Raw genomic sequence first — 57,671 nt, 5'->3', positions numbered from 1 at the left:
CATGGGCTAAACGGGGATTGATCCCTGCAGCATGCATGACCCGTATACGCGAAAAGGCCTCCTTCAATGTTGACAGAATAGATGAAATAGAAAAGACCACTCGCCACGATGTCATAGCCTTTACGACATCAGTAGCGGAATTTGTCGGCGAGGATTCCAGGTTTATCCACAGGGGGTTGACTTCCTATGATGTTGTGGACACCGCTCTGTCTTTGCTGATGAAACAGGCCGGAATACTGATAAGAAATGACATAGTTGATCTCATGGAGGCGCTCAAGAAGCGAGCTTTTGAAACCAAGAAGACGCTGATAGTGGGAAGGTCACATGGAATCCATGCTGAACCGAGTACTTTCGGACTGAAGTTAGCGATATTTTATTCGGAAATGGACCGAAACCTCAAACGTTGGGACGCCGCTCTGCAAACAATCTCAGTAGGCAAGATTTCAGGGGCGGTAGGAACCTACGCGCATCTTTCTCCGGAAATGGAAGAAGAAATTCTAGCCGGCCTCGGATTAGCGGCAGCTCCCGTGTCTAACCAGATTATTCAACGGGATCGACACGCGGAATATTTCGTAGCGCTCGCGTTGATTGCATCAAGTATAGAAAAACTTGCGATGGAAATCCGCCACCTACAGAGATCTGAAGTGAGTGAGGTAGAGGAATTTTTCCACCCAGGACAAAAAGGATCATCAGCCATGCCTCATAAGAGGAACCCGGTGCTCACTGAAAACCTGTGTGGATTGGCTAGACTGGTTCGTGGTTATGCATTGTCGGCCATGGAGAATATCCCATTATGGCATGAACGCGATATATCACATTCGTCGGTTGAGAGAATAATCTGTCCCGACGCTACCATACTTGTGGATTTCATGCTGAACCGAATGACCTCGGTTATCAAGAACATGAGAGTCTTTGAAGATCGTATGATCCGTAACCTCGATTCAAGCAGGGGACTTATATTCTCAGAATCAATACTCATCAAACTTGTAGATAAGGGGTTGACCCGGGAACGCGCGTACCTTTTGACGCAGAGAAACGCTATGCGAGCGTGGGAGAAAGGCTTGAACTTCAAGGATGTTCTGCTTGAGGATGCAGAACTCCTGAAAATTCTAACTAAGGACGAAATCGTATCAGCTTTCGACATTAATCATTCGCTAAGATGGGTGGACGAGACATTTAATCGCGTATTTAATTCATAAATTTGCAAAAGAATCTTGACACTTTCGCTAAAATGTATAATGGAAAATATAGGTTTAGGAGAATCAATTACAATTCATTTCCTAAAACTAGCAATATAGGGATTTAATATTTATAGACGGTCCAAGACTTTTTACACTTTTGGTGACTAAGAGGGAAAATGACGAGATTATCCGTAAGTTGGCTTAATCCTTTCAAGGATACATTCACCGCGATGAAGATTACAAATTTATGGTCCGGGGTCGTCGAAAGAATCAAGGGTTCCAAATCCCGTCGTAAGCTTACAGACCCTCTCAAGGATATGCCTTTGATTCCCTCACATAAACCTAAAGCAACCCCTGGGTTTTCGGTAGTCTTAATTAATGAACGTCGAGGACCTACTCAGTATGACCTTACTGGAAAGAAATTCCGTTTGGGGGTTGTCGGAACGGTGATCATCGTTTTCCTGGCCGTCTTTGGTGTTTATTCAGCGCTGAAAGGCCTATTCGGATTCGGTTATATAATGGCGGACGGATATACCAAAGGAATCGTAGATTTGGCCGTCATGCCATCTCAAAGTCAAGATTCAACGGGAGCTGCGGACCGTCAGTCGCAGGCCTATTCATCCTCCGCCGGTTCAGGGGCTGCTACTCAACAAAGCGGATCCTTGGGTGACAGCGATTCTTCAGCCGATTCGGACACTTCCCATCAGGATTCCCAGTCTGACAACGCCGGCGCCCTCGTTCAGTCATCCGAAAAACTGGAAGGCGCCCTTTCTGCGAGTCTCGGCAAATCTCAGCAGACACACACAACTCAAAGCTCGAGCGCTTCAGCGTCGTTAAATACCGGCGCCGCTGGGGTGTCAACGGGGCGTCAATCCGCTATGCCGACTCAGGATTTGTCGAATGGCCGCATCATCAATTTTAACGCCCAGGATGTTACGGTCAAACCGACGAACGTTAACAGTGGCACACTAAGTTTCCGTCTGATTAAGGATCATTCGGACATACTTTTTTCGGGTTATCTTTTCGTTTTTGTGGAGATGCGGGACAAAAGGGGAGAGACAAAGATCTATGTATATCCCGACAAAACCCATCTTGGAGAAGGAGATCTGCCTTCCAATTTCAGGGAGGGGGAAAACATATCTTTCAAGTATAATTCTCGGGTAGAGCTTCCATACGGCGACATTAGAGCTGGGGCCGGCCTGGCAAGAGTATCCATTCTTCTTTATGGTGACGACGGAAAAATAGTTTTTCAGCGGGGCTTTGAGAAAAAGGAACTTCTGGTGGCAGGCCCCACGGGACAGCAACACACGGATGGGGCCAAACCAAAGCCGACTGAAAAAAGAAGAGCGTTATAGACTCAGGTTTAGGATCTGAGATAAACGAGATAGAGGCCATCCCAAAATCAGTGCATTCTATTGATCCTGTTGTCTTTATCCACAAATACATTCCTGGCTTTGTGATTGCCACATTCAGTATCGTCCAGACTCACATATGAGCAGATTATTACTAAATCCCGCACCGAGACCTTGCGCGCAGCGGCCCCATTTAGGCAGATAACTCCAGAATCCGGTTCTCCTCTGATAACATATGTAGCGAAGCGCTCTCCATTCGATACGTTGTAAATATGGACCTGTTCATATTCAATGATGTCCGACGCCTCGAGGAGTCTGGAATCTATGGTTACACTACCTTCATAATCAACACATGCGCCAGTGACAGTAGCTCTGTGTATCTTCGATTTGAGCATGGTTCTTTGCATCTGAACTCTCCAAGATTCATTCGTGGAGTAACATGTTGTCTATCAATCTGGTCTTACCGATTCTCACCGCCAGCACTGCCAGGGCCGTATCTACTACTCGGGTCAAATCCCCAAGCGTTTTAGGATCAGTCAGGCTTATGTAATCCGGATCAGCGTCCGGTTCGGCTAAAATTCTTTCCTTCATCGCTTCGATGTATGCTCTGGGATCAGGTTCACGGGCGCTGAACAATCTATTGGCGATCATCAAAGCCGCAAAAAGGCAAACTGCCTGTCTTCTCTGAGACAAGGACAAATAAGAGTTTCTGGAACTCATCGCAAGTCCGTCCGCTTCCCGAAAAGTTGGGCAGCCTACTATGCTTGTGTTGACATTCAGATCGCGAACCATCTTCTTGATGACTTGAAGTTGCTGGTAATCTTTACTGCCAAAATAAGCCCTAGTAGGAAGCGCTATATTGAGTAGTTTAAGGACAACAGTCGCTACGCCCCTGAAATGGCCAGGACGAGACTTGCCGCACAATGGAAGAGACGTTTTTTCCAATTCGACGTAAGTTTCATAACTCTCTCCATAGAGGTCTGAAACCTCGGGCATGAACAATACGTCGACGCCTCCATTTTCAAGTTTTGAGGTGTCTCCTGCCGCATCGCGAGGATAAGCGCTGAAGTCCTCGTTTTTGCCAAACTGCGTCGGATTCACAAAGATACTTACAGCGACCAGGTCATTTTCTGAACGCGCCTTAGTGACTAGACTCAAATGTCCGTCGTGCAAATACCCCATGGTTGGAACAAAGCCGATGTTCTTACGATCAAGAGTCTGTTCTCTTGCCCATTCATTCATTTGACGAACAGAAGTAATTGTTTTCATGTTACATCAATAAAAAAAGCCTTCCCGAGGGAAGGCCTACAGCGCTACTACATATATCCTTCCGTCCCGGTCTTGTGGATCCAAGCGGATTTAATTGTTTACGACTATGTTCATTTGTTCCGGGTTCCAAACAGGAACTCCAGATCACTCAAACTTAGTATAACGAGATTGCTCCGGAGGTCAAGCTGAAATCGATCTTCAATAGGCATATTAGTCCCAGTTTTTAGCAATTTCCTGATCTCACAATTCCGTGAACTCTTTGTGAAGAAACCGGTTGTTCGAATACGGATGCAAAGGTAACAACCGAGAATATGAAATTGGAGCTGGATCTGTTAACTTTGAACAGGTTCTGAAAAAAACAGGTCATGTATGAGACCTTAATGTGACCTCCTTCTCAGACAAATGAACAGAGAGGCTTTAGACGCGGACTATGAAATCGTTGGTGAGTGTCAGAAAGGCGCCTGATTACGAACTCGAGGGGCTGAAAAGAATTATTAATGCGAGTGTCGATGATGTGGGAGGCTTTGAATCAATTGTTTCCCGGTCCGACAAGGTTCTGCTCAAGCCCAATCTTCTCATGTCAGCCGATCCCGAGAAAGCCGTAGTTACGCATCCGGTTTTTGCGCAAGCAGTGGCGTCACTCGCTATAGATTACGGAGCAAAGGTTTTCATAGGGGACAGTCCACCACTAGGAAATCTTGGGCGCGTTTTGGGAAAATCCGGTTACACGGATTTCATGGCTACTCTCAACGTTGAACCTTGCCCTTTCGTGCGGAAACGCAGTATCGAGTGTTCAGATGGGCGGCTGTTTCGACGCCTTGATCTAGCTGCGGAAGTTTTCGAATTTGACCGTATCATAAATCTGCCGAAGCTCAAGACCCACACACAGATGGGGTTGACTCTGGCTGTGAAGAATCTTTTCGGGACTGTCCTGGGAACCGACAAGGCTTCGTGGCACCTGAGAGCTGGAAAGAACACCGATGATTTTGCCACCGTCCTCGTGCAGATCCTTGAACAGATACGGCCGGCCGTTTCCATAGTCGATGGGATCCTGGGCATGGAAGGAAACGGCCCCAATAGTGGGAAACCCAGATTTGTTGGCATAGTGGCGGCCGGCAAGGACGCTGTGGCCCTGGACGCGGTCATCGCTTTTCTCGTCGGTTTCCCCATCAACGCGTTACGAACATGCATAGTCGGTCAGGAAATGGGACTGGGCGTGGCTGACCTGGCAAAGGTCGAAATTATAGGCGCCGATCTCAGTTCATTTCCCTTGAATGATTTTAAACGTCCAAAGGCAATGTCAATGGCCTGGAATCTGTCATATTGGAATCCAGTCAGAAGATTTCTCGAGAACCATATTATTACTAAACCTTCGATAAATCCGTTGATATGCAAGAATTGCGGTGTTTGCGTAAGTCATTGTCCCCCGAGCGCAATCTCTGTCAGAAACGGAACCGCCAAAATAGACCGACGAATATGTATCTCCTGTTTTTGCTGTCACGAACTTTGTGGGAACAACGCAGTAGACATTCTGGAACCCTATCTGGGAAGACTTCTCTCCCGAATCAGCCGTTAGGAATTTTTCTTGATACCGTGATACAGCTCCGACCCGGCTCCTGGATAAATTCTTCTATCATCGTCACTGGACTGGGTAGGATCCGGCCATTTGCCAGTCTGCGCCTCCGCTCCTTCCAAAGTAATCGCAGATGGTTTTTTGTCGACCATTGTGGGGTGTTGTCGTATTTCATTTCCCCTGATGGAAAAACTGAACTCAACCGGTATATTGTTAGGGTCAAAAGAATAGATTGAGTAAATAAAGCCGTGATCAACCATTTCGGAAACCCAAAAGTCCGCTGCCGATAATTTGTCGCGCAGCTCCCACAAATCCTCTATGTTTTCAACTCCGAAAGAGACATGATCAAACATGATAGGTCCCTTTACAGGGGCGCCATGATCTTTTTCTATGCCTGGTTCGGCCCCGTCCCACTCGAAAAACGCGATAAGGTCGGTAGGCGATATTTCAAAAAAATAGTGCCTGTAACCGGGCGCGCCCAGGCCGGCGACCAGCCGGAATCCAAGAAGATCTCTCCAGTAACGGATTGTTTTATCCATGTCTGATGTGACCATGGCTAGGTGATTTATTCCATTGAACTTTATCATGGGCAATTCTCCTTTGAAGCGCATTTGAGTCCGGAATAGGATACCAATTTTTTGGGAACACCTTTTAGCTCTCTTTTTAAATTACTGCCTTGCAATAAATCTTCAAAAAGAGATAGGTTGCATAATTCTCTAGACACGAGAAGTCAAGGTCTGTTGCAAAAAGACACGGCAAAAAACTTGACTTTTTAGCCTAGAAAGTGTACGCGTAGAACCTTAAAATTCTTACCTTGAACGTGGCTGACCCAAACCAGGGCTGTAAGCCAAGTGTTTAAAAGAACACTAAAATTCGCGGCCGCCGACATCCGAAGTCAGGAATGACTCGAAATTGTTCAGCTTAACGGTAGGCTAAGAAGGTACAAACCGTCCCGGCTGAAAGAATAGAAAGCGCCTTCGTGCAGGATCTTTCAGTTACCCTTATAAAATTTGATCAGGCAGATCTAATCAACAGTCCGCCTGATTGAGTTCGCCGGAGGTTCTCAGGGTAGTGTTCAATGCCTGTATCAGGGAGAGCGCAAGGACTGATGTTAAGAGACATTCTTTCAGAAAACAAAAAAGACATAGTTAAACGATGGGCTGATCTTACAATTGATACGTACCCGCCTGAAGCCGGTTCGTTCATGAAAAATCAAAAGAACCAGTTCGCTAACCCCGTGGGGGCGGCTATAGCTGACGGCTCAGAAACCCTTTTTGACTGGGTAATTGGGTCAAATTCAGATTATCCCCCGGAGTTGGTCCGACGTTTGGACGACATCGTTAGGATTCGCGCTGTTCAGCAGTTCTCGGCGTCCGATGCGGTAGGTTTTCTATTTCTTCTCAGAAAAATCATCAAAGAAAAGATTCCGCAAAAGATGATAAGAGACACAAACCTTTTTGATGAACTTGTAATTATATATTCGAGGATAGATTCTCTGGCCTTGACAGCTTTTGACATTTACATGAAATGCCGTGAGAAACTTTTTGAAATACGGGCCATGGAAATCAGGAATCGGTCATCCCGAATCCTGGAAAGAGCGTGTATGAAATACGGGGCGCCTCACGATTGGTAGTGTCCCTTAGTGGTTCATAAAACAGTGTTAAGTTAATCGAGGTGGTCGAATGAACGCATTGTTTTCTTTGGTTTCGGCCCTGATAGCGGTAGCGGCGCTGGTGGTGATCTCTTGGTTCGGAGTAGGGGCCATAGGCCTTGACTCATTGTTTGGAGTTATCATCCCTTACATAGCGTTGGCCATATTTGTTATCGGGGTTGTTTACCGAATTGTGGATTGGGCTCGAATCCCAGTCCCATTTCGTATTCCAACAACATGTGGACAAGGCAAGTCCTTGCCCTGGATAAAAGCCGATAATCTGGATTGTCCCTACAACACGTGGGGCGTTATCGGCAGGATGTTTCTTGAAGTCTTTTTGTTCAGGTCTCTTTTCAGGAACACTAAGGCAGAGTTGAGACAAGGGCCGAAGGTCACTTACGCTTCCGCCAAGTGGTTGTGGCTGTTCGGAATCCTCTTTCACTATTCGTTCCTCATAATTTTGCTCCGTCATTTCAGATTCTTCATGGAGCCGATTCCCTCATTTGTTGAGGCTATAACGTCAGTAGACGGCTTTTTTCAGATCATGGTCCCTACAGTGTTTATCAGTGATCTCCTTTTCTTGGGGGCTGTCACAATGCTGTTCTTAAGAAGGGTCACGCTGCCTCAAGTTCGTTACATCTCATTGCCGGCAGATTATTTTGCGTTGTTTCTGATACTTGGTATTGGAGTCTCCGGGGTATTGATGAGGAATGTCTATAAAGTCGACCTGCTGGGCGTCAAGACACTGGCATTGGGCCTTTTCACACTGCACCCGGTTGCGCAACCGGGGATTCACCCAATTTTTTATGTTCATCTATTTCTCGTAAGCGTTCTAATCGCTTATTTTCCATTCTCGAAATTGATGCACGCTGGGGGAGTTTTCCTGAGCCCCACGCGAAACCTCGCGAATGTTAACCGAAGTGAACGCTACGTGAATCCGTGGAATTATCCAGTTAAGGTCCATACTTATGAAGAATACGAGGATGATTTCAGGGAAAAGATGAAAGAAGTCGGCATCCCGGTGGATAAGGAGTAACCATGGAGCTACACGATTTACCCAAACCTCAGGACTTGATGAATATAGACCTGAACAAACCACCCGAAAAAGGTTGGATGGATACCCCCACTGTGTTCAGGGACGGCACATACAGTTACCCCGCTGCAGGGAAAAATCTTAAAATACTGGGAATGGCCAACCCGCGTCAGTGGTCTCCCGCTGATGAAGATTGGAAGTTGCCGGAAAACTGGCATGAGATAATAATGAAGGGATTCAAGGAACGGTTAGAGAAATACCGATCGTTCAGACTCTTCATGGACATCTGTGTTCGGTGCGGAGCATGCGCTGACAAGTGCCATTTTTTTATCGGATCGGGTGACCCAAAGAACATGCCGGTCCTTCGAGCCGAACTTATCCGGAGCGTGTATCGTAATGATTTCACATTACTCGGAAAGATGCTTGGTCGTCTTGGAGGCGCCAGGAAGCTCACTGTCGATGTTTTAAAAGAGTGGTTCTATTACTTTTTCCAGTGCACCGAATGCAGGCGATGCTCAGTTTTTTGCCCTTATGGCATCGATACGGCGGAAGTTACAATGATCGGCAGGGAATTGCTCAATCTTGTCGGTTTGAACATTAACTGGGTAATAGAGCCTGTAGCGAACTGCTATCGCACGGGGAATCACTTGGGCATACCACCCCACGGGCTAGTGGACATGTGGCAGTTCATGACGGATGACATCGAGGACATTACAGGAGTTAAAATAGACCTGCCCATTAATAAAAAGGGAGCCGAGATACTTTTCGTAACCCCTTCAGGCGACTACTTCGCAGATCCTGGGACTTACACGTGTATGGGATACATGATGCTGTTCCATGAGCTTGGACTTGATTACACGTGGAGCACTTATGCGTCCGAAGGTGGAAATTTTGGCCTGTTTACTTCACACGAGATGATCAAACGCCTTAACGCAAAGATCTACGCAGAAGCCAAGAGACTTGGGGTCAAATGGATTATCGGTGGTGAATGCGGGCACATGTGGCGAGTTATGCACCAGTACATGGAGACCATGAACGGGCCCGCTGATTTCCTCGAAGAACCCGTTTCACCCATCACAGGAACCAAATTCGAAAACGCCAAGCAGACCAAAATGGTCCACATAACAGAGTTTAGTTCGGACCTGATTAAGAATGGCAAGCTAAAGCTCGACCCAAGTCGTAACGATAAATTCATAGCGACATATCATGATTCATGCAACCCGGCTCGTGCGGCCGGACTCCTTGAAGAGCCTAGATACGTCATTCGGAATGTAATGAACAATTTCCATGAAATGCCCGAAAACACCATCAGGGAGCAGACCTTCTGCTGTGGTGGCGGCGCAGGCCTGGGAAACGACGAGAACATTGACATGCGTATGCGAGGGGCCTTCCCTCGGGCCAGCGCCTTACGGCACGTTAGAGACAAGTATGATGTAAACCACCTTTTGTGCATGTGCGCAATTGATCGCGCTACTCTGACCGCCATGACTCATTACTGGGCGCCGGATGTGTCGGTTGGTGGAATTCATGAACTTCTGGCCAACGCATTGGTTATGAAGGGTGAGAACGAGCGAACTCTCGATTTGCGAGGCGAACCCTTTGGGGACGAAGAGGAGGACGAGTAGAATGTATAACGCTGGAAAAATCTTAATCGGAATCGTTATATTTCTCGCCCTGATTACATCGCCTTTCTGGTACAATTTCGGCAAGGCCTCTACCCCACCAAAACTGGAGGTTGGCACGAAGGAGAAGCAATGTGTGGAATCAAAGGCTTTCATGCAGGCCAACCACATGGAGCTTTTGAACCAGTGGAGAGATGAGGTGGTGAGAAATGATAAGCGAATATATGTGAATTCCTCTGGTAAGGAATTCAACATGAGTCTCCAGAACACCTGCTCCAAGTGTCATTCAAGCAAGACCAAGTTTTGTGACCGTTGCCACAACTACTTGAATGTGGCTCCGAATTGTTGGGATTGTCACATAGCGCCGAAAGAACAGGAGCAGCAGGCCGGAAGGAGCGTTAACTAATGGACGAGACAAGAAGAACATTCTTGAAGGTCGCCGGTCTGTCAGTGCTGGGTTTTGGCGCCAAGCCGGTGGCTGAGGCTGTAGCGGGAAACGCAGAGCCAAAATTTGAAAGAGACCCAAAGGCCCTTAATGGGAAGAGATGGGCCATGGTTGTGGACCAAAAGAAATGCCTTAACGCCAAGGAGGGCTGCAAGGATTGTGTGCAGGCGTGTAACGATGCTCATAACATTCCGGATTTTGGTAACCCTAAAGATGAGGTTAAGTGGATCTGGCAAACTTCCTATGAACATGCCTTTCCGGGACAGGAAAATCCTTACATCGAGGGTTTTGTGAAGGACAGTCTTAAAGGTTTGCCGTTTATGGTCCTTTGCAACCATTGCGATAATCCACCATGCGTTAGGGTTTGTCCGGTCCAAGCCACTTTCCGCCGTCCAGACGGAATCGTGCAGATGGATTATCATCGTTGCATCGGTTGTCGTTTTTGTATGGCGGCTTGTCCATACGGCGCAAGAAACCTTAACTGGCGGGATCCAAGGCCTTTCATAAAAAAGGAAAATCCGGAATTTCCGACACGAAGCAGAGGCGTCGTGGAGAAATGTAATTTCTGCTCGGAGCGTTTGGCTGTCGGTAAAATCCCGGCTTGCGTTGAAGCCTGTAAGGAAAAAGCGCTTGTTTTTGGCGATTTGGAGGATTCTAAGTCGGAAGTTCGAGAACTGTTGCGAGCTCATCCGTCAATTCAACGTAAACCCCATTTAGGCACACGTCCGCAGGTTTATTATATTTTGTGAGGTAACCATGCTTGAAAAGGCTTTAAGAGGTAATAAGAGCTATTTTGCGTGGATAGGTTTTCTTCTGATCCTGTTCGGAATGGGCTTCAGGTTTTACCTGATGCAGCTCAGCTATGGTTTGGGAATCACCGGGATGAGCCGTGATGTTTCCTGGGGACTGTACATAGGACAATTCACGTTCCTTGTCGGCGTGGCCGCTTCGGCTGTTATGCTGGTGCTCCCATACTACCTTCACAATTACAAGGTATTCGGGAAAATCACTATCCTGGGTGAATTCCTGGCCGTGGCCGCCGTTACGATGTGTCTGTCATTTATTGTGGTAGACCTCGGGCGCCCTGACAGAGCATTCAACGTCCTGTTGTACCCCACGCCTAATTCAGTGCTCTTCTGGGACATGGTGGTGTTAAACGGATATCTGTTCTTAAACATCTTTGTCGGCTGGACAGTGTTGGAATCGGAAGCCAAATCCTGTCCACCTCCGAAGTGGATCAAACCGTTTATCTATCTGTCAATACCATGGGCCGTTAGTATTCACACGGTTACGGCGTTCCTTTACGCTGGCCTTCCTGGGCGTGGCTTTTGGTTGAGCGCCATCATGGCCCCGCGATTTCTGGCGTCTGCGTTCGCTGCAGGTCCAGCCCTCTTGATACTTATATGTTTGTTTCTCAGGAAATACGCGAGGTTTGACGCAGGTTGGGAGGCCATTCAGGCTTTATCCAAAATAGTGACGTACGCCATGATCATCAGCGTGTTCTTTGTGCTGTGTGAGCTTTTCACGGTTTACTACAGTCAAATTCCAGAACATATGTATCATTTTAACTACTTGTTTGTGGGTCTGCACGGCCACGATGGCTTGGTTCCGTGGATGTGGGCCTCGACCATATTAGCGGCAATTTCGCTGATTCTTTTAATTAATCCGAAGACCAGGAATAGCCCGGGAACCTTGGCGGTCGGATGCGCTGCGGTTTTCTTCTCATTATGGATCGAAAAGGGTATCACATTGGTTCTTACAGGTTATATCCCTTCTCCTTTGGAAACGGTGACTGAATATCATCCCACACTTCCTGAGATCGGTATCGTAATTGGAGTTTGGGCCCTTGGATTCCTGATTCTGTCAGTGCTCTACAAGGTTGCCCTGAGTGTTAAACTTGAATCGGCGTAAAGCTTAAATACCGAAGAAAATTCTTTGATCGGGAAAGGCGATTCTCTATAGGATCGCCTTTTTTATTGCTTTCTGAAAAAGAAATGTTAATAATAATAGATTAACTTGCACATCCCCCTAGATCGGGTCGCGTTGATTCGTGTACTGGGGATGGAAGAATTAACCCGAAAAGGAGTTCTTTAATTGTCTCTAGTCACAATGAAACAACTGTTGGAAGCCGGCGTTCATTTCGGACATCAAACCAGACGATGGAATCCGAAAATGAAACAGTACATCTTTGGCGCTCGAAACGGCATCTATATTATTGACCTACAGAAAACGGTGCGCCTTTTCAAGAAAGCTTACCAGTTCGTCCAGGACGCAGCCGCCTCAGGAGTGGGAGTATTATTTGTCGGGACAAAAAAGCAGGCTCAGGACGCTGTCCTCGAAGAGGCCTCCAGATGTGGCCAATTCTATGTGAACCAAAGATGGTTAGGTGGCATGCTCACCAACTTTTCCACCATCAAACAGAGCATCGAACGCCTCAATCAGTTGGGCGTCATTCTCGACAAGCCTGAAGAGACTAATTTTACAAAAAAGGAATTGGTCAACATCTCCAAACAGTACGAGAAACTCAACAAGAACCTGTCCGGTATCCGCGACATGAAACGTCTCCCGGGAGTTGTTTTCGTGGTGGACCCCAAGAAAGAAAATATTGCGGTCAAAGAGGCCCGCAAGCTTGGAATCCCCATTGTTGCCATAGTTGATTCGAACTGTGATCCTGATGAAATAGATTATGTGATCCCCGGCAATGACGACGCCATAAGAGCCATCCGGCTGTTTGCGGCAAAAATCGCAGACGCCTCCATCGAAGGGCGAGCGATCTACGAGGCGTCGCTGAAAGAAGACGGTGGTCTTGGCGATATTCCTGTTGTGATGAAAGATGAAGAATCTGATGAAATATCCAGTGATATTGATAAGAAAGACGTGGTATTAGAAGAGAGCGTTGACGATTCCCCGGAGGATGAGGAATCCGAAAAAGAAACGATTTAGTTCAGTTAGCGCAAAATTCGATCTGGCCCCATTTTCGCATGTCATCGACTGGCCATATACCTCGCTGTTCTGCGGTTGCCGACCGCCCGAAAGAATTGAGGCGAGAACTTTCGATTATCGATGATGGCGTGGATGCCACGGTCCTAGGTGAGCGTAGCCATTTATAACGGAGTTAAAGACTGATTCACCTGAGGCTTGGGGCCACTTGATTAGACCATTCGACAAAGAGGAGGCGATCCGATGGACATATCAGCAAGTCAAGTAAAGGAACTGAGAGAAAAGACCGGATTGGGACTAATGGATTGCAAGAAGGCCTTGATTGAGACATCCGGCAATATGGAAGAGGCCATTGATTATCTTCGTAAGAAAGGGGCTCTTAAGGCTGCTAAAAGGGAAGGAAGAGCTACTTCGGAAGGTAAAATTGGTTCATATATACATATGAACGGTAAAATCGGCGTTTTGTTGGAGTTGAATTGCGAGAGTGACTTCGTCGCAAAAACTGAGCAGTTCGCAGAATTACTTAAGGATCTGAGCATGCAGATCGCTGCTAGCGCTCCCAGATGGATTTCATCCACGGATGTGCCGGAAGACATTTTGGCCAAGGAAAAAGAGATCTATATGGTTCAGGCACGAGACGCCGGCAAACCCGAAAAGATGCTAGAGAAAATCGCGGAAGGCAAACTAAAGAAATTCTTCTCCGACACGTGTCTGCTTGATCAGCCGTTTGTAAAGGATGATAAGAAAACCGTTCAGGATATGATCAAGGAGAAAATGGCTCAGCTAGGAGAAAATATTACCGTGGGAAGATTTTCAAGGTTTCAGTTGGGTCAGTCTGACTAAAGGAGATAACTGTGGTACCCAGTTATGGCCGAGCTCTGCTGAAAATATCCGGTGAGGCGTTGGCCGGAGAAAAGGGCTTTGGTTTTGATGGATCCAAAATATCCTGGATTGCTCAGGAGATAGTTTCATGCGCCGCTGACGACCGCCAAATTGGAATAGTCGTCGGCGGTGGAAATATCATTCGTGGCATTGACGCTGATTCGGTAGGCGCTGAACCCCTAGTAGGGGATGAGATGGGAATGATCGCTACTGTGATCAATGCCCTGGCTCTAAGATCCGCAATTAGATCCTTGGGTCGAGACACTTCGGTCATGTCCTCTTTCAATGTCGGTCAATTCGTTGAAGCTTATTCCAGAGAAGCCCTGAAGAAGTGTTTCGAAAACCGGGAAATTGTGATTTTCTCTGGGGGCACTGGCAATCCCTGTTTTACAACCGATTCAGCGGCGGCTCTTAGAGCGGTTCAGATGGATGCCGACGTCATGATTAAGGCGACTCAGGTTGATGGCGTTTACGATAAAGATCCCCGAAAATACCCTGACGCTTGTCGATTTGAATCCATATCGTCGGAAGAGGTCTTGCAGAAAAAGCTGAAAGTAATTGACGCCGCGAGTGTTGAAATATTGGGAAGACGTTCTATCCCTACAATCGTTTTGAACCTGCATGTTCGGGGAAATATCAAGAGAGCTCTGAGAGGGGAGAAAATCGGGACTGTCATAACACCCTGATTTCCTTAACGTTAACTTAATCAGAGAGGAGAGGCTGACCCAAATATGTTAGAAGATTTGCTCAATGAAACGAAGCTTGCGATGGACAAATCAATTGACGCTCTAAAGAAAGATCTAAAACGTATAAGAACTGGAAGAGCGTCGCTCGCGTTGATGGAAGGAATCACACCAAATTATTACGGGACACCTACTCCCCTGAACCAGCTAGCCACACTGTCAATTCCGGAACCTCGTCAGATAGCCATACAGCCGTGGGATTCCCAGGCTGTCTCAGATATCGAAAAGGCTATCTTGAAGTCGGATCTAGGGCTGAATCCTATGAATGACGGGAAAGTGATCAGAGTTGTTTTGCCACCTTTAACGTCTCAAAGAAGGAAAGAGCTGGTGAAATTGGTCAAGAAGCTGGCTGAGGAATTTAAGGTTCAGATCCGAAATCACAGACGTGACGCCAATGAATTGCTCAAGGATCTGAAAAAGGATAAGGAAATTTCGGAAGATGATCTGCACAAGGCGCAAGAACGAGTCCAAAAGGCTACGGATGAATTCATAGATAAGGTGGATTCTGTCGCTGCTGAAAAGGAATCGGAAATTATGGAGATATAAGTTTCAATTAAGATGATTGGATTTTTTCAGTTTGTGGTCCATGATTTAGCGCCAATTTGTTTACTACCAAAACCACTCGGCTGATCTAAGAGCGCCCAATTGAACTCTAATTCCGACCCGTCTTCAAAAGGTGTTCCCACTCATGTGGCCATCATAATGGATGGCAACGGTCGTTGGGCAAAACGGCGATTCATGCCGCGTTTAGAGGGGCACAGGCAGGGCGCCAAATCGGTGCGACGCGCTGTGGAGTTTTGTAGACGCAATGGTGTGAAATTCCTGACTCTATACGCTTTTTCTACTGAAAACTGGCAAAGACCGGAAACGGAAGTGTCAGGTTTGATGCGGCTGTTGTCACAGTTCATTGACTCTGAACTAAATGAAATTCACAAAAATGACATAAGATTCAATATAATAGGTCAGATGGATAGATTGCCAACGGTAGTCAGGGAGAAGATAAACTCGGCCATTGAAAGAACCGCGAATAACAAAACAATGGTCCTTACCGTGGCTTTGTCTTATGGGGGGCGGCAGGAGATAGTGGCTGCCGCAATCAAGATGAGTGAGTCCGTCCGTTCAGGAGCGCTGAAAGATAAGGACATAGATGATAAAGTTTTTGAGTCTTTTCTGGATACTGCCGACGTGCCGGATCCTGACCTTCTGATACGTACTGGCGGAGAAATTCGTATCAGCAATTTTCTGCTTTGGCAGGCCGCGTATTCAGAACTTTATTTTACGGATCTATTGTGGCCGGATTTCGATGAAGCAGCTTTCTGGGAAGCTATAGAAGCGTTTCGCTCGAGGCAACGACGTTTTGGGAAAATCTCCGAACAGATTCGATAAGTTTAACAAGGAACGCAAATGCTCGGTGTAAGGATACTTGCGGCCGCCGTGCTGGCGGCGATAATACTGCCGACCCTTATATGGGGCGGATCAACTGGGATTTCAATCCTTGTCGCTGCTTTCGCTTTAGTTGCTGTTTGGGAACTTGCTTCAAAACTTTCGGGCCTAAGAGGAATCTTTGCCAAATCGCTACTCATGGTTCTCACGATCATAATTCTGCTGCTTTTTTGTGTTGTTCCCATAACGGCTATTGCTAGTGTAGTGGTTTTTTGTCCTCTCTTAATCCTCGCGATTCATCTTTTTTCGTACAATGTCATTGAAAACACCATTGAATCGGTTTCACAGATGATATTCGCCAGCGCTTACGTAACCATCCCTCTAGCCCATGCCATTCTTATCGGACGAGCCGACGCCGGTTATTTGTGGATCATATTTGCGCTTGTCGTAGTGTGTCTCGGAGACGCCGGCGCTTATTTCGGGGGAAAACACTTCGGTAGGCGCCGTTTGTCCGCTCATGTAAGCCCTTCCAAAACTGTTGAGGGGTTAATAGGTGGTTTCGTTGGAAGTTTGGCCGGTATGATATTGATGAAAATCATTGTCCCATCATTCCCACCCCTAGGAGCTTTACTAGAGTTGACTATACTGCTTGCGGTGGTAGCTCCAGTGGGTGATCTTTGCGCTTCAGCATTGAAGAGAAGGCTTGAAATCAAAGATTTTGGTTCAATAATACCGGGACATGGTGGGGTTTTGGATCGGGCGGACAGTCTCATCCCGTCGATTCCTATAGTCTTCTACTTCATGATTTTCTCGGGTTATGGGATCTTCTGATGAAACGAATTTCGATTCTTGGATCAACCGGGTCAATTGGGGTTCAAGCTCTCGATGTAGTTCGATGCAATCCTGATTCTCTAGAAATTGTAGCCCTGGCTACCGGTTCAAACGTAGACCTAATAGAGTCTCAGGTTCGGGAATTCCGCCCCTGCCTGATATCTGTTCCCAACGAAAAGGTTCTAAACAAACTTCGTGATCGTGTAAAAGACCTGTCCGAATCGACTGAAATGCTTTTTGGTCATGAGGGACTCAGCGCCGCGGCTACCTTTGACGCCGCTGATCTGGTTGTAGGGGCCCTTCCTGGTAGTGTGGGCTTGCGTCCCGCATTCAAGACCGTTTCTGCCGGCAAGGATTTAGCCTTGGCTACAAAAGAAGTTTTGGTTATGGCCGGCGGAATTTTCATGGAACAGGTTCGGGATTCCAATATTTCACTAACGCCGGTGGATTCCGAGGAGTCAGCTATTTTTCAGTGCCTCCAGGGGTATACGGATCACAAAGTCCAAAGAATATTGCTCACTGCGTCTGGAGGGCCGTTTCTGCGAAAAACGCCGGAAGACATGCTCAATGTCACGAAAGAAGAAACCTTGAACCATCCCCGGTGGAAAATGGGCCCCAAGGTCACAGTGGATAGCGCCACACTTATGAACAAGGGCCTGGAGGTTATAGAAACCCGTTGGCTTTTCGATGTTCGACCCGAAAAGATTGAGGTTGTGATTCATCCACAAAGTCTGGTGCATTCAATGGTGGAATTCACGGATGGTTCGATATTAGCTCAAATCGGGGCAACCGACATGAAGGTCCCTATTAGTTATGCTCTGGGTTTTCCGCGTCGAATTTGCTCTGGAACCATGCCTCTCGATTTTACAAAGATCGAGGCTTTTACATTCGAGAAACCCGACATGGAGAAGTTTCCTCTACTCAAGGCGGCATATGACTCCCTGTTATACAATGAGACCGTAAGTCCTGTGATATTGAACGCTGCTGATGAAGTGGCTGTCGAATTGTTTCTGAGAGGCCGTATACCCTTTTCATCAATAGCCAGGATTTGTCTCGACGCCTTGGATTCGATTCCCTGTTCGAGTCTGGTTTCGCTCGACGACATAGAGCAATTTCATGATGAAGTAAAAAAGACAGTCCATACAAAGTGGGACAGACCGATTTGATGGCGATCTGTTTTTTAAAACAGCCTATTGATTTCTATCCTCAAGACATATAAAAAAACCACTCAGCGCAACAATTTCTTAAAAGGTGGGAACGGTAAACAGAGATGGTTAATCGAAGTCGCTTTCTTCCGGTTGTCGTGATGGTGTCCCTTTTCCTGTTTCCAATGAGCGTCCAATCTGAGGTTGCTGTTTTGGAACTCTCATGTGTCAATTGCGGTTACAGGGGACGCCTTATTCAGGGCGCTGATGGAGTTGACCAGGCTCACAACATTCAAAGTATTATAGTTGTCTGTGAAAGGAATCGTCAGATCCGGAACATTAAAATCCCGATAGATCCGGGAGCGCCTTCCTCAGGAGAACCTCTTTTGGCAAAGAGATATGGAAATGGAAGATCTGAATTACTCGGGATGGAACTTCCCAGGTTTCTAGTTCCAGGAAACACTTGTCCGTTATTTCCAATCACAGCCTACCTCGACGCAAATGTTTGTCCTATAGATGGAAGCCCAGGTTTTACTTACACGGAGATAGGGCGGTATTAACAGGGACGCATTAATTCAGCCGGATTACGACGAATGAGAGGAAGGGTATGAAAATTTTGTTTTGTGGGACTACCTTTGCTGAATCAGTTCAGCTTTTGTCAAAATTACTGCCTGAGCATAAAGTCATGAGTTGTCCAGATGAAGACTTACCGAAAGAAAGCAGGGACGCTAACGTGCTGATACCCCTTATGACAAGAGTAGAACGGTCAGTAATGGACAGCGGGACTGTGAAGCTGGTGCAGCAGTGGGGTGTTGGACTTGAGGGCGTTGATGTTGGAGCGGCTTCAGAAATGGGCATACTTGTCTGCAATGTTCCGGGTGACGTTACTCCGAATGCTGAATCGACGGCGGAACACGCCGTTTTTCTCATGATGGGAGTTTCTCGAAAGATTAATCAGTGTTTTGACTCTCTGAAAAAAGGAGTCTGCGGTTCCCCTATGGGGGAAGCGCTGTTCGGGAAAACAGCGCTAATAGTTGGTTTAGGCAAGGTAGGTCGAGCGCTGGCACGTCGTTTAATTCCATTGGGAATGGTTGTAGATGTGTCAAGAAAAACACCTGACACAGAACTGGAAAAAGAAATCGGAATCAGAAGGGCTGGTAAGCCAACGGACATTTTAGAGATGGCGGCGGAATCCGATTTTGTCGTGTCGACCGTAATTCTCACCGATGCGACGCGTAATCTTTTTGACAGAAAACTCTTCGAAACAATGAAGAACTCCGCTTTTGTAATCAACGTATCTCGTGGACCGGTAATAAACGAGGAGGATTTGATCTCCGCCCTTAGAGACGGCTCAATAGCAGGGGCGGGATTGGATGTTTTTGCCACGGAACCGGTCGATCCACATCATCCTCTTCTTGGCATGAGCAATGTACTAGCGACTCCCCATGTCGCTGGTGTGACGAGACAGAATTACGTGGCGATTGGGGAGCAGGTCAGGGAGAATATAATTAGGTTGTCTCGAAATGAAACTCCGAATTATTGTGTAAATCTCGACGCGGTTTCCACAAACAATTGATTTTCTGGCGAATTTCCATATAAGGTCAATCTTAGTCGCTTCGGACCAAGGGCTTTGGATTTGCATTTTCCCTTTTTAGCAATTTGAGGAATTTCATGATTAATTTGGATGGCAATTGGCTTTTTTGTTGATCGCTCAAGTTAACCAACGGAATTTGGCCTCCAGCCATTTCCCTGTGACCCCCGGCGGATCCGGTTTTCCCCACAAGTTTTCCTAACACTGCTCCGGCTTGCTGTGTTCTGGCTTTTGACCTCAACGATATAAGCATCATTTCTTCAAACTCACCCATGCACAAAGACCATGTCACTCCTTCGATTCTTAACAACAAATCCGCAAGTTCCGGAATGATGGAGTCCGTTTTGACCCTTCCTATTAAAGAACAGGCGACGTCTCGGAAAACTAGCGTATTCGAAAGTCCTTTCTGAAAATCACGGAAGTAATTTATGGGGAGAGGGGGCTTCTCTATCGCACCTAGGACTCTAGGATTCGAGAGTGTGGAAAGATAATTAAAAGCGAAATGGTCAGCCTTGCAACAGCTTCTTATCAGCGAATTTGTGTCAGTTTTTATGCCGTACAATAATGCGGTTGCTACTGCTCGGGATGGTGTCAACTCTGCCGCCATGAGGTATTCGGCAATTATTGACGATGTAGAACCATAATCAGGGCGGACATCGTGGAATTTGGATTTCAGTGACTGCTTTCGTAACGGGTGATGATCTACAACTATTAAAGGAAGATGTGATCTCGTCACCATCAGATTGTTACCTGTCAAAGGCTGCCCGTCGATCAGCGCTATTGTTCGGTATGGGGACAAATCTTGCAAACGCAGTCTGGTCGTTGGAATCCTCAACCTAGTGACCATAGCCTTGTTTTCCGACCTGGTCAAAACACCGCCATAGCCCATGACGCATTTGATGTTGAATTTTTTCTGAAGAAGGTAAGAAAACCCAAAAGCGCCGGCTAGCGTATCTGGATCAGGGTTGTTGTGAGAGAGAATAAGGAACCTCCTCTGATTCAGTCCTTCAAGGAGGGAAGCCAGTTCAGCAAGCTTGGCCTGGGATTGAGTGATATCCCACCGTTGCGCAGTCATTGTCTCTTTCCACTTTAAGCTGCCTGAAAGAATCCAGGTCTAAACGCTTGATCAGTTCAATCGCAGTTGAAGCATGCGAGAAATACCGGACTAGAATGTCAACTGATCAGTCAGTATCTGATCCCCCTGAGTCAAAAGAAGCAAGCATTTTTTTGACAAGCCTTTCATTTAAAACCATACCTTTTATCGTTCCATAAGTGCGGGCAAACCTGTTTTCAATAAAGGCCTCCAGAACCAAGTCCCGTTTGTCACGCATGCTAATTCGTCCTACTATGGTTAGAGTCTCTCCAGGAGGGGCCATCGTATTCAGGTCGGGAAATGCTGTCCCCGTGAGGATTGGGAACACCCGTGGCGTTTTCAGCAGTCGTAAGACCATGAAAGCGGCAAATTGCGCGACCGCCTCCATCTGAAGATGTCCACCAAAAACCGGCATGTTTACAAAATGCTCTTTCATTAAGGGGTTTTGCTCGGGAGTAGGCACAGTGTAGCGAGCAAAACCGAGCATGCCCTCACGAAGTTCCCCGTCTTCCATTATTACCCTGTCCAGAAACAAGAAATTAGGGCCGTACATATTGAGAGTCTTGGCGATTTCCGACTTCTCAAACTTCAGCCATTTCGTGTCACAGGATGTTTTGGGAATTTTGGGCGGTCTTGTGGACGCCAATCCTATGTCAGTTTTTCCACTCAAATCCCTATACTTTACCTGCCTCACATCACCGGCGGAGTAGGCGCCGGAAACGAGGAATTTTTTAACGAAAATTGTTCCAGAAGCTTCCCTGACAAAGTCTGAAATGATCTCAACCGCCCTTCTCAATATTGCAAAGGATCCATCGGCTCTCATTTCGGCAAATAACCCGGTCACGAACTCGTTAAGATCAAGAACATTGGCTGTTTCTACGATGGATCTCCACCGGGCGTGAAGCCTGGCGTCAATCCATTTCATAAGCTCCTCAGCATTGTCCACTGAAGACAATGATTTTTCCATTGATCGGAAAGAAGGTTCAATGTCAGTATCAAACGAATCAATGGGCTTCAGCTCAGTCAAATAATGGTATATGACGGCAAGTTCAATTCCCGTGAAAAACTGTGACGATTGGGTCCATGCTTCAGGCAGAGCCGCTACCAGAGTACGTTTCCCTTCACGCGCCATCCGCTCGGAAAGCCTCTCAAGATAAGCCTTGGTTTCAGTTATGAAATAGGGCAAGTCACCTCTATATGTAAGCGCCGTCAAATGTGTATCGGCTCCCAACAAAGCTCCTAGTCCATCTACCAGGTCCGTGAAAGAACCAGCGTTGACGTAATAGACATTACGCTTGACAGCGGTCGCCATACGGTTAAATGTCTCCTGGCCTTTCAATATCTGACCAACGGCTTTCATTACCGAGGGTTGTCTTGGGAAACCACCAGCCACTGTGTGAACGACGGCCTCCAGTCTCTCAACACCCTCCGAGCGAAGCGCATCCTGAATTTGTCCCAAAGATTTCAACACTGAATTTCGGCGGTCGCTGTCAAACCTTAGAGGGATTGGAAGGAGCGTAATTCCCGCGCTCTGAAAAAAGGCTCGCTCCTTGGGGTTTTCCGGATCCAGCGAAGTCCCGAAAACTCTAGCGCCGGCACGGGTCATGGCCCTACCAATAGATGACCCATAGCCCCCTTCTCGGGCTCCAACAACTAGTACGTCTTTGCCTTGCAGCATAAAAAGTTCCTTAAAATTCAATCTGTCTTGCTATTCTTAGCGCTTCAAAAATAATATATTGTATGTAACTAGTCAACTTGAGGAATCTTAAGCCTGGATACGGAGGCCGCCATGTCATGGATTGAAGAGAAACCGGAAATAGCCCGAAGGATCCTGGGCCTGTTGTATGAGAACCGGATGATCAGAACGTTTTACAGGGATAAACCGGATGGATGGACGCTTATATCCGGCCTTTACAGTCCTCTTTACATACAGCTTCGTCCATTAATTTCTTATCCTGAAGTCTTTGCAGAAGTCTGTGGAGCCATGGCTAAAATGGCTATGTACGAGGCTCCTGAGGTTAAACGGTTCATTGGCATAGCCATGGCGGGGGTTCCCATAGTGGCTGGTATGAGCCTTGCCGGAAAGATGCCGGGAGGTTTTACACGAAAGATTGAAGGGGTCAAATCTGTAGAAGATTTTAGGGAGACCATAACGCAATATGGTGAACATACTCTCGTGGAAGGAGAGATCCACGAGGGGGACACCCTAGCTTTGGTAGATGACCTTGTCACAAGGTTTGATAGTAAACTGGTAGCCTTTGAACAAATCAAGCATGAGATAAGGACGCGAGGCTTGAAGGACGTATCTTGCAGGAAAGCTCTGGTGCTCATAGACCGTGAACAGGGGGCGACTCAAGCCGCTGAATCGGCAGGGTTCAGTATCGTGAGTCTTATACCTTTCAAGAGCATGGGTCTGGATCTTCTGAAAGGAATTTTGAATCCGGCGGAATGGGAGATAATTCGGGATTATCTTGCCGATCCGGTTTCGTTTCAGGACAGACTGGCACAGGAGCAGGTAGCTCTTATGAGTTTCAGGAAGTAGCTGTTGGAGCGGGAATTTTTCTCTTGACCTCCCGGAGCTAGTTGTTTAATATTTGGGATTATAGTGATTATTCCCCATGGAGTTCTCTCCGAAACACCATATAGGTGAGCCAAAGTATCGGCTGATTAGCGTGGCTTCACTGAAACGAAGGGATTTGATACTTCCATCCATAATATCCATCAATATTAAAATTCATAGATAAAGTTTCCACGCTTGTCCTCCATCTCTGGTGAACAAGTAGGCACGTTTTACAACTCAAAACGTTCATAGACGTCTAAACTGATGTTGGGATATAGTAATCACATTGTTCCTGAAGGTCCCAGCATGATTTGATAGTCTTAGATTCGTCTGTAGTGTTTTTTATTGAACGAAAGGAGCTTCTTAGAATGCCGGGAGTTTATGTTAAGGAAGACGAACCCTTTGAAAATGCTTTGAGAAGATTTAAGAAACAGGTCCAGAAATCTGGCGTCCTGACCGAGACCAAAAAACGTCGCGCATACGAAAAGCCCAGCGTGAAGAAGAAAAGAAAAGCTATGGCGGCTAGAAAGCGACTTCTAAAGAAACTCAGAAGAATGCGAACAAGGTAGTGAAAGGGACCATTTCTGCAGTCCCAAGAAAATATAAGGCCTGAATCAAAATTGATTCAGGCCGTTTCTTCCTTTTGTGATCATATACGGAAGTCTTGAATCTACTCAAACTTATTGAAAAATACGAAATTCGGCGTCCTTTGGTCGGTATTTTTTATTCCCTGGCGCTGTGCTGGGTGGTATCGGCATGGTATCAAGGGGATTTTTCCTTCAGCCGCTTGGGAACATTAGGATTTGGTGCTGCTGTTTTTTCCGGATTGCTGGGAATTCTGTTGTTTCTAGTCTCAGTTCTTGAGCTTGTAACCTATTTGATTTACGTGCCTTTTTCCGGTAGAAACGTTGACGTTTTGTCCCAGGTGCACGGAGAACTTCTCTTACACCCCCTCACATCAGCGATTTTGCTACTGACTTTTACTGTGACCATGTTGACCAGTTCATGGTTGGTTTGGGTGATTTGGGTAGCCCTGTTCACTGTATTCATAGCGCAAACATATCTTATATTGCATCATCTCGATTCAGAGGTTGATCCGCCTAATCCGACGCATGCTCAAAAGTCTGGAATCATTTTTCGACTTCTAGGGCTCATCCTTGGAGCTGAAGTGATCACCATGTCAGCCGGCGCCAAGCCTTTGTCACCCTGGAAAGCTCATAAATTGCCTCAAGATACATGGATTGTAGATGTAAGAACCAGGGCTGAGTTCCAATGGAACAGATTAAATGGAGCGGAAAATTATCCGTGGGGGCTCGGGCTTTATGACGCGGCGTCAGGTCATCCTAAAGATCGCCCTGTTTTGGTAATGTGCTTTTCAGGGCACAGATCACCATTGGTTACTGTGATGTTACGACGCATGGGCTTTGAGACGGTGTATAACTTGCACTGGGGATTGCTCTACTACATGTTGCTAAGTAGGGGAACAACCCGACAGGGTCCCTTTGGCTTGACACGATCGAGTCGAGACACTAGCGGTAGGGGCAAAGACTATAAAGCCATATCAGTCGGGTATGTGATCACAGAGTTTCTCATGTTGGTGTTGGCCCCTATCGAAAAGTGGTATATGGTCCGTGACGTTTCGGATCCTCAAAGGTGGATCGGGGCAATACTGGGTATTGGTGGTTTTTTTGCCGCTTATCTGGCGTATAGGGAACTGGGAAGAAATTTCAGAGTATTTGCAGCGCCTCGTCGCAGTGGAACCTTGATTAAATCAGGAATTTATTCTCGAGTTAGGCATCCTATGTACACAGCGGTTATATTCGCTTTTCTAGGTTACGTAATCTATTGGGGAAGCAGGTGGTGTTTTCCTCTTTGGGTGACCATGACAGCTCTTTATGCGCTAAAAGCCTGGAAAGAGGAGGGGGGCCTACAGGTACGTTATCCAGACTACCAGGAATACAAGAGTCGGACTTGGAAATTTTTTCCTTACATCTATTGAGCCGGCGATGGTTTTATCCAAGGGCGCCAATTTTTTCAGTCCTCACTCTTTTTCTGATTTGAGAACTGTAAGCGGATATTTCCTCGACATTCAGATCTGTCACCTGCCGAATCATCAGGTATTCCAAACCGGCCAATCCGCTCGAAATGAATGTTGTAGCTACCCATTCGATGGGAAGGGCATTGGCGGCGGTGATGGCTAACATCGACTCTTTTACTGCCCAATGATTGCCATTGAATGAAACGGCAAGGCCGCCTCCGGCTTTTACCAATCGAAAAGCCTCAACATCTGTTATACTATCTCCTACATAGACGACGTTCTCAACGCTCGAATCCTCGCTCTCCACGATAAAACGGACTGCTTCGGCCTTTTCATGGCCTCCAACGGGGTTAACCGATTCCACGAGACTATAAATGCTGAGGTTTGTGGCTTCTTTCAAAAAAAAACTATCAAGCTTTTTTACCACTTCCAAATCGTCCTCAGATAAATCTTCCGGTGTTTTAGCCTCTTGAGGAAGACTCAGGTCAGGCAAATCCAGGATTTTTCTGTGCGCTTCTTTGATCGCTGTTTTTTCGGAAGTGGGGAGATGAAACTCATCAAGGCTAACATCGGTTGAAAAGGTATATTGCATCGGAAACCCAATTACATCGCAGACTCCCTCAACGTATGGGGTATAGCTAGTGCTCACAATGTAGCTTGGCGCCATTGCGTGAATCTTCTCGAGCGCCCTGTCTGCGAAAGGAATCATCTCAATGTTTCGGCGTGAGAATTTCCGCATACTTCTGTCATCAACGCCAAAGGCTTTGAGAAAGGGCAGAATAAGTTTCAGGGTATCACCAGCCTTATAGCCCTCTTTACGGGCTATTTCCGCCAAATAATCATCATAAAGACTTATCTTCCGGAAAAACGTTGTCCCTTCAGGGATGAAAGCTTCAGCCAGTTCCGCCGCGTTATCATTTTTTGTTATAGGCCCTTCACAATCGGTAATAAAAATTCTTCGTGGCCTTTGTGTCATCTTAAACTCCTGGATGTGGGATTCGAGCGACGGCAATTCATTCGGGAGACCTTTAAGAACAAAAGCTCCTATTTCTATTTGCCAAGAAATTTCCGAGGTATTTGCGATCAGGGTAAGCTTCTCGTCCATAAGACTCAAGGCTTTTTGAGGCTGATTGAGCAGCTAATTCCAGGCATTCGGAAATGGGCAAAGACAAGATCATGCCGGCTAAAAAACCCGCGGCTACGACGTCTCCCGCCCCCGTTCTGTCAATTACCCGAATTGGTGGAACCGCCTCCTGAAACCAATCGTCGTTCGATTGGACTGCTCTAATCCCTTTTGGTCCCATTTTCAGGACAATTGTTTGAACTCCGATTGACAATAATCTCGACATCGATTCTTCAACTCTATTCAAGCCAGTCAACATGAATAACTCTTCGTAAGTCACGAATAGGACCTGGCTTCGAGCCAGAATCAACTTGAGAGGCTCTATCCCGAGGCGGCAATAGATGACCCCTGGGTCAAAACTAAGTTGATTCCTTTCGGAGAGATTCTCCGAAAGAATTCTCTGGGCGTCAAGAGGGCCTGAGGAAACAAACGATGTTAGATGAACCCAATCCGTATCGATGAAATAGTTCCTGTCCAACAAGGAAGCAGTCACAGAATCGTTTGCGTTTGGGGTGATGACTAGGGCCCTGTCCCTGGAACTGTCAATGGGATCAATAAGCGCCAGGCACCTGCCGGATGGACAATCCGAATGTTTGATGTGTAAGTGATCCTTCAACCCCAGTTCCTCAAGATCAATTTTATCATGAAAATCGGCGCCGACCGCGCCAAAAAAACCAGTAGTAAAGCCCATTCGATTGAGAGCGGCGATAGTGTTTGCCGCAGAGCCGCCTGGCCCAACCGCTTTCAAGGTTCCAAGTCGCTCCAATATGGGATAATACCGATTGAACCACTCGACCTCCCTGACTATTTCCTCCCCTGGGGAAATTCCTATGAGTTGGAAGAATTCTGAGGGCGCTTCCCAAAATTCGTCAATATTGATTGAACCAAACCCAACACAGTGAAAATTCAAAGGCCAAAACCTCATCAAAAAAATCAATTACCAAAACAGTCGCTTAATGATTGGTCCATGGTCTTTCCTAGCATGGTGTATTCTTTCATGAAGCATGTCAAAGAAGCTGCCACGACTTCCTGTCCGAAGAAAGAATAATGATCAGCGAAAACATTTTTCCCCGTCGCCTTTTGGGCTCTAGCTAGAGGTCCCACCAAGTTGGCGAAATTAATGTGGAATTGATTACAATATTTCTGTACGCGGTTGACTGATCTGGATATATCCCAGGTCATTGTTTCATGCGGCCCGCCCATCGCTCTAAGCGCCGCCAGTGTTCCTTCCGGGTCCAAAGCGTAACGCACCTCAATTTCTGAACCTACATACATTAAAACAAATACCGCGCCACGAGACTCACAATAATCTCTCGAAGTCTTCACATAATTCATGGTTCTAGACCACGCATTCTCAACCACTGGGAGTTCTGTTCCTGACCACTGTAATAATTCCGGCGACATTTTTATTCTGTTTCTGGCGATATCTTCGATACGTTTTTTCATGAAAGCCAAGGCAAAAAAGCCGTGATGAGCTAGTTGCCTCACGACGGGAGTGACACTTCCTCCGGCTGCGACTAGTTCCCCCTTTAATTCGGGGTCATCATCACAAAAATCGTTTCCACAAAGAGCCATGATTACTAAATTTGGCTCGTATTTCATCCCTTGAGTTCTGAGAACGTCAAAGTTGGATTTCTGGCCGAAGCCAGAATTTCCCAATGCTATCAACTGATATTTTCTAAAGTTGGTTCCTGTTTCCAATTCATTGAGAGCTGATTCCGTGAGCTTGTGAAAGGTCGATTCGAGAGGCGCCTGCACAGATTCAACATAAGAGTCACCGATCAAGACCACTCTATAAACCTTTGAGGGTTTGCTTATGGGGTATTCGTGGTCAAAATAGCCGGTCTTGTTCCACCTTATACGGTTTAAATATCTTGTTTTTCGGTTAGGATCGTATCCAAAATAGACAAATGTCCCACCTGGTTTATGCCACGTCAGTTTCTCGTTAAGAATGTCTTTAACCTGTTTAGTGTTTCCCTGTTTATCCCTGGAATAGTCAAAAACCATGTCGGGCTGGAAATCTTTAAAATCGTCTCTAATCGAGTTAGTTTTTGTGAAGTCCGATACTTGGGAATAATCCTGGGGCAATAGAAACGGAAAAGCTGTCTCTAATAGAAGAATTGAAATTACCACGGTGATCACCATCACAGAGCCTAATCTAAGCCGAGTGGTGAGTGTATCATTCTGAAAAATTCTTTTGGAACCCACAAAGATTGCCAGATTGGCGCATACGATAATGAATAGATTCACAAATCCGTTGTTAAAATTGTTGTATAGGATGAAAAAACCTGCCCAAGATGAAACAATCGGAAATCCGTAGCCGATGAACCATAAAAAAAAACGGACTAGTCTGGGCTGGTTGTGCAATTTGTTGAAAAACCCGTTCGACGATGAACTTGTGATAGTTCAGGTTCTTTCAAATTATAGGGGCACTGTCAACAAATACCTTTAGAAATCAACTCAGACAAGCTCCCGAGTTACTCTAGCAATTCTTTATATATAGGTCGTGGAATACCTGGTATATGACCAGACATGGCACAGGTTGGTCTAGATTATGTGGAGAAGTAGGTGTCATTTGTGGTTTTCTTGGCTAAGCGCGGTTTACAGGGCCTTGACAACAACCCTCAGACTTTGCTTCCCGCAACAAATATTGCTGTCTAAAGTTTTGCCGTCAGGTTGGAATCGTTTTAATGTGGTTAGTTGAAGCGAGGATTGCAGCTCTTAGGAACTGTTAGGAATTGTTATTCCAACAATTTCATGGTATTATAGGCAACATTAAATTGCGCTATGTTATTCCGCGCTCTTATCTTCAACATCTACGAAGGGGATCGGAAATGCGCTTCCGGAAACTATACGCTGTTTCGATCGTATATATATGTCTCTTAATTATGCCGCAAGATGGTTGGTGTTCAAACGCTCAGGATTATTTCCGGGATGGATACGTCGCGTCAATGAAAAGAGAATGGGATGTGGCGATTGATTTCTTCAACAAGTCAATCCATCTAAACCCGGACAACCCAGTAGTTTACGTACAAAGGGCGTCTGCTTTCCAAATGCTGGACAAACCTGACGACGCAATTCGGGATTATGAAACAGCCTTAAAGCTTAGACCGGATTATTATCTTGCCATGGAATACTTGGGTACCTTATATGAAGCAAAAAACCAATATTCCAGGGCGGTTGAGATCTACAATCGCGCTTTGCCTTTAGTTCGTGATCCGAAATGGCGATCAGTAATTCAATGGAAAATTTCTGAGGTCAAGAAGAAGGCCACAAACGCTAGAGTGGACCAGAGTAATAGGGTCCCTAGATAAGAATCCACTATTTTATCTAAGAGCGTCTACAATCTTTAGTCCTGCGGCTCGCCAGGCCGGCGCAAAGCCACCAAGCAACCCCATAGCGATAGCGAAAGAAATACTTTTTACGGTTATCTCAGGTGTAAGTCTGAAACTGAACGCTATCTCCGAAAAGGTTTCCCAATTCAAGGTCGAAATGGTGAAAAACTGGAGTCCTGAGCTGGAAAGAATTCCAATAAGGCCACCCAAGAATCCCAAAAATAGTGACTCAGAGAGAAAAGCCAGCAAAATATTTACCCGACTAAATCCTATGGCCCGAAGAGTTCCAATTTCACGTGTCCTGTTGGCTACCGCAGCGTACATTGTGACCATGGCCCCTAAAATAGCTCCCAAACTGAAGAAGAGGGTCATAGCGAAGCCAAGTAGTTTTATAAATTTGGACATCATTTCCGACTGTTCTTTATAAAACGCTATCTCACGTTTTACCTGCGCGCTAAGCCTGGGATCACTCTCGATCCGCTTTTTCAGTTTCATAAAGTTTCCTTGCCCTGGAACCTTCATGATCACCGCTGAGTAACTATTACGTCGGAAAGCCGCCATGAGCTGGTCGGCCTCAGCCCAAACTTCACTGTCAAACGCCGTATTTCCTGCGTTGAAGATTCCCACAACCTTCCAGCCTACCATCGCAAATTTGAGGTTGTCTCCCAGCGCAGCGCTCTTGATACTATTGGCAATGTTTTGTCCGACCATCACTTCATGAGTTCCGGGATTTGGGACTCGTCCAGAAACAATCTTTATCTGGGACCTAAGCTCCATGGAATGCGTTCCAGTTCCACGGACCACAACATTTGTGGGATTTCCGGTTCCCCTCTTGGGCAAGGTCACGAGTACCAGTGTTTCTTTCGCTGCCACAGGATCACCTCGTGAATCATAAATAACCTCTGGCTGGGATGTCACTACGTCTGCCTGTGCGCGCTCTATGGAGCTTGAAACTTCCGTTTCCGCCCCTCCCCTGAGGACAATGACATTTTCAGGGGATCCGGTGTCAACAAGAGTTTGTTCCAAGCCGGAAGCGAGCATCATGACCGCCGAAAAAACAAAAGTTACAAGCGCCATCCCGCCCGCTGTTAACAGGGTAGTGATTTTACGATTATAGAGATTCCGTATACTGTAATAAATAGGGATCGCCAATTCGGCGCGCCTCCGTCTAAACAGTCGCTCCGATGGCAGGTTTCTCGATGGGATGAGCCCGCATAGTCAGCATGATTGTTTCAGTTGTTGTAATTTGTGATCCCTGAGTACCCAAATAGCCTGTCTGAAGTCTATGGAAAATCATTAGGTGGTCCCATCGTCCGCGGCGAGAAACATAGCTAGACTCCGAACCACCCAATGCGTAAACACCCAAGGAACTCTGTACCGACAAGAATTCCTACAATTTTTCAACTATCATAGCATGGCCCATGCCACCACCCACACACAGTGTAGCGAGCCCTAACTTGGCGTCAGGCCTTTTCTTAAGCTGATACAGCAACGTGGTCAATATCCTGGCTCCGGAAGCTCCAATCGGATGACCTAACGCTATAGCCCCGCCACTCAGATTTACTTTGCTCATATCAAAATTGAGGTCTTTCGCCACTGCGAGCGCCTGAGCCGCAAAGGCTTCGTTAGCCTCTATAATGTCGATGTCTTCAATTTTAAGTCCAGCCTTGGCAAGGGCTTTGCGTGTAGACGGAATTGGGCCGGTACCCATAATTTTGGGGTCGACCCCGGCTGAAGCGTAAGCCACAACCCTCGCGATAGGCTTGAAACCTTCTTTCTCGGCGCGATCCTTCGACATTACCAATATAGCGGCCGCTCCATCGTTAATTCCTGAGGCGTTTCCCGCTGTTACCGATCCGTCTTTCTTGAACGCTGGTTTCAACTTGCTCAGGCCTTCCTTGGTTGTTCCAAGCCTCGGGTGTTCATCTGTATCAAAAATTTTTGGGTCACCCTTCTTTTGAGGTATAACAACCGGAACTATTTCGTCTTTAAAACGCCCTTCCTTAATAGCTTGTTCCGCCAGGTTCTGGCTTCTTAGCCCTAAATCATCCTGTTGTTCCCTGGAAATGTTGAATTGCTCCGCTACGTTTTCAGCGGTCATGCCCATGTGGTAATTGTTGAATATCTCCCATAGGCCGTCGTGGATCATCAAATCAACCAATGGGCTATTGTTCATTCTTGCGCCCCATCGAGCGGCGCCTAAAGCGTACGGCGCCGCTGACATGTTTTCTGTTCCACCGGCCATAATGACTTCAGCGTCCCCGGCCTTGATCACCTGGGAAGCCAGTGAAACCGATCTAAGACCTGAAGCGCAAACCTTGTTGATCGTCATGGCCGGAACTTCTATCGGTAAACCTGATTTAATAACTATCTGTCGCGCTACGTTTTGGCCTTGTCCGGCCTGCAGCACACATCCAAAAATTAGCTCGTCGACTATGGCAGGATCCAGATTGTTCCTCTTGATGATCTCCTTGACCACGATGGTTCCAAGTTCAACGGCGGGAACACCTTTGATTGCGCCCCCGAAAGATCCGACAGGGGTTCGGATCGCGTCCACAATAACAACTTCTTTCATACAATTGTCCTCCGAAAAGTTAACTATTCAGCATCCGGCGGAAGCAACGATTCCGGGATATGAATCTTTTTTTGTCTGTAATAGCGAATTGCCCCAGGATGTAAAGGAACTGCCAGTCCTGAAAGGGCGTTTTCCAAAGAAACACTTTTAAACGCAGGGTGGAACTTGGCAAGCTGTTCGATGTTTTCGAACAGGCTCCTGACCAAATCGTAAATAACCTCTGGGTCCAAAGATGATGATGTGGCAAGGATGGTATTTTGGCCAATCGTATTTATCTGTTTTTCCTGTCCGGGGTACACATCCGGAGGAATGACATATCGAAAACATGTTACCCAACCGTTGTCCCTTGCGGCCTTTATGTCCATGTCTGTGATCTCGATAAAATTGAACAGTTCAGGGTCCGGTTGCAGAAGATTGGTCACAAGCGCAGATGGAACGGCGGACGTGAAGTCAGCCGCCTGCACAGCGCCTGTTCGTAATCCTTCGATTGCGGAAATGTTGTTCATGAATTTAAGCTTGATTGTCTGTTTCTTCAAGTTTCGCAACAGCAGTTCCGTGGTAAACCTGTTACCGCTTTCCGGCAAACCGGTCGCTACTGTTAACCCTTCGAGGTCCTCAAGGCCCGATGTCTTTTTTTTGTCGGCCCTGATCAGCAAATGAACTGCCTCAGACCATAAATTAGCGATACTTCGAAGCTCTAGAACAGCTTTTCCCTTGTAGGATCCAGAACCCTTGCACGCCATCATGGAGGATAGGTCGTCGGCCAAAATCAAGTCTGCGTCTTGAATTCTTATAGCTTCTATGTTTTCTCTGGCGCCTTCCGATATTGCCGCGGAAACTCGAATGCCGACATTTTTCAGCTTTGTAGTCCATAGGGAAGCCATGGCAAGCCCGAGATGATGATACGATCCACCAGGCATTCCTGTTCCCATCAATAATGAAATTCTAGCGCCGGCGGTTGGAACGTCGGCTGCAAGGCATCCGTGAGTAGAGACCGTCATCAGACTCACGCACGAAAGAAGCAGGGATATCAGTAGTGAATAAGACTTTTTCAGGGTAGCCTCAGAAAACCAAAAATGTCTATCGAAAGCGAATGGCAATTGAATTGAGCGATCCTAAACAGGGCGTTAACCGAGCATCGCCATCTTTCGAGATTCTTCCCAATTCTAAGTTAAAAACATCACTTTGGAAAGACGGATTTTCCATTAAAGACCGGATTAGAGTCTTGTACGAATGATGGTCCTCATTGATCGCGATAAAAAGAGAAATTTGTTGACAGTAGGCGCCTTCTTAGAGAATATTTAACGTTGACGTTAAGGTGATATTAAAAATCATTGTCATGAAAAAAACAGAAAGCAAAAATACAACCTATTCCATTTCCGAACTCGCCTCTGAATTTGAAATTAGCCCGCGATCTATTCGTTTCTATGAAGAAAAGGGTTTGATTTCCCCAAAACGAACCCGTGGCAACCAACGCATTTATGACAAACGCGATCGAGCGCGATTAAAGTTAATTGTGCGCGGTAAGAGATTCGGCTATTCACTGGAGGAAATAGCCGAAATGATTGGTATGACCGACACGAACATAGATGAAATAACCCAGATTGAACGGTCCCTGAAATATGGGGAGATAAAACTTCGGGAGATTGGGAGCCGGATCAAGGATCTTGAGTTATTGGAACAGGACATCCTCAGCGTGAAAAAGAAGCTCGTCCAAAGATTACGAGAACTCAGCGAAAAGGAAGGGTGAACGCTTATGAACATTACGCAGATTATGGATATCAACGCCAAGAAATTTGGGTCTCAGGACTGCCTAAGAGCAGGAGGGAGAAGTTGGACTTTCCTGGAAACCAAGGAGCAGGCTGAACGGGTGGCCGCGTTCCTCCAGGGCATGGGAATAAAGAAGGGCGACAAGGTGGCCATAATGAGCCAGAACACGCCCGCTTTTGTTTTCACTTTTTATGGAATACTCAAGGCTGGGGGCGCTGTGACGCCTATCAACCACAAACTCGCAGCCCCGGAAGTTGACTATATAATCAACCACAGTGAGTCAAAGATATTCTTTTTTGATGGATCTCTTGCAGAATTGGCTCGAAAAATTCCCGGCTCGATCAGAAAAATCAGTATGGATAGCCCTTCGGAGGGATTTGAGCAGTTGGAGGAATTGCTTTCTAACGCGCCGTCTTTCGATCCTGTAACCATTTCAGATTCGGACATAGCGGAGATACTGTACACAAGCGGTACTACCGGTAAGCCCAAAGGGTGCCTGCATACTCATCGCGGGGTTGTAATGGCCGGGATCACTGGGGCGATGGCTATGAAACTCGATGAGACGGATCGAATGCTAATGGCTATGCCTATCTGGCACTCATCTCCGTTGAACAACTGGTTTATGGGCATTCAGTATGTTGGGGGCGTAACCGTTCTGATAAGGGAATATCATCCTCTACATTTCTTACAGGCAGCGCAACAGGAAAAATGCACAGTGTATTTCGGAGCGCCAATATCATACATCCTACCGATTCAGATGATCCCCCAATTTAAAGAGTTTGACCTGTCCTCAATGCGCTGCTGGATTTATGGCGGTGGCCCTATGGCTCCTGATACTGCTCGTATGGTCATACAGTCGTACAGATCAGAGAACTTCTACCAGGTTTATGGAATGACTGAAGCAGGTCCGACGGGAACTACACTTTTCCCGAGAGATCAGGTCCGCAAGGCCGGTTCCATTGGGAACAGGGCCCTTCCAGGCGCTGATTTGAAGGTTGTCCGCACGGACGGCAAGGACGCCCAAGCGGGAGATATTGGAGAAATATGGCTCCAGGCCGATAGCATGATGCAGGGTTATTACAAAAATCCGGAAGCTACAAAATCCGTGTTTGAAGGACGGTGGTACAAAACTGGAGACTTGGTCCGAGTAGATGAAGATGGTTACATGTACATCGTTGACAGGTTGAAAGACATGATTGTGACTGGCGGTGAGAATGTATACTCCAAAGAGGTTGAAGACGCTATCGCCGGACTTCCAGGGGTCATGGAAGCTGCTGTCATTGGAAAACCTCATCCGGACTGGGGAGAAACGGTTGTGAGTTTCATCGTTCCCAAAAAAGGCGAGATGATTGATCCAGAAAGCCTCGGACGAGCCCTGTCCGAAAAACTGGCGAGATATAAAATTCCCAGAGAATTCAATATAGTTGAGGAGCTACCACACACTGCGAGCGGGAAAGTGATGAAATTTACCCTGAGAGACCTGGGCGAACACAAATAGATCGAGCTTTTGGAATATAGAATATTTGCTTTCTGAGAAAGGTTGAAACGATAAAATGTTCGAGTTCTTGTTGAATGAGAAACAGAAGAAAATACGCGACGAAGCGCGAGACCTTGTGAAATGGGTTCCTCGGCAGATGATATTGGATATGGACGCCGACAAGATTAAATTCCCAAAGGAATTTCTGAAAGAAGCAGGAAAACGAAATCTCTTTGGGTGCCGGTATCCGTCGCAGTGGGGTGGCCGTGACATGGACTGGGTCTCTACTGCGACGGTCATGGAAGAAATTGGGACTCTCGGATACATCTTTGCGTGCGTCTTTGGAGTCGGCGCAGAACTTGTGTGTGACGCAATAGTTTTGCACGGTTCCGACAGGCTAAAAGAGAAATATGTCAAGCCGTTGATGCGGGGCGAGATTTTTGCCGCCGAATGCCTCACTGAGCCTCGAGGGGGTTCGGATTTCTTTGGAACGACCTCAGTAGCTGAAGACAAAGGAGACTATTTCCTGTTAAACGGGCAAAAAAGGTTCATCGTGGGCGCTGAAGGCGCAGATTATTTTTTAGTTTACGCGAAGACGGATCCGAATGCTGAGCCTCATAAAGCCCTAACCTGTCTAGTTGTTGACAGAGGCCCAGGGGTTGATGTGAAATATCTTTATGACCTAATGGGCTGCAGAGGTGGTGGCGCAGGACGCATTGTCTTTAGAGATGTCAAGGTTCCAAAAGACAACGTAGTTGGAAAAATAAACGGCGCATATGCGGTTTTTAACACAATGATGGTTCCTGAAAGGCTGGGGACCGCCGCCATGACAATAGGGGCAGCCAGGCCCGCCCTGGAAATAGCCACTAGGTATTCTACCAGAAGAAAGGCTTTTGGAAAGACGATAAATGAGTTCCAGGGTGTCAGTTTTCAGATCGCTGAAGCGTCAATGTTGCTGGATGTATGCAGGTCGCTTGTTTTTACAACCTGCAAGGCTGTGGATGCCGGAGAAAAACCTAACCTGATCCGGAAGATGGTTTCAGAGACCAAGAAATTTGTGACCGAATCCTGCCAGAAGGTCTCTCATATCGCGATGCAGGTCGTCGGAGGAATCGGGTACACTAATGTTTATCCGATTGAACGGACATTCCGTGATCTTAGGCTGGCTTCAATATGGACCGGCACGAATGAAGTCATGTCTGTTATTGTCGCCAATGAATATTACAAGGAATTGCTCAAAACCAAGGAGGAAATCAGGGACTACGAAGCGGATTCGGAGGCTGCCGAAGCCGCTGATGAGAAAATTTACGAGTAGAGGTCTCTTACAAAAACCAATTAGAAATGTTGTTGGAATGTAATAGACATTGAAGAATCTAGCGCTTGAACCATTTAAGAAAATAGTTTCAGGAACTTACCATCGCTGGCGGGAGGCAAATTCTCATAGCTACGAAAGATTAGCGAGGAAAAACTTGAAGAGAGGTCTTTTAAGAATGGGACTCAGTTCAAATCCAGTCAAAGAATTTGCCTCAAGCCAATTTTTGCCAGAGTCTTCTCTTGATACCCTAAACGCCTGTGCCTTAATAAGCGAAGCTCACATTGTTGATGTAACACATTTACTGATTATAGGGAGGAGCGATATGACTCGAAAAGAAGCAACAGATGCTATTTAAAAACAAAAAGGGAAAAACTGCTTACATGGGAAGCTATCGCTTCAATAGTCGGTGGCCATACGGTGTGGGTAGCCTCAGTCTTATTAGGGCAAAACAGCATGAGTCCTGATCAGGCTGCAAAGGTGGCCTCTGTTTTAGGACTTACAGATATAACTTTTCAAAATAGATGATATACAGAAACTGCTTAACTCATTGTTATGCATAAATAAAAATCCTTTACTCCGTTCAACAGGAGGTTGCTTTGCGAGAAGCAAAAAATATTCAGCAGAAAGAAACTGTGGATCTTCTAAACAAATGTTGGATGACTCACGATGGCATGTGGTTTTTTCATTGTCTGCAACAATTTGGAATTGATACGACAAACAAGCTCAACAAATCAGCGATAAAGTCGCTTTCTTCAATCGAAATTGCAAGAGTGAAAAAAGCGTTGGATTGCATTACGCCTATTGAAGATTTTGATGAATTTAAAGGTTTTTTTGAAGAAGCAGCTAACTTAATGATTCCTGATTTTATGAATGTACAATTTACTTATCCAGAGAAAAACAAAATGGCATGGGAGTTTAATCAAAACAAATGCTTTGCATACTCTGGTATTAAAAGGTTAGGCGTTATTGAACAGTATGAATGTGGTGTTCTTTACAGAATTAAATGCTGGCTTGATGCGCTTGGAATAGCGCATATGTTCATCCCCGAAATTGGCAAATGCCATATGCACGTTAATGGAATTTGTGCGGGAGAAATAAAGTTGTTTCTTTCCGTAAAAATGCATAACAATGCAAATTCAGGAGGACTCGCTACCGCTCGCCGCTGATTTGCAGCGTTCGACAATATGTAATCCTAATCTAGAATATTGGGCGGTCCGGAAATATTAAAAATACCTACAGTAAGCAAAAAGCGGTGGCTGGCCGGGCAGGTTATAGGAATCGGGTTGGACGATGTAGAAGATGGATATGGGGGTGGGGGCTATAAGATACCGTATGCGGATTTACCCCATGTCTCATATACTGGGACTCGCACGCTGTAAATCTCGACGGATTTTATGTGATGACTATGATGAAATGGTGTTAATAATTTTTGGACAAGCCTGTCCAAACGAGATGCGTCCTCAATATAAATCTAAAAACATTATAAAAGTCGATATGTTATGCCTCAATCAGAAATGGTAAATTCATTGTCCTGACCGTCCAGAGCATAATATAAAATTGAAAGGAGGTAGGCTGGGGAACCCCTAAACCGCTTCAGTGATTGAAAATACTTTTCATACTTTGAACAAAATAAACCATTTTGTCTAATGTTTTCAGGATAGAGTTGTTTTCTTACCGAAAAACACGGGCGTTATGCGTTTTCGAGTAAGGGCTTTGCATGCTCGATAAATTCCATTTTGCGACTTCCTACCCGCCCTTGCTTACCTATATGAATATCGCCGTAGAAATAACCGCCGCCTATCAGCCAGAACACCTAATCTGTATTGTACGCACTGACCCCTGTGTGGATAGCGACGCGAATAACCGCTTTGAACAATTGATAATCATCTGGTTTATCATGACAAAGACCGAGGGCTGTGAAAATATCACGAAGATGAACATCGGGCTTTGGAAAATTGATGTAACCCATTTCTTTCAGAAAATCACATGACAAAGCAAAACCAAAACCTTCAATTTCCCGACTAAGAAGCATGGGGAGGCTTGCACGTGCTCTATCGTCTCGGTCAAAAAAATCAACCCAATCAAAGAAGTCCGAAGCCGAAAAAAACTGCTCAATGAAGTTCGCGGCGGAAAGTATTGTTTGGCAATAGTGCGGCCAAATGCTGCGGGGGTGTTATTTTACCCCTCGGCTCAAGCCTTTCTACAATGTCGTTAAGAATAGATTCCCAATCGCACCCATATTTATCTATAACGGCTTATGAGTTAAACCCCTCCAATACAACGGACAATCTCTCTACACCCCCGATTGCCCGCCCAATAACACCGGATTTCATATTGGCGTTTTGTGCGGATTCAAGAATTCTTTGATAAATACCCTCTTTGGATATCGGCTTTGGGTTGAGCGCGAGAGGATTTAGATACTTTTCAACAAGGCTCGCCGTCATGCCCTCGATATTAGGAAATTCGAAATTGACATGTATTGGAAGCGGGCAGCCTATTTTGGGGGTATTTATTGGAGCAGCGTTAGCTGGGTATATTGTATGAAGTCATGTCTGTTATTGTCGCCAATGAATATTACAAGGAATTGCTCAAAACCAAGCAGGAAATCAGGGACTACGAAGCAGATTCGGAGGCTGCCGAAGCCGCTGATGAGAAAATCTACGAGTAGAGGTGTTCCGCATAGTCCCTCTCGAATGTATCATTTTCTGGTTGTAGTCTGATTGGGTCCGCCTCGTATGTGTGGCGCCTTTGGCGCCCCACATACGCGAAAGCGCTAAACATTACTGCTGCAGATAGTATCTGTCGTTTCTACAGGTTGGTGAGCCTGCTAGGGCAATGGATCAGGCGTCTTGAGCAAGTGGGGCGGAACCGAACACTAGGCCCATGACGAGGTATTGCAATCTTTTTTTACGCCTTTCACTTTGCGGAGACAAACAGGCTTATCGAAACCCTTGAGTTTGGCTTCAATTATTTGGCCTAGTTCCAGACAGTCTAATCGCTGATCATAAACAGAAGGGGCAAGGAGAATTTCATCAGCCCCTGCGAAGCTCTCAACACGAAACGCCATGTTGATTGGGCTACCTACCGCCCCATATTTTTTGCGTTTTTCAGATCCAAGGTTCCCGACCACAACTTCTCCACTGTTGATACCGATTCCCATTCGAAGTTCAGGTAGGTTAACGAGACTATTCTCCATGTTTAACTTTTTAAGAGCCTCTTGCATTTCCAGAGCGCAGATTACAGATACAAGCGCATGATCCGTGATTGTTTTGGGGGCCCCGAAGAAAACAAGAATTCCATCTCCCGTAAACTCGTCGATAGTACCACCGTGATGAAAAATGACATCGGTCATCCTCTCGAAGTACCGATTTAGTATCTCTATCACTTTGCGCGGTTCCAATGATTCAGCCAGCGCAGTAAATCCACGCAAGTCGCAAACAAGAATTGTGATATTTCTCAATTCACCGCCGAGTTTTACTCCCTCCGGTGACTGAAGTATTTCGGTGACGACCTCATCGCTCAAATATCTTCCGAAAGTCTCCCTGATGTAATCACGTTCTCTAAGACCTTCGACCATGTTGTTAAAGCCCTCTCCAACCACACCAATCTCATCATTCGAGACAACTTTTACTCTAACGTTGAGATCGCCCTGTCCTATCTTTTTCATGCTCGAACTGGTCTTCTGTAAAGGGTCTGAAACGCTACGAGCAAGAAATAATGATAATACAATTGCTAAAGCAACCGACAAACTGACTAGAAAACCAATTGCCAGAGGCATTTGCGAAAGGAAGTTTTCGATAGACTGATTACCGTTTTGGATCTCAGTGATCTGATGAAGGATAATGTGGCTGATTACTATCGGAGGCATTACTCCAATCATTATAGAAACCACAAGCAGTCTAGGTAGGGTGTTTATACGGGTTGACCTAGGGCGCGCGACCAAGGCCTCCTCAGGAAAAGCCACCTCTAGCGTGGTTCGAATCCACGATTCAGAAATGAAGTAACCGAGTGTGACAACCACTGGAGCGCACAGAAAAAAAGTCCAGGCCGAGATTTTCGTTGCAGAAGCTTGGTCCCAGGGACAGTAATCAGGAAAAACATGTGGGGCCACAATAAATACAAGGCCGGAAACGAGCCATACAACAAGATTGATCACCGAGAACTTGATAGGGGCGTTTAACAACTCTCCAGCCAACTCTGAAAGTTTGTCCCGTAGGTCAGATACCCTGCTGCGCTCACCCCCCAGCCTCTTGAATTTCCTTACGAGAGGCCAAAAAAACCGAAACCCCATCGGCAGACCGATTGCCGCAGCCATGGCAATCACTACAATTACAAAGATGGCTCTATCCTGCAAAGCCAACAAATTTCCTCCACCAATAAGGCCGGGCTGCAAACGTGTAAACCAAACAAATGTTATGGCGGCCCCCAAAATGTTGATGCAGATATTAATGATATTAATAGCCAGTAAACGGCGTGTTCCATACGATATATTGTCAGCGTCCATTGGTTAAGTGTCCTTTGACAGGGAATATAACAAATACCCAAAACAATGTCCGAGGAAACGTTGAGCTGTGACCATATCGGAAATTCGGCGGCGCGTGCAAAAGGTTACTCTGGCTTATGTCTTTCTGAACATCTTGGCTAAACATTGAAAACGATAAATTACGACGGAGTTTGATATGTCAATTGTTGTAAAAGGTAAGAGTAAGATGGTTGCCGTCTGTCGACCGCAGATAGGAGACTTCATCGGTCATCTGACGAACCATTAAGATTCCCAATCCACCGATGTGTCTTTTGGAAATATCGAGCGTGCGATCAGCGGGCAGGGCTTCTTCGAAGGGGTTGAACGGTTTACCATGATCTACTATTTCTATTCTCATTCCATCACGAGATGTTTCAGAATTACAATTGATATGAACTTCGCCACGTTCAGGACCATAGGCGTAAAGACATATATTCACGAAGACTTCCTCTACAACGACTTCAATCCTAATGATCAAGTCTTTTGAAAACCCGTGCGGCCTGGAGCATTCTCTTATAAATTCCAGAGCATGGCCCAAACGGTTAATCTCTGCTGGTATTTTGAGCGATTCCACTCTAGTAGCCACCATTGTTTAGGAGGAAGTCCGTGACAAATTTGATGGGTCCAATTGGATATCTTCGTTCATGTATTCATTTTTCAGATTCATTGCACCCGCCTGTCACTCCTGTGTTTACATCCTAGCGTTTTGCTGTTGTAAGTGAGGTTAGTGGAATGGCCGTAAGCAAAAACAGTCCGCTTATCAAGAAAAGACTGAAGTATCCGTAATGGCTCAAGATCATCCCACCAGCGAGAGGGCCGAGGGAAAATCCAGCTTGAAACATCTGTGTGGCCAGGTTAGCGTTCAAACCTCTGAACTCAGGTTCCGACACATCGTACAGAAAGCCGTTTATCACGGGAAGTATTATTCCCCAACCCAGGCCTAACGCAAACGCAAGAATGAAAAATCCAGTGGGACCTGACACCAACCCGATTGACACGTAACCGCCGACCAGGACGACAAGCGAAGCTGTGAGCAATAATTTTTTATCAGCTTTGTCAAACAAATGCCCCGCCAGAACTCGGACAGCCATCTCGGTAAGTGTTGAAACAGTGAAGAAGAACCCTGGATTGGAAATGCCGATCTGGTCTCCAAATCCTTTAAGGTAGAAAAATATTGTTGTGAACGACGTCCACACAATCAGACTTATAACAAGCAGGGACCATACCTGAGGATTGCGCAGATTGAGCCAACCATCCTTGATTGTGTAACGACTTGTATTGAATGTAGTTTCGGTGTTGTGACTCTTAAACAATCCGATTAAGGGTAGATTGATGAGCATCATCGCAGCGGAGACATTTATTGCGCCGTCAAACCCACCCAGAAAATTACTCAACGGGTCCATCAAAGGTGGAACAACTGCGAACGGCAGTAAAGTAATGGCGGATACCATTCCAAAAGCCTCAGCGCTTCTGTCTTTCGGGATGATTGAGACGAGTTTGCTCGTCGCAGCCGTTCCGACCATCACATAGGTTGCGCCGTGGAGAGCCCTCGTAATTGCCATAGACCAGAAACCGGTGGAAAAATTGTAGAGCGCCAGTGAGCCAATAAGTAAACAACAACCCGTAAACATCCATTTCTTTGAGTTTTGATCCGTTACCATGGGACTGATGATGGGCCTGATTATGAGCGCTGATATGGAAAATAACGCTATTAGAAATCCTATTTGATTTGGGGGTATGTTTAGAGTCGCCAGATAATCGTGAAATTGAAAAAAGATTGCTATGTTGCAATACGTCAAGAAAGCGACGGCATTGATACCAATGAACTCCCTGCTCCAAAGGCTCTCTTTCTTCACCATGAAAAAGGTTTCCTGAATCCTGTTTTCAAAAGACTGACATCTCCGTATCCGTGATCACAGTTAAGATGTGTAGCCGATAAGGCGAAGGAGAAGCTTACCGGCCACTTCACGTCTGTAATTGGCGGAAGCCCTTATGTCGTCTATGGGGATAACTGATTGTTGTACTTGGAGGATTGCGTCACCAAGACCCCTTGGAGTCAGCGGTCTGCCTACAAGAAAACTCTCGATTTCCCTGAATCTCATTATGGTAGGACCAACGCTTCCCCATGCCACGCGTATTTCGGATATTGCATTATCTGCGGAAATATTCATTAAAGCTGCCATGCTGACTACCGCACATGCCAAAGCGTTACGTCTCCCGACTTTCTCGTAATGTCGGATATGAAAACCTTGAGGTCTTTTTGTCCAAACCCCGGCGAGAATCTCTCCTCGCCGAAGATCTACCTGACCGGGGCCCAATATGAACGAACTGATCGGAACTCTCCTGCTCGTTGACTCCGATCGGATTTCGATCTCAGCGTCCAGCACGTACCATGGAGCCAAAGTGTCGCCCGCAGGTGAAGCCGTAACTATATTACCACCGATAGTTCCCATGTTTCTCACCGGCGGTGATCCTAGAACCGCGACAGCCTGACTCAGGACTTGATAATCATTTTCAATGATAGGGTGACACAGCAATTGACTGTGGGTTGTAAGGGCGCCTACAAAAATCCAATCGCCATCTTGTCTAACCCCTTTCAATTCTTGAATTCGCTCCAGACAAACAAGAGAAGGGGGGTCGATCAGTCCAGATCGCCTCTTGACTAGAAGATCGGTTCCGCCGGCGTATAACACCGCCTCTGGTTTCGTGTTCAATAGGCTCCAGAGTTCGTCAATATCTTGTGGAAGGAATACATCCGTCATGTTTCACAGCTCAATTGTTCCTTTAGCGGCAGCTTCAACGGCATCCAGTATTTTTTGGTATGCTCCACATCGGCAAAGATTTCCTGAGATGGCTTCTCTAGCCTCATCCCTTGTTGGGCAAGGGTTTTCTCGCAGCAGCGCAGTAGCGGCTATTACCATACCAGGTGTGCAAAAACCGCACTGGGTCGCTCCAAGTTCTATAAATTTTTGCTGGACATTACTTAATTGGTCTTGTTGAAGTGAAAAACCTTCGATGGTGATGATTTCTCGACCTTCCAACTGTGCGGCCAGCATAAGACATGAAAGACGCTGCTCTCCATCGACAAGTATGGAGCATGAGCCACAATCTCCTCTACCACAAGACTCCTTGGAACCTGTAAGTCCGATGTCTTCCCTGAGAAGATCGATCACTCTTCGATCAGGAGCAGTTTCCAGAAAAACGTCATTTCCGTTTAGCTTGAACGAGATTAACAATTCCCACCTGCTCCTATGAGTCTGATTTGAGAGCGTTCAATATGTTTTCGGGCGATAACGGCGACTTGTTAACCATTGAACCGGTGGCGTCAAAAACAGCGTTAGCTATTGCAGGTAAAGGACCGTTAATGGAAATTTCACCGATGCCCTTTAACCCAAAAGGCCCGGAGGATTCATATATCCCCAAAGCTAATGATTCTATATCAGGAATGTCCATGGCCGTAGGGATCAGGTATTTGGAAAAGTCACCAGTGAGCCCCTTAGCCCCGCTGACCACGAAATCCTCATAAATCGCCAACCCCAATCCCTGGCAGACTCCCCCCTGAATTTGTTGTTCATAAAGCAGAGGATTGAGCACAGTACCGCAATCGCTGATTGTGAGGTATTTTTCAACCTTGACTTGCCCAGTGATCTCATCAGCTTCCACATACCCCAGCGCAACCGCATACGAAAAAAGATTGTGCGGAATACCATGTAATCTCAGGCTTGGATCCTCAGTTACCCTATCCGAGGCTACAGGCGCTCTGAAGTACCCGGTGAAAGTTCTCTCACTGGTGTTCATTGATCTTGCCATTTGTTGGAGAGAAATTTCCTTGTTTGATGGTAGATGTTTTATCGCCCCATTAACCAAGGCGAATTCTTGCAGATCCTTTGACATGATGAGGTCGGCCGCTTTCTGGAATAGCCTCTCTTTCATAAGATCAGTCGCAACAATCAAGGCGTTACCGAAAGTGTAAACACAGCGGCTTGCAGACGCTGAACAGCTAGGAAGGGTTCTGTCAGTGTCGGGCAGAATGAGTTCGATGTTTTCAGCCGACTGGTTCAACATGGTTCCAACGATCTGTGTGTTGGACGTGTTGTTGCCTTGTCCCATGTCAACTACGCCGCAATAAATTCTAACTTTGCCTTCAGGAGTTAATTCTATTTTTGCGTTCGCGTAATCGGGCACTACCGGCCCATAACCGGACGCATGGGCCATGGTCGATATTCCTGCTCCCCTACGTTTAAACCGACCAGCGGATTCTATCCATTTTGATCTTTCCGCCCAGAGCCGATTTTTTGATAGCGTTTCAAGGCATTCTACGATTCCGGTGGACGTTGTAAGCGTTTTACCGACAAAATTTTGGTCCCGTTTTCTCAAAGCGTTTTTGAGGCGAATTTCCAAAGGATCCTTGCCCATTTTATGAGCCAGCATGTCCACGGCCCTTTCTATGCCAAATGTGGCCTGGGTAACTCCAAAACCTCTGAACGCGCCGCCAATGGGATTGTTAGTGTAAACACATCGGCCTTTAATAAGGCCATTGGGAATCCGGTACGCTCCTCCTGAGTGCTCCATGGCCAAGGCAAGCACCACTCCACCCAGATGGTCGTAGGGACCAGTATCCAAAGTGATATCAGCCTCAAGAAAGTGCAGTGATCCATCTTGTTTGGCTCCGAGACGATAACACATCGTGGCAGGATGACGTTTAGCGCCGGCTAGAAAAGATTCTTCCCGATCCCACCACATCTTGACGGGACGACCGTTGGAGTGTTGAGCGGCGAGGGCCAACAATGTCTGCACGGTTATGCCATCTTTGCCACCGAATGCTCCACCGATGTATGGAACGATAACCCGGATGTCCTGCGGATTCATGCCGAGCGCCTCCGCTATTTCGACACGGTCTCGGAACGGCGCTTGAGTTGAGCAGATAATTTCAATGCGACCCTGATCGTCAAGCCTCGCCCATCCGTTTTCAGTTTCCAGGTAAGCGTGTTCCTGCCACTGGGTTTCAAAAGTCGCCTCGACCATGACAGCACAGTCTTTTTCACCCGACGAGCCGGCGCCTACTGAAATTTGGCCCTGCAAGAGAATATTTCCCGTCTCATGGTTTTCATGAACCAGAGGCGCGCCCGGCTCCATCGAACGTCTCACGTCTGTTACGGATTCGAGTTGATCAAAGCTGATCCTGATAGCTCTAATCCCCGCTTCCACAGCAGCTTTTGTCTCGGCTATTACCAGGGCCACAGCGTCGCCGCAATGCCGGATCTTGTCGTCCACCAGAACGGGCTGATCTTTCCTCACTACCCCCTGTCTGTTTGTGCCATTAATATGTTCGTGAGTGAGAACAGCGATCACCCCAGGCATAGCCGAAGCTCCAGATGTATCTATATGCCTGAGTACAGCGTGAGGAACGCCGGCCCTTTTGACCCCGGCCCAAATGTGGTCTTCCCCATAATAATCAGTGGCGAACTTCGCTTGGCCGGTAACCTTATCTATGGCGTCCGGCCTGACCAGACTTGATCCTATGTTTATTGACATATTTTTCATGACCGGACTTTAATGCCTCTGACGTTCAGATTTACAAAATATCAGAGAGCGCGGCCACGAGCGCCCTCATTGCCTCATCATGTGCAATAGTTACACGAATGTAATTAGGAAAACGAAATCCGGTCATGGAGCGTACCATTACACCAGCAGTCATGAGTCTCCGATAGGCTAGACTGTCATTCATAGGCAGTTTGATCATGACGTAATTCCCTTCGCCACATCGGTAAGGTAAGCCGAGAATCCGGAGTTCAGAAGTCAAAAAAGTCTTGCCATTTCGAACCAGGCGACAGGTTCTGGTAACGTGTTCATCATCGTCGATGGCCGCCAGCGCCGCTTCCTGAGCCATGACGTTAACAGAGTAGACTATGCAAGTTTTTCTTATTACTTCAACGGTTTTCAGGTTCCCGACCAGGTATCCTATACGAAGACCAGCCAGTCCATACATTTTGGAAAAGGTTCTGAAAACTACAAGATTTGGATATCTGTCTATAAATGACATGCCATCAGGGTAGTCATCCTGTTCTACAAACTCGTGATAGGCCTCATCCACAACTACGACTGTCCGTTTGTCAATTTTCTGAAGAAATCTCTCGAGTTTTTTTGATGACCAATAAGTTCCTGTAGGGTTATTAGGATTACAGATGAAAATTACCTTTGTGTTGGAACTGATGTTTCTTAATATGGCGTCATCATCAAAGGTAAAATCTTTCAGTGGGACAAGCCTGGTTTCAATACCTGAAAATTTTGCTATCCATTCGTAAACTGCAAACGTCTTGTCTGCTGTGATGATGTCATTTCCTTTTTCGCAAAATGCCTTGATGACAAAACCAATGACCTCATTCGCTCCATTACCGACCAGAAACTGGTCCGGATCTTTTCCATATTTTTCGGCCAATTTTCTACGGAGATAATAACTGTCTCCACTTGGGTAATTAGACACTCGCCTGGGGTCAAACATTTTAAGAATTTCTTGAGCCGCCGGAGGAGGGCCCAGAGCGTTTTCATTGTTGTTGAGCCTGAAGATTCTGGAGCAGCCGTAAAGCTTTGCCAATTCCTGGTCTGGTTTGCTTGGTATGTATGATTCAAAAGTCCTGACGTACTCAGGCAATAGTTTTTCTGGAGACCACGAACTCATAAGACGCCTGCGCTCCCTATGTGTTGAAAAATCAAGATGTCACTAGACCCGGCGTAAGGTAAAATTAGACGTGGCTCAAAACCCGATCCAAGAAGGCTTGTTGTAAAATGACATTCCCATGGTCGGCCTAAATCCATTTCAAAGAAAATATTGAAGACTCCTTCCTGAACAAGCGCTCGTATGTGGGCGTGCAGAAGCGAAAGGTCGTCATGTCCCCACCATATCGGTTTGAGAGTAGCCTTGCTGATCGACTTGTCAAGTTCCGTCGCAATCACTGAATCTTGAGATTTATTTTCTCCTTCGCTGGTGACAAGGTTAATTCGACGGGCAAGAACATGCTTGCGATATTCTTGGATCAAGAATTCTTCGATCAATCTATGCGCCCATACAGAGGTTCCAGGATCTTCCCGCAAGTGGCGGTAATAAGAGTTTGATTCACAGGATTCCTGTCCTGGTTTAATGCTGCTGATGGCTCCGAGCGGCTCAAAGTAATCAGTAGGCAAATCAGGGCTGGGAGATTGTGTCATAAGCCCCATCGCAGTGGTTCGAGCAATCGACGATATCATGTGATCAGCCAGTTCAACCGGTATAGTGGAATATTCCCGCTGACCGAAGACAAAGGGACCAAAAAACTCTACGAGTTTTTCATTCTTCCAGCTCCAAACAATTCCGCCACCAATAGCGCCGGAATTGTCGGAAGCGATAGCAACATCGTAATGCCCATACTTAACCATGTCAGCGACTTTACCTGGAGTCTGAAAGCTGGATGGAACAACACATGCACCATAATTTTGCGTCACATAGCGAACGAAAAGTTTAACCTCCTCTAAATCAGGACGTTTTATGACGGAGTTCTTAAGCGGCCCCGGTTGTTTTTCAAGGCTTTCTCCGATGGTGGGATAAGATTTCTCTTTCTCCAGGATCAGCATTGATAAACTATCTTGCCTGAAAAATGAAAATCGATCCACCAGTCTTGACGCTATCAGAAGGCCGGTTTCCAGCACCGCGTTGTCATTTTCAACCGAGTTTGCCGCTGTGAGGTTAAACATTGAAAGCCCAAACTCTTCAGAGTGGAACTCAAATTCAAGGTCAACAAAATAACCGCCTTGGCGGCATGTAAGAGTGAGCTGTTCTCCCTGTACTCCAGTGAACGAGAGATAATTGAAGATTTCCTCGGATGCAAGAGTCAGGTCCAGGGCGCTTTCGGGTTCCAGACCAAAACAAATCCCGGCGTTCTCAACAAACGACGTCACAACACGAGTCAGCTTCTGGTCGCAATTTATTGTTAGCCTGGTTTGACGCAAAGACAGCGACTGCAATTGAGTCTCCTCCAGAAAAGAGTTTTGGAGGATTATAGACAATCTGACGGTTGAAATCTTTAAGAAAATGGTGTTAAAGAACTAACATCAATGGCGGGCGGTAAATTCTTGGGGTTACTAAACATCAGTGAGGGAAAATATGAGAAAGCTTTTGGCTTTGTGTATGACCTTGTGTCTGGGATTGATGTGCGCCGGCTTGGCGGTCGCTGACGAAGCGGCTGATACCAAAGCTCTTGTAGAAAAAGGTGTGGCCATGGCCAAAGAAAAAGGACCGGATGCAACATTGAAGGCTATTGGCGATCCGAAAGGCCCCTTTGTTAAAGGAGACTTATATCTGTTCGCTGGTTCTCTGAATAAGGTCACAGCGACAGCTCATCCTTTTGCCGCTGACAAGCTAGTCGGTCCGGACTTGACCAATCTAAAAGACTCCAAAGGGAACCAGTTTTTTATCAAATTTAAGGAAATGGCCGTAAACCCAGGTTCTGGTTGGGTGGAATACTGGTGGCCTAAACCAAACGAAAAGGAGCCTTCTCTCAAAAAGACCTTTATCATGCGGGTTCCTGGTCAGGACATGTACATAGGAGCGGGTTATTATCCAAAATAGATAGCTTTTAAATCTCACGCCGCCCCCACTGAAAAATCTGAGGTCGGAAACAACCAATTGGGAGTATTTTCCGGTCATTCCTAACTTGTTTCTTATCGGCCCCACCGTTCATCTAGATAAATTTGTTTAAAACATCCCGTGCAGAAATTAATTGAACCCCTCGGGGATTGGTGGGGCAAACAAATTTGATGTGCCACTTTTTCCCTTGACATGCTACCTGGTAGCATGTAATCTAGAAACATACTATTTACTGCAAAATTCAACTCCGTATACGGACCGCCAGTTCGGCGTAGCGTTTCGGTTTCTTATGGCAATGAGAAAGCCATACGATGGTGGTCTGTCCGGAGGACTGCGAAAATTCTGGAGGGATTATTATGCGCTTAGTGCATGCGCTAGTTGTTTGCCTTGCCATATTAGTTTTTTCATCATTCGGAGTTTCCACTTCAGGCGCATGGGAATTCAGTATGAATGGAACTTTTAACTACATTTATGAGCAATACAGCCAGACGGGAACTGGTGGATTTTTTGGCAGCTACAACGTCGACAAGTCGACAGGTTCCACACTGATCCCAGCAGGTGATTACAAAGGACTAAACGGCTGGTTTGGTTTTCAGGTAAATGATCTTGTTTCTGGTTCCAACGCTGGCCGCCACTATCAATATCTTGAGCTATGGCCAGAGTTCAGACTCACCAACGCCGTAAGATTCAGGGGCAAATACAGGCTAGGCAATTATGGCGACCCTTACGCTTCAGATTACATAACAAATACGAGACCTGGTGTGGATGTGGCAACCTCAGACGGCCAGTGGACCATGTGGTGGGTGGACGCGCAAACCCCATGGGGAATTATCGTTGTCGGGAAGCGGGCGGAGGCCTTTGGAACAGGCTTGCAATATAATGGCGAGGCTAACAACACGACTGAAGGTGTGGCCATCGTGGCGCCTTATGGCCCGTTCAGGATCAGTTTTGCTGTGAGGCCCTTCTGGCCGGAACCGCCTAACAGTCAAATCGCTGCCAGAAAAGTTGGAGACAATCCGAACTTAAGGCTGCCTCCCAGCTTCCCATACTATAATCTCTTCGACAGAAGCGGGATAATGTCGTGGGCGTTAAGATACTTCACCACTTACCAGGCAGGGCCGATTGACTCCGGCGTTTTCCTGGCCTGGCAGGGGTGGCACGCGGGCGCTGAGGCGAGGAACGCTACTTATACGCAGACCACGCTAGCTGCGCCTGGTGTTCCTGATAACGGTCCCGAAGGATTCAACAGATTCAATCCCAACGACCTCGACCAGTATCATGGGACGATTTACCTTAAATACAATGACGGCCGGTTTTTCTTTAACACAGAGTGGGCCTATTGGTACGAGAACAGCCAGACCGCTTACGGGATTGCTGAACCTCTTGCGGGAGCAAATAGTTTGAGAGGCAAGGGACTTCGATACACTGTGGAATCCTGGCGCCGCATGTTTGAATTCGGGGCGCTTTTAGGGCCGTCAAAAGTATCTTTGCTTTACGCTTATCTCCCCGGGTCTGACAGAAGGGGAGGGTACGTCTACGACGACCAGGCTTATTTTCAGGCGCCCGGACAGGGGAATTACAGTGTGTTCCGGCCATATTCATACCTGCTGGGTTACGTTTACGGCTCAGGTGTGGGAGCGTATGACACATCCAGGAACGGATATTTCAACGCTGCCGAAGTCGCCGCAGCGAGGTTCGATTACGCAGTGGCCGCCAACCTAAATTTGTTCGGGTCTTTTCTCTGGGCCCAGAGGTCGACCAACGGATATAGTTGGGGATATTTGAGGCCGACCAAGGACCCAAAGGTTACTCCAGTGGTTAACGCTCCAGCGACCGCAATAGCGAGTATAATCAAATGGATTCCGTATGTTGGCTACCAGAACAATGATGGCGCTCCTAATATCCCTGATACGTCCCTCGGCTGGGAAGTAACTACTGGAATGGAATGGAAACTCCTCGAGAAATATAGACTGAGAGGTACGCTGGCTTACTGGGAACCTGGCAAATGGTTCAACTTCGCGTGCATAGACAGAAGCGTGCCGGACTGGAATAGAGAGACAAGGACCAACTATAATAACAACACCCCAAATTATCCATTTGGGACTAATCCAGACAGGACAATTGACCCGATCATCGGTGGAGAAGTAGCTCTGACGGTTGATTTCTGATAACCTTCCTGACAGTTCATTCTTGTATGTGGGGTTTCTATTACCGCGGACCGTCCACAATGGGACGGTCCTTTAATCATAAATCGGGAATAACCTGTTTCGAACTTTTGGAGAGGCGCATTGAACAAAGCTAAGGCTGATTTCTTCAACTCTGAGGTGGATTCTGACTGGTCCGCCCGAGAATATGGTGTAGTTGACCTCCGAAAGATCGATCGAATCCTCGAAGCTGGAGCCGTTTGTCCCGGGGTTAAAGTGATTGAACCTGGTTGTGGAACAGGTCGATTAACACGGATCATCGCTGAAAGGATAGGTCCAAATGGCTCGGTGCAGGCGAGTGACATTAGTCCTAAGATGGTGGAAAAGGCCAGGGGACGTCTAGAAGGGTATTCAAACGTACAATTGACTTGTGGAACAATAGAAGACGCTATGCTCGAACCCTCTTCATTCGATGCGGTAATTTGCCACAATGTGTTTCCTCATTTCGATGATAAGTATGCGGTAGTAACGAAATTGTGTTCGGCCCTTAAACCTTCTGGTCTGTTTGTGGTAAGCCATTTGATGAGTTCTTCTGAAATCAATGATCTGCATCGGAAAACCAATCCTGCCGTAGCGCAAGATTTTTTACCCACCCTTAATGAAATGAGGGATATATTCGCATCGGTCAACATGACTGTCGTGTTGCTCTATGACGATGAAAACGGCTACCTCTTGAAAGCCGTCCCGCGTAATCTGCCCTGATGCAAAATGCTGACGCGCAATTAGAATATGGGGAAGGAAGGAAGCCTGTCTGCTGACGACCGTCAGGACGTCAAATCAGCAACCGTATAGGTTCGTTTACCTTCATGCGCATAAAACAATGTTACTCGATGTGACGTTTATTCCATTGAAGGCCGTGAACCACGTCTTATTGAACTAGACGTGTGTGTTGAGAGCGACTGGAATACTTAAGTGTGCTACACTATTGACAAATTTAGTTGGGGCTCTTACCGTGGAATTAGAACGGCGAATGTTTCGCAACACGTCTATTGAAAAAAAGGAGCCCCCAATGCAAGGCAACCACGAACATGAGCATTTACACGCCCATGATCACAAGCACATCCATAGCCACGAACATTTTCATGGCGACACGAAACACATCCACGAACACTCCCACGCCCACGCCCATGAGCATTCACACGAACATAAGCATGAACATGATCACAACGGCGGAGCGGTAACTCACAGCCACGATCACTCAGGAGATCACGGATTTCACGATCATTCCCATCCCCTACACGAAAAAGAGGACCACGACCACACTCACTAAATAGTAAACACAGTTCCGACGCATGAGGGCGGCCGGGCAACGGTCGCTCCTCAATTTCATTACTGAGTTCTCACATTCCAAAATCGACCACCCGGCCTAGGGGACCGAAATCTTTTTCCATTTCCTTGTACACAGGTTTGCCTACGAGAAACTTGTAAATTTCATCCGCCTTGTCTGGTAGACTCACATCTGCAAACTTCTCCGGATAGAGGACCTTTCCCACGGTGTAAGCATCCGCTATGGCTGTGTCGACATTCGTTGTATAGTAATTGAAAGGATAAAGAGCATAGACTTTGTTATCTTTGAACGCTCTAAGACCTTTATAGAACTCAGGCCTCTTTTCGAAATCCTGTTTCACCAGGTTTAGTCCTCCGCCATCAATAAAGATTACTGATGGGTTCAATGACAAAAGTTTCTCCTTATCAATGAAAAGGTGCTCTCCCTTGGAAATGTCTTTTGCGATGTTCCTGGCCCGGACCCACTCCATGGGAGTGAAACTTGCGTCAGAGCTTTCGATTCCCTGCACACCCTTATAGCCGACAGCTCCTACATAAACCGAAGGTTTTTGTGATCCGTCGAAACCCTTTGACCTCGAAGCTAGATCAAGCCTCTTGTTTTCAACAAAATCGATTACTTCTTCAGCTCTTTTTTCTTTATTTAGAATTTTCCCTGCCACCCTTAAGGAACCGTAGACCAACTCATCGAAAGAAGCGAATCGGCCATGAGTAAGAATTACGACCGGTATGTCGAGTTTCTTCTGGAGTTCATCAGCGTTTCGTGGTTCCATATAAGAAATAAAAATTACGTCGGGCTTTACGTTGAGAACAGCTTCCAGATCGGGTTCCTTGTTTATACTTCCCGGACCACCGGGCCCTATTCTTGGAAGCTTCGTAAGTTCTGCATTGGCAATGATGTAAGGTCGCGCATACGGTCTTGTTTTTTCAAAATCCTCGACCCCTACCACTCGGTCAGTCGCCTGAAGATAACAGATGAGCCGGAGAGTGCCGGAACTCAGGCAGATGATCCTCTTTGGGGCAAGCGGCACAGTGACGGAGCGTTTTCCCATGTCGGTGACGGTTACGGTTTTCCCATTTGACGCCTCAAGATTGGCTGCAATTACGATCACCAATGCCGGTACCAAAAAAAATTCCAGTATCTTCTTCATTGCGCCACTCCTCCAATTGAGTGATGTGTACAGCAATGCAACGGGACTACGACCGAGTGACCTCCTACGTCTCGAATTATAGCCGTAACACCATACACTGCTTCTATCATTTCGGGAGTCACCGCTCCTCTATCCTGTATTGTGTGGACTTGGCCTTTTTTGAGAAACATTACGGTATCCGAGAACCGAAGAGCGAGATTCAGATCATGAATCGCAATCATTGCGCATACGTTTCTCTGTTTCACTGCGTCCATCACTAGCCCCATTACTTCCAACTGATTCCTAACGTCCAGATTGCTGGTAGGTTCGTCAAGTAGGAGCACATCGGGTTCCTGGGCCAAGGCCCGGGCTATGATGACTTTTTGCGCCTGTCCTCCGCTCAGCGTGTTGACCGACCGGAGAGCATATTCACTTAGCCCCATTGTTCGGAGCACATTTTCGACAACTGAGATATCGTGATTTGTAGGGCCCCACTTCATGTGAGGTTTGCGTCCAAGGAGAACAGCGTCAAATACGGTCAGATGATCCTGGTCATAACGCTGGGGAACATAGCCTATCCGTTTCGCGATCTCATGCCTTCTCAAACCAAGAATTTCAGTTTCACTCAGGATTACCGTCCCCATGTGGGGACGCAATATCCTGTTGAGGCACTTGAGAAGAGTTGACTTGCCTGCCCCATTAACCCCCAGGACCCCCATGATCTGGCCTGGATTCATCTCAAATGAAACGTCTTTAAGAATGCTCGTGCTGTTATAACTGAAATGAATCCCCCTTACTGATAGAATCACTTGTTATACCCCTTTACAAGCAGATAGAGAAACAGGGGAGCGCCCATGAACGAGGTCAGGACCCCAACCGGCAGAGTGCCGGAACCTACAACGGTCCTCCCGATAGTGTCAGACAGCAGGAGGAGGAGAGACCCCAGAAGACAGGAAACCGGCAGGAGGAACCTGTGGTCAGCCCCGACGAGGCGTCTTCCGATATGCGGGGCAAGCAGGCCGAGGAAGGCTATAACTCCCAGAAAGGCCGTAACAAGCGAGGCTATTAGAGCAGTCAGAAACATTCCCAGCAGTCGGATCTTTTCAACTTCCACTCCCAATGCCAGCGCTGCCTCCTCTCCCGCTGAAAGGGCGTTTAGATCCCATCGCTTGAATGTAAAATACAAAGTAGCCAGAGTCGTCGAAACTATCATCCACAAGATCTCGGTCCAATTTGAACGACCAACATCCCCGAAAGTCCAGAAGACAACGGACGCAATCTCAACTTCTGTTGCGAAGTATTGGACCAGAATGGTTCCTGATACGAATAGTGACGATAATGCCACGCCGGCAAGTATGATGGCCTCCGGGGCCATCTTCTTCAACCTGGCAAGGACCAGAATGGTTCCCGTCGCTATTAGTCCCCCCATGAAGGCGCAGAAAGTCACGGAATACAAGTTTCGTATGGTCATAGGGCCTGACGAGCTGACTGTTTGCACAATACCTGTTTGAGCAGCGCTACTTGCCGCTCCCCCGGCGCCCAAAACAACTATTGCGAAGGCTGCTCCAAATGCGGCTCCCTGACTAATGCCGAGCGTGAACGGCGAGCCGAGAGGGTTTCTGAGAAGGCATTGGATCACCAGTCCTGAGAGCCCTAGCGCCCAGCCGGCGACAACTGCCGATACGATCCTGGGAAATCTTATGTTCCAGATAACAATTCTGGCTTGAGGTTCATCCGATCCCAACAAGGCTGCGAGGACTTTGTCTACGGAAAGCTTATAAATTCCAGCCGTCATGGAATACATCGCCAAAGCCACTAGCGCTAAAGACAGAATCCCGAACAGGAGCGCCTTTCGCCTAATGTACGTTTTATAGTTCGATACAATCTCAGTCGATTTTCTCGAGGTCACTTAATCACTACTATCATTACACGGCGCACAATCGGGACATAGCCGAAGACCTTGAACACCTTTGAGCTTTGATGCCATAGTGGGTTCGCCACATTTCTCACAGATCACAGATGGCTCTATTTTGGCCTTTGGAGGTAATTCCACGTAGACTTCCCGGAGGTCAAATAATTCTTCAGGATTTTTTTCAAGGATTGTGATGCTCTTATTTTTGTGTATCCGCCAAAATTCTTTCTTCTCATCTTCTGAAGCTTGGTCTGATCTCAAGAGGTCAATGAGTTGGAGATGCCGGTCATCGAGTTCAAGAACTCCTGGTTTGAGGGCGACCCTAAGTCCTTTGCCTGTCGATCGAGAGACGAAAGTAAAAACCTGTTTCCCGTGGTCTCTGAAGATCAGATTTCCTTTGCCGAAAGTGCACCCTGTGAGACACTGAACAGCGTCAGCTCCGCACGCGTTTGTCTCGACAATCGTAACTATTTCTTCGTCTTCCGCCCGGCTGCTCTTTAGCCATTCCAATCCAGCGAGAGTGGCTTTGTATCCTATCGACAAGCCAGGACAAATATGTCCGTGAAATCGGACAGCCTGATTCCAGGATTCGGTGTTTAGGATTTCTGTTGATTCCATATATGATACCTTTCTGGTGTTCTAACTGATTTCTGTATCATTCCGATCATGAGAAATTGTGATGACCAAGTTGGGAAAAGGGTTTAAAATCACTTCGAAACCCCTGTCCTGATTTTAAGTTTAGTGAAATCCTTGATCATAACGTAGGCAGTCTCCAACAGTCGCAAACAGCATATAAATTCTATTACATTTACTTTGGTTTCGTTACGGAACAAAAGTCCTGATAGTAACGCATAGCAATATCAGACACAGGTGCTACTAACATCAATATCATAACACTACGTTTTTGACACGTCAAGACTGCTTCAAACGAAGCGCCAGCTAAATTTCCATGATCCTTCGCGAAAAAAAGTAAAAAACCTCGTTGTTCTTGATAAATCAAGATGATAGTATTCTTTTATCACAGAGAAACCATCACCAACGAGGTTAATTAATTATGTCACAAGGTCTTTTA

Annotated in this window: 54 protein-coding genes (1 of these 54 running past the window's edge); 31 read left to right on the top strand and 23 right to left on the bottom strand. The window is 46.6% G+C overall.

Annotation, left to right across the window (positions count from 1 at the left end; all coding sequences use genetic code 11):
- Both purB and WC647_14330 read left to right on the top strand, forming a co-directional pair.
- Positions 1-1,199 carry the 3' portion of an adenylosuccinate lyase gene (purB, locus tag WC647_14335; GenBank protein ID MFA6223485.1) on the top strand. The gene continues 97 nt to the left of window position 1, outside the view, so only the last 1,199 of its 1,296 coding nucleotides appear in the window; the start codon falls outside the window, past its left edge; it ends in the stop codon at positions 1,197-1,199.
- A gap of 158 nt (positions 1,200-1,357) precedes the next feature.
- Positions 1,358-2,536 (top strand): hypothetical protein, encoded by a 1,179-nt coding sequence (locus tag WC647_14330; GenBank protein MFA6223484.1) that lies wholly within the window; start codon positions 1,358-1,360, stop codon positions 2,534-2,536.
- A gap of 47 nt (positions 2,537-2,583) precedes the next feature.
- On the opposite strand, the gene panD is transcribed toward WC647_14330, so the two are convergent.
- The gene (gene panD, locus WC647_14325; GenBank protein ID MFA6223483.1) at positions 2,584-2,940 is read right to left on the bottom strand and encodes an aspartate 1-decarboxylase; all 357 of its coding nucleotides are present in this window, start codon (positions 2,938-2,940) and stop codon (positions 2,584-2,586) included.
- A gap of 16 nt (positions 2,941-2,956) precedes the next feature.
- Positions 2,957-3,802 (bottom strand): pantoate--beta-alanine ligase, encoded by an 846-nt coding sequence (gene panC / locus WC647_14320; protein ID MFA6223482.1) that lies wholly within the window; start codon positions 3,800-3,802, stop codon positions 2,957-2,959.
- Between the two features lie 430 nt (positions 3,803-4,232).
- Here panC and WC647_14315 point away from each other — a divergent pair, with 430 nt between their 5' ends.
- The gene (locus WC647_14315; GenBank protein ID MFA6223481.1) at positions 4,233-5,378 is read left to right on the top strand and encodes a DUF362 domain-containing protein; all 1,146 of its coding nucleotides are present in this window, start codon (positions 4,233-4,235) and stop codon (positions 5,376-5,378) included.
- On the opposite strand, the gene WC647_14310 is transcribed toward WC647_14315, so the two are convergent.
- The gene (locus WC647_14310) at positions 5,375-5,962 is read right to left on the bottom strand and encodes a VOC family protein (protein ID MFA6223480.1); all 588 of its coding nucleotides are present in this window, start codon (positions 5,960-5,962) and stop codon (positions 5,375-5,377) included. The two genes, WC647_14315 and WC647_14310, sit on opposite strands and share 4 nt — an antisense overlap.
- A gap of 491 nt (positions 5,963-6,453) precedes the next feature.
- Between WC647_14310 and WC647_14305 the strand changes: the two genes are divergently transcribed.
- From WC647_14305 to WC647_14235, 15 genes are all read left to right on the top strand, one after another.
- Positions 6,454-7,008: an RsbRD N-terminal domain-containing protein gene (locus WC647_14305; GenBank protein ID MFA6223479.1), complete on the top strand. Its 555-nt coding sequence runs from the start codon at positions 6,454-6,456 to the stop codon at positions 7,006-7,008.
- A gap of 49 nt (positions 7,009-7,057) precedes the next feature.
- Positions 7,058-8,062, top strand: a complete 1,005-nt coding sequence (dsrM, locus tag WC647_14300) for a sulfate reduction electron transfer complex DsrMKJOP subunit DsrM (protein ID MFA6223478.1) — start codon at positions 7,058-7,060, stop codon at positions 8,060-8,062.
- Between the two features lie 2 nt (positions 8,063-8,064).
- A complete protein-coding gene (locus WC647_14295) occupies positions 8,065-9,684 on the top strand; it encodes a (Fe-S)-binding protein (GenBank protein ID MFA6223477.1) in 1,620 nt (539 codons plus the stop codon).
- 1 nt (position 9,685) lies between these two features.
- Complete coding sequence (gene dsrJ, locus WC647_14290; protein ID MFA6223476.1) at positions 9,686-10,087, top strand: sulfate reduction electron transfer complex DsrMKJOP subunit DsrJ; 402 nt, start codon at positions 9,686-9,688, stop codon at positions 10,085-10,087.
- Entirely contained in the window at positions 10,087-10,875 is a 789-nt protein-coding gene (locus tag WC647_14285) for a 4Fe-4S dicluster domain-containing protein (GenBank protein MFA6223475.1), read from the top strand. The genes dsrJ and WC647_14285 overlap by 1 nt, the downstream gene beginning before the upstream one ends.
- Before the next feature lie 7 nt (positions 10,876-10,882).
- Entirely contained in the window at positions 10,883-12,037 is a 1,155-nt protein-coding gene (nrfD, locus tag WC647_14280; protein ID MFA6223474.1) for an NrfD/PsrC family molybdoenzyme membrane anchor subunit, read from the top strand.
- Positions 12,038-12,220: 183 nt separating this feature from the next.
- Positions 12,221-13,069, top strand: coding sequence for a 30S ribosomal protein S2 (gene rpsB, locus WC647_14275; GenBank protein ID MFA6223473.1), 849 nt, complete (start codon positions 12,221-12,223; stop codon positions 13,067-13,069).
- A gap of 240 nt (positions 13,070-13,309) precedes the next feature.
- Positions 13,310-13,909 carry a translation elongation factor Ts gene (gene tsf / locus WC647_14270; GenBank protein MFA6223472.1) on the top strand — a complete coding sequence of 200 codons (600 nt, stop codon included), beginning with the start codon at positions 13,310-13,312 and terminating at the stop codon, positions 13,907-13,909.
- 11 nt (positions 13,910-13,920) lie between these two features.
- Positions 13,921-14,634 carry a UMP kinase gene (pyrH, locus tag WC647_14265; GenBank protein MFA6223471.1) on the top strand — a complete coding sequence of 238 codons (714 nt, stop codon included), beginning with the start codon at positions 13,921-13,923 and terminating at the stop codon, positions 14,632-14,634.
- A 45-nt stretch (positions 14,635-14,679) separates the two neighbouring features.
- Positions 14,680-15,237 carry a ribosome recycling factor gene (gene frr / locus WC647_14260; GenBank protein MFA6223470.1) on the top strand — a complete coding sequence of 186 codons (558 nt, stop codon included), beginning with the start codon at positions 14,680-14,682 and terminating at the stop codon, positions 15,235-15,237.
- Between the two features lie 99 nt (positions 15,238-15,336).
- Positions 15,337-16,077, top strand: coding sequence for an isoprenyl transferase (locus WC647_14255; protein ID MFA6223469.1), 741 nt, complete (start codon positions 15,337-15,339; stop codon positions 16,075-16,077).
- Positions 16,078-16,095: 18 nt separating this feature from the next.
- A complete protein-coding gene (locus WC647_14250) occupies positions 16,096-16,905 on the top strand; it encodes a CDP-archaeol synthase (protein ID MFA6223468.1) in 810 nt (269 codons plus the stop codon).
- Complete coding sequence (gene dxr, locus WC647_14245; GenBank protein ID MFA6223467.1) at positions 16,905-18,071, top strand: 1-deoxy-D-xylulose-5-phosphate reductoisomerase; 1,167 nt, start codon at positions 16,905-16,907, stop codon at positions 18,069-18,071. Before WC647_14250 ends, dxr begins: the two co-directional genes overlap by 1 nt.
- A gap of 104 nt (positions 18,072-18,175) precedes the next feature.
- Positions 18,176-18,610, top strand: coding sequence for a hypothetical protein (locus WC647_14240; GenBank protein MFA6223466.1), 435 nt, complete (start codon positions 18,176-18,178; stop codon positions 18,608-18,610).
- Positions 18,611-18,657: 47 nt separating this feature from the next.
- Positions 18,658-19,626: a 2-hydroxyacid dehydrogenase gene (locus WC647_14235; protein ID MFA6223465.1), complete on the top strand. Its 969-nt coding sequence runs from the start codon at positions 18,658-18,660 to the stop codon at positions 19,624-19,626.
- A gap of 31 nt (positions 19,627-19,657) precedes the next feature.
- On the opposite strand, the gene WC647_14230 is transcribed toward WC647_14235, so the two are convergent.
- The gene (locus WC647_14230; GenBank protein ID MFA6223464.1) at positions 19,658-20,716 is read right to left on the bottom strand and encodes a bifunctional oligoribonuclease/PAP phosphatase NrnA; all 1,059 of its coding nucleotides are present in this window, start codon (positions 20,714-20,716) and stop codon (positions 19,658-19,660) included.
- A gap of 106 nt (positions 20,717-20,822) precedes the next feature.
- Positions 20,823-22,412, bottom strand: coding sequence for a hypothetical protein (locus WC647_14225; protein ID MFA6223463.1), 1,590 nt, complete (start codon positions 22,410-22,412; stop codon positions 20,823-20,825).
- Between the two features lie 111 nt (positions 22,413-22,523).
- Here WC647_14225 and WC647_14220 point away from each other — a divergent pair, with 111 nt between their 5' ends.
- From WC647_14220 to WC647_14210, 3 genes are all read left to right on the top strand, one after another.
- Complete coding sequence (locus tag WC647_14220; protein ID MFA6223462.1) at positions 22,524-23,276, top strand: hypothetical protein; 753 nt, start codon at positions 22,524-22,526, stop codon at positions 23,274-23,276.
- Positions 23,277-23,662: 386 nt separating this feature from the next.
- Positions 23,663-23,863, top strand: a complete 201-nt coding sequence (gene rpsU, locus WC647_14215) for a 30S ribosomal protein S21 (GenBank protein MFA6223461.1) — start codon at positions 23,663-23,665, stop codon at positions 23,861-23,863.
- A 95-nt stretch (positions 23,864-23,958) separates the two neighbouring features.
- Positions 23,959-25,293 (top strand): methyltransferase, encoded by a 1,335-nt coding sequence (locus WC647_14210; GenBank protein MFA6223460.1) that lies wholly within the window; start codon positions 23,959-23,961, stop codon positions 25,291-25,293.
- A gap of 13 nt (positions 25,294-25,306) precedes the next feature.
- On the opposite strand, the gene WC647_14205 is transcribed toward WC647_14210, so the two are convergent.
- From WC647_14205 to WC647_14195, 3 genes are read right to left on the bottom strand one after another with little or no spacing between them, the layout of a single operon-like run.
- Positions 25,307-26,308, bottom strand: a complete 1,002-nt coding sequence (locus tag WC647_14205) for a hypothetical protein (GenBank protein MFA6223459.1) — start codon at positions 26,306-26,308, stop codon at positions 25,307-25,309.
- Positions 26,309-26,360: 52 nt separating this feature from the next.
- The gene (locus tag WC647_14200) at positions 26,361-27,365 is read right to left on the bottom strand and encodes a carbohydrate kinase family protein (GenBank protein MFA6223458.1); all 1,005 of its coding nucleotides are present in this window, start codon (positions 27,363-27,365) and stop codon (positions 26,361-26,363) included.
- 23 nt (positions 27,366-27,388) lie between these two features.
- On the bottom strand, positions 27,389-28,705 hold the full coding sequence (locus tag WC647_14195; GenBank protein MFA6223457.1) for a hypothetical protein: 1,317 nt from the start codon (positions 28,703-28,705) through the stop codon (positions 27,389-27,391).
- 584 nt (positions 28,706-29,289) lie between these two features.
- Here WC647_14195 and WC647_14190 point away from each other — a divergent pair.
- Positions 29,290-29,769, top strand: coding sequence for a tetratricopeptide repeat protein (locus tag WC647_14190; GenBank protein MFA6223456.1), 480 nt, complete (start codon positions 29,290-29,292; stop codon positions 29,767-29,769).
- Positions 29,770-29,781: 12 nt separating this feature from the next.
- Here the strand turns inward: WC647_14190 and WC647_14185 are convergent, their stop codons facing one another.
- The 3 genes from WC647_14185 to WC647_14175 form a co-directional block, all read right to left on the bottom strand.
- On the bottom strand, positions 29,782-30,942 hold the full coding sequence (locus WC647_14185) for an FtsX-like permease family protein (protein MFA6223455.1): 1,161 nt from the start codon (positions 30,940-30,942) through the stop codon (positions 29,782-29,784).
- A gap of 238 nt (positions 30,943-31,180) precedes the next feature.
- A complete protein-coding gene (locus WC647_14180; GenBank protein ID MFA6223454.1) occupies positions 31,181-32,365 on the bottom strand; it encodes an acetyl-CoA C-acetyltransferase in 1,185 nt (394 codons plus the stop codon).
- Between the two features lie 23 nt (positions 32,366-32,388).
- Positions 32,389-33,465, bottom strand: a complete 1,077-nt coding sequence (locus tag WC647_14175; GenBank protein ID MFA6223453.1) for a TAXI family TRAP transporter solute-binding subunit — start codon at positions 33,463-33,465, stop codon at positions 32,389-32,391.
- Positions 33,466-33,704: 239 nt separating this feature from the next.
- On the opposite strand from WC647_14175, the gene WC647_14170 reads away from it, so the two are divergent.
- The 5 genes from WC647_14170 to WC647_14150 all read left to right on the top strand — a co-directional run bounded on the left by WC647_14170 (position 33,705) and on the right by WC647_14150 (position 38,093).
- Positions 33,705-34,115 (top strand): MerR family DNA-binding transcriptional regulator, encoded by a 411-nt coding sequence (locus WC647_14170; protein MFA6223452.1) that lies wholly within the window; start codon positions 33,705-33,707, stop codon positions 34,113-34,115.
- Positions 34,116-34,121: 6 nt separating this feature from the next.
- Positions 34,122-35,633 carry an AMP-binding protein gene (locus WC647_14165; protein ID MFA6223451.1) on the top strand — a complete coding sequence of 504 codons (1,512 nt, stop codon included), beginning with the start codon at positions 34,122-34,124 and terminating at the stop codon, positions 35,631-35,633.
- Positions 35,634-35,703: 70 nt separating this feature from the next.
- Entirely contained in the window at positions 35,704-36,927 is a 1,224-nt protein-coding gene (locus WC647_14160) for an acyl-CoA dehydrogenase family protein (protein ID MFA6223450.1), read from the top strand.
- Between the two features lie 49 nt (positions 36,928-36,976).
- Entirely contained in the window at positions 36,977-37,282 is a 306-nt protein-coding gene (locus WC647_14155; GenBank protein ID MFA6223449.1) for a hypothetical protein, read from the top strand.
- Positions 37,283-37,523: 241 nt separating this feature from the next.
- Positions 37,524-38,093 carry a DUF6125 family protein gene (locus WC647_14150; GenBank protein ID MFA6223448.1) on the top strand — a complete coding sequence of 190 codons (570 nt, stop codon included), beginning with the start codon at positions 37,524-37,526 and terminating at the stop codon, positions 38,091-38,093.
- A gap of 1,709 nt (positions 38,094-39,802) precedes the next feature.
- On the opposite strand, the gene WC647_14145 is transcribed toward WC647_14150, so the two are convergent.
- From WC647_14145 to WC647_14110, 8 genes are all read right to left on the bottom strand, one after another.
- The gene (locus tag WC647_14145) at positions 39,803-41,431 is read right to left on the bottom strand and encodes an adenylate/guanylate cyclase domain-containing protein (GenBank protein ID MFA6223447.1); all 1,629 of its coding nucleotides are present in this window, start codon (positions 41,429-41,431) and stop codon (positions 39,803-39,805) included.
- Between the two features lie 178 nt (positions 41,432-41,609).
- Positions 41,610-42,023: an ATP-binding protein gene (locus WC647_14140; GenBank protein MFA6223446.1), complete on the bottom strand. Its 414-nt coding sequence runs from the start codon at positions 42,021-42,023 to the stop codon at positions 41,610-41,612.
- 124 nt (positions 42,024-42,147) lie between these two features.
- Entirely contained in the window at positions 42,148-43,308 is a 1,161-nt protein-coding gene (locus WC647_14135; protein MFA6223445.1) for an MFS transporter, read from the bottom strand.
- A 60-nt stretch (positions 43,309-43,368) separates the two neighbouring features.
- Positions 43,369-44,211, bottom strand: a complete 843-nt coding sequence (locus WC647_14130; protein MFA6223444.1) for a xanthine dehydrogenase family protein subunit M — start codon at positions 44,209-44,211, stop codon at positions 43,369-43,371.
- 3 nt (positions 44,212-44,214) lie between these two features.
- Complete coding sequence (locus tag WC647_14125) at positions 44,215-44,685, bottom strand: (2Fe-2S)-binding protein (protein MFA6223443.1); 471 nt, start codon at positions 44,683-44,685, stop codon at positions 44,215-44,217.
- Positions 44,686-44,698: 13 nt separating this feature from the next.
- Entirely contained in the window at positions 44,699-46,993 is a 2,295-nt protein-coding gene (locus WC647_14120) for a xanthine dehydrogenase family protein molybdopterin-binding subunit (GenBank protein ID MFA6223442.1), read from the bottom strand.
- Positions 46,994-47,024: 31 nt separating this feature from the next.
- Entirely contained in the window at positions 47,025-48,128 is a 1,104-nt protein-coding gene (gene hisC / locus WC647_14115) for a histidinol-phosphate transaminase (GenBank protein ID MFA6223441.1), read from the bottom strand.
- Complete coding sequence (locus WC647_14110) at positions 48,125-49,447, bottom strand: hypothetical protein (GenBank protein MFA6223440.1); 1,323 nt, start codon at positions 49,445-49,447, stop codon at positions 48,125-48,127. Before WC647_14110 ends, hisC begins: the two co-directional genes overlap by 4 nt.
- Positions 49,448-49,586: 139 nt before the next feature.
- Here WC647_14110 and WC647_14105 point away from each other — a divergent pair, with 139 nt between their 5' ends.
- The 4 genes from WC647_14105 (at position 49,587) to WC647_14090 (ending at position 53,543) form a co-directional block, all read left to right on the top strand.
- Complete coding sequence (locus tag WC647_14105; GenBank protein ID MFA6223439.1) at positions 49,587-50,051, top strand: cache domain-containing protein; 465 nt, start codon at positions 49,587-49,589, stop codon at positions 50,049-50,051.
- Between the two features lie 374 nt (positions 50,052-50,425).
- Positions 50,426-52,237, top strand: a complete 1,812-nt coding sequence (locus tag WC647_14100) for a hypothetical protein (protein MFA6223438.1) — start codon at positions 50,426-50,428, stop codon at positions 52,235-52,237.
- Between the two features lie 120 nt (positions 52,238-52,357).
- On the top strand, positions 52,358-52,975 hold the full coding sequence (locus tag WC647_14095; protein MFA6223437.1) for a methyltransferase domain-containing protein: 618 nt from the start codon (positions 52,358-52,360) through the stop codon (positions 52,973-52,975).
- A gap of 307 nt (positions 52,976-53,282) precedes the next feature.
- Positions 53,283-53,543 (top strand): hypothetical protein, encoded by a 261-nt coding sequence (locus WC647_14090; GenBank protein ID MFA6223436.1) that lies wholly within the window; start codon positions 53,283-53,285, stop codon positions 53,541-53,543.
- Positions 53,544-53,613: 70 nt separating this feature from the next.
- On the opposite strand, the gene WC647_14085 is transcribed toward WC647_14090, so the two are convergent.
- Genes WC647_14085 through WC647_14070 form a run of 4 tightly spaced genes read right to left on the bottom strand, consistent with a single transcriptional unit; the run spans position 53,614 to position 57,217 of the window.
- Positions 53,614-54,708 (bottom strand): iron ABC transporter substrate-binding protein, encoded by a 1,095-nt coding sequence (locus tag WC647_14085; GenBank protein ID MFA6223435.1) that lies wholly within the window; start codon positions 54,706-54,708, stop codon positions 53,614-53,616.
- Positions 54,705-55,496, bottom strand: coding sequence for an ABC transporter ATP-binding protein (locus WC647_14080; GenBank protein MFA6223434.1), 792 nt, complete (start codon positions 55,494-55,496; stop codon positions 54,705-54,707). Before WC647_14080 ends, WC647_14085 begins: the two co-directional genes overlap by 4 nt.
- Positions 55,493-56,596 (bottom strand): iron ABC transporter permease, encoded by a 1,104-nt coding sequence (locus tag WC647_14075; GenBank protein ID MFA6223433.1) that lies wholly within the window; start codon positions 56,594-56,596, stop codon positions 55,493-55,495. The genes WC647_14080 and WC647_14075 overlap by 4 nt, the downstream gene beginning before the upstream one ends.
- Complete coding sequence (locus WC647_14070) at positions 56,597-57,217, bottom strand: FmdE family protein (protein MFA6223432.1); 621 nt, start codon at positions 57,215-57,217, stop codon at positions 56,597-56,599. It abuts the gene before it with no gap.
- Between the last annotated feature and the right edge of the window lie 454 nt (positions 57,218-57,671).

The sequence above is a fragment of the Desulfomonilaceae bacterium genome, assembly GCA_041662605.1.
GTDB lineage: Bacteria > Desulfobacterota > Desulfomonilia > Desulfomonilales > Desulfomonilaceae > CAJBEZ01.
Note: the sequence above shows the minus strand (reverse complement) of the source record. Positions and strands in the feature narration are given on the sequence as shown.

Excerpts from the sequence above, each read along its gene's own strand:
- WC647_14330 (MFA6223484.1), top strand. The coding sequence starts at position 1,358 with ATGACGAGATTATCCGTAAGTTGGCTTAATCCTTTCAAGGATACATTC.
- panD (MFA6223483.1), bottom strand. The coding sequence starts at position 2,940 with ATGCAAAGAACCATGCTCAAATCGAAGATACACAGAGCTACTGTCACT.
- panC (MFA6223482.1), bottom strand. The coding sequence starts at position 3,802 with ATGAAAACAATTACTTCTGTTCGTCAAATGAATGAATGGGCAAGAGAA.
- WC647_14315 (MFA6223481.1), top strand. The coding sequence starts at position 4,233 with ATGAAATCGTTGGTGAGTGTCAGAAAGGCGCCTGATTACGAACTCGAG.
- WC647_14310 (MFA6223480.1), bottom strand. The coding sequence starts at position 5,962 with ATGATAAAGTTCAATGGAATAAATCACCTAGCCATGGTCACATCAGAC.
- WC647_14305 (MFA6223479.1), top strand. The coding sequence starts at position 6,454 with ATGCCTGTATCAGGGAGAGCGCAAGGACTGATGTTAAGAGACATTCTT.
- dsrM (MFA6223478.1), top strand. The coding sequence starts at position 7,058 with ATGAACGCATTGTTTTCTTTGGTTTCGGCCCTGATAGCGGTAGCGGCG.
- WC647_14295 (MFA6223477.1), top strand. The coding sequence starts at position 8,065 with ATGGAGCTACACGATTTACCCAAACCTCAGGACTTGATGAATATAGAC.
- dsrJ (MFA6223476.1), top strand. The coding sequence starts at position 9,686 with ATGTATAACGCTGGAAAAATCTTAATCGGAATCGTTATATTTCTCGCC.
- WC647_14285 (MFA6223475.1), top strand. The coding sequence starts at position 10,087 with ATGGACGAGACAAGAAGAACATTCTTGAAGGTCGCCGGTCTGTCAGTG.
- nrfD (MFA6223474.1), top strand. The coding sequence starts at position 10,883 with ATGCTTGAAAAGGCTTTAAGAGGTAATAAGAGCTATTTTGCGTGGATA.
- tsf (MFA6223472.1), top strand. The coding sequence starts at position 13,310 with ATGGACATATCAGCAAGTCAAGTAAAGGAACTGAGAGAAAAGACCGGA.
- frr (MFA6223470.1), top strand. The coding sequence starts at position 14,680 with ATGTTAGAAGATTTGCTCAATGAAACGAAGCTTGCGATGGACAAATCA.
- WC647_14250 (MFA6223468.1), top strand. The coding sequence starts at position 16,096 with ATGCTCGGTGTAAGGATACTTGCGGCCGCCGTGCTGGCGGCGATAATA.
- dxr (MFA6223467.1), top strand. The coding sequence starts at position 16,905 with ATGAAACGAATTTCGATTCTTGGATCAACCGGGTCAATTGGGGTTCAA.
- WC647_14240 (MFA6223466.1), top strand. The coding sequence starts at position 18,176 with ATGGTTAATCGAAGTCGCTTTCTTCCGGTTGTCGTGATGGTGTCCCTT.
- WC647_14235 (MFA6223465.1), top strand. The coding sequence starts at position 18,658 with ATGAAAATTTTGTTTTGTGGGACTACCTTTGCTGAATCAGTTCAGCTT.
- WC647_14230 (MFA6223464.1), bottom strand. The coding sequence starts at position 20,716 with ATGACTGCGCAACGGTGGGATATCACTCAATCCCAGGCCAAGCTTGCT.
- WC647_14225 (MFA6223463.1), bottom strand. The coding sequence starts at position 22,412 with ATGCTGCAAGGCAAAGACGTACTAGTTGTTGGAGCCCGAGAAGGGGGC.
- WC647_14220 (MFA6223462.1), top strand. The coding sequence starts at position 22,524 with ATGTCATGGATTGAAGAGAAACCGGAAATAGCCCGAAGGATCCTGGGC.
- rpsU (MFA6223461.1), top strand. The coding sequence starts at position 23,663 with ATGCCGGGAGTTTATGTTAAGGAAGACGAACCCTTTGAAAATGCTTTG.
- WC647_14205 (MFA6223459.1), bottom strand. The coding sequence starts at position 26,308 with ATGACACAAAGGCCACGAAGAATTTTTATTACCGATTGTGAAGGGCCT.
- WC647_14190 (MFA6223456.1), top strand. The coding sequence starts at position 29,290 with ATGCGCTTCCGGAAACTATACGCTGTTTCGATCGTATATATATGTCTC.
- WC647_14180 (MFA6223454.1), bottom strand. The coding sequence starts at position 32,365 with ATGAAAGAAGTTGTTATTGTGGACGCGATCCGAACCCCTGTCGGATCT.
- WC647_14170 (MFA6223452.1), top strand. The coding sequence starts at position 33,705 with ATGAAAAAAACAGAAAGCAAAAATACAACCTATTCCATTTCCGAACTC.
- WC647_14165 (MFA6223451.1), top strand. The coding sequence starts at position 34,122 with ATGAACATTACGCAGATTATGGATATCAACGCCAAGAAATTTGGGTCT.
- WC647_14145 (MFA6223447.1), bottom strand. The coding sequence starts at position 41,431 with ATGGACGCTGACAATATATCGTATGGAACACGCCGTTTACTGGCTATT.
- WC647_14135 (MFA6223445.1), bottom strand. The coding sequence starts at position 43,308 with ATGGTGAAGAAAGAGAGCCTTTGGAGCAGGGAGTTCATTGGTATCAAT.
- WC647_14130 (MFA6223444.1), bottom strand. The coding sequence starts at position 44,211 with ATGACGGATGTATTCCTTCCACAAGATATTGACGAACTCTGGAGCCTA.
- WC647_14120 (MFA6223442.1), bottom strand. The coding sequence starts at position 46,993 with ATGAAAAATATGTCAATAAACATAGGATCAAGTCTGGTCAGGCCGGAC.
- hisC (MFA6223441.1), bottom strand. The coding sequence starts at position 48,128 with ATGAGTTCGTGGTCTCCAGAAAAACTATTGCCTGAGTACGTCAGGACT.
- WC647_14105 (MFA6223439.1), top strand. The coding sequence starts at position 49,587 with ATGAGAAAGCTTTTGGCTTTGTGTATGACCTTGTGTCTGGGATTGATG.
- WC647_14100 (MFA6223438.1), top strand. The coding sequence starts at position 50,426 with ATGCGCTTAGTGCATGCGCTAGTTGTTTGCCTTGCCATATTAGTTTTT.
- WC647_14090 (MFA6223436.1), top strand. The coding sequence starts at position 53,283 with ATGCAAGGCAACCACGAACATGAGCATTTACACGCCCATGATCACAAG.
- WC647_14085 (MFA6223435.1), bottom strand. The coding sequence starts at position 54,708 with ATGAAGAAGATACTGGAATTTTTTTTGGTACCGGCATTGGTGATCGTA.
- WC647_14070 (MFA6223432.1), bottom strand. The coding sequence starts at position 57,217 with ATGGAATCAACAGAAATCCTAAACACCGAATCCTGGAATCAGGCTGTC.